The organism is Pontivivens insulae, from assembly GCF_900302495.1.
In the GTDB taxonomy this organism is placed as follows: domain Bacteria; phylum Pseudomonadota; class Alphaproteobacteria; order Rhodobacterales; family Rhodobacteraceae; genus Pontivivens; species Pontivivens insulae.
Map to the genome: position 1 here is coordinate 162,303 of NZ_OMKW01000002.1, position 57,671 is coordinate 219,973.

The window sequence follows — 57,671 nt, forward strand, 5'->3', positions numbered from 1 at the left end:
ATCCAGCGACAGGGTGCGGATCGCATCCTGATCCAGGTGCCCGGCGTCGGATCAGCGCAGGAGGTGCTCGACCTGCTGGGCACGACGGCGAAGCTTTCTTTTCATGAGGTTATCAACGTCACCTCGAATGAGGCAACGCGCCCTGGGTCGGGCAATGTGCTCTATCCGTCGGTGGACGAGCCGGGCACCTTCTATGTGCTTGCCCGTCGGGCCATCGTGACGGGTGAGCAGCTTGTCGATGCACAGGCGGCGTTTGATCAGAACAATCGCCCCGCGGTGAACTTCCGCTTCAATGCGCAGGGTGCACGGGCGTTCGGGGATTTCACGGCCGCCAATATCGGTCAGCCTTTCGCGATTGTCCTGGATGAAGAGGTGTTGAGCGCGCCGGTTATCCAGAGCCATATTCCCGGTGGGTCCGGCATTATCACCGGCCAGTTCACGACAGAGGAAACAACGGCCCTTTCCGTTAATCTGCGCGCAGGTGCGTTGCCTGCGGAACTGGTGGTGCTCGAACAACGCTCGATCGGGCCGGAGCTGGGCGCGGACTCCATTGAAGCAGGCAAGATCGCGACGATGGTGGCCTTTGCCGGGGTCCTCGTATTTATGGCGCTCAGCTACGGCCTGTTCGGCATTTTTGCGAATGTCGCGCTGATCCTGAACATCGCGATGATCTTTGCCATACTTTCGGTCCTGGGCGCCACGTTGACGCTGCCGGGCATTGCCGGGATCGTGTTGACGGTCGGGATGGCGGTCGATGCAAACGTTCTGATCTTTGAGCGGATCAAGGAAGAGCTGAAATCAGCCAAGGGGCCGAGTCGTGCGATCACGCAAGGTTATGACAAAGCGTTCTCGGCCATTCTGGACGCCAACATCACGACGTTCCTCGCTGCTGTAATCCTGTTTGCCATCGGCTCTGGCCCGGTGCGGGGCTTTGCGGTCACGCTGGGGGTCGGGATCATGACGTCGGTCTTTGCCGCGCTTTACATCACCCGGGTTCTGATCGTGCTGTGGTTCGATGCACGTCGCCCGAAGACAATCGAGGTTTGAGGCTGCCATGCGTCTGAGACTTGTCCGCCAGTCGACGTCCTTCGATTTCCTGAAATTGGGAGTGCCTGCGCTTGGGGCCTCGGCCCTGGCCGTCATCGGCTCCATCGTGTTGTTCTTCGTGGTCGGTCTGAACTTCGGTATCGATTTCCGTGGCGGGTCAATGATCATGACCGAGACGCCCGAATATGTCGCCACCTCGGAATATCGGGAGGTGCTGGGCACGCTCGATATCGGCGATGTCACCGTCAGCGAGATTTCCGACCCAGCGGCAGAGCTGACCGGCGCTGCGGTCAACTCCGTCATGATCCGGGTTGAGCAGGTGAGCGATGAGGCCGGGGAGCAGATGGCCGTGTTGCAGGACGTTCAAGGGGCGTTGCAGACAGCATTCCCCGGATTGATCGTGCTCGCGACCGAAAGCGTGGGCGCGAAGGTGTCCGGTGAACTGGTACAGGCCGGTATCCTGGCGGTCGTGCTCGCTGTTGCGGCGGTTCTTTTCTACATCTGGCTGCGGTTCGAATGGCAGTTTTCCGTCGCTGCGGTCGCCGCGCTCGTTCATGATGTGGCGCTGACCATCGGCGTGTTCAGTTTGATCGGGCTGGAGTTCAATCTCGCCATCATCGCAGCCATCCTGACAATCGTGGGCTACTCGCTCAACGATACGGTGGTTGTGTTTGACCGGGTGCGCGAAAACCTGCGACGCTTCAAGAAGAAGCCGCTGAAAGATGTTTTGAACCTGTCGATCAACGAAACGTTGAGCCGGACGGTCATGACCTCTGTCACAACGCTGCTGGCGCTGATTTCGCTCTATGTGCTGGGCGGTGAGGTGATCCGTGGATTTACCTTTGCGATGATCTGGGGCGTGATCGTTGGAACATATTCATCGGTCTTCATCGCGTCTCCGATCCTGCTGATGCTGGATGTAAAGCGCGATTGGTCAAAGACGGGCAGCGATGGCAAGGCGGGCACTCAGTTCGCGAATATCGACGCCTGATCGGCCATCGTTCCGGGTTTGTATGGCGAAAGGTGAAGGGAGAGCGCAATGCGGCTCAACGAGATTCACTATGATGGCTCTAAACCCGTGGATGGTTACGGTCCGGGGTTCTTTCGCGTTGGTGGCAAGGTGATGGACGGCCATGTGGCCCTGTTGCCGAGTGGACCGGTTGTGTGGGACGGCTCCCCGGACGTCTTTGTCGCGGCAGCTTCAGAGATGGACGTGGTCCTTCTGGGGACGGGGGCAGATATCGACAATCCGCCGGAAGCGCTGGTGGAGGCGATGGAAGCTGCCGGTCTGGGGGTTGAGGTCATGTCCTCCCCGTCCGCTTGCAGAACCTATAACGTCTTGCTGGGCGAAGGGCGGCGCATTGGTGCGGCCTTGTTTGCGGTTGTCGAAAAATGATCTGCGCCTACTGCACGTCGCGTATCCCTGACGGCAGCATTCGGTGCGAGGCGTGCGGCGCGGCCCATCCGCAAGACCGGCGTGACGATGTCGTGCCGACAAAGGCCATCGGGTTTTGGCCTTGGGTTCTGGGTGCGTTGGGGCTGAGCGTTGGGTTCGCTCTCGTCGGTGGACTGGTTGAGCCGTCAGGCGACGATCAGCCGATCTGGTATGTCCTGCCACTGGTGTTGTGGGCGTTTTTGCTCGCCCCAGCCGTGCTGATCCGTCAGGCGATCCGAAGTGGGCGCGCGGCGGGGGGGCAGCTGTTGCTGAAACTCGCCCTCGCGGTGCTCTTATCGCCGGTTTGCTTCATTATTTCGTTCCTTGGAACGATCTGAGGGGTTTCCCATCCGTTAATTTGACTTACCTATCGGGGCAGGCGGGCCTTGGCCCGACTCTAGACCTGTCCAAATGAGGAGCAGCCGATATGGCCTTCGAACTTCCCGATCTTCCCTACGCGCATGATGCACTCGCCTCTAAGGGTATGAGCGCCGAGACGCTGGAATACCACCACGACCTGCACCACAACGCCTATGTCACCAACGGCAACAAGGCGATTGAAGGCACCGAGTGGGAGGGCAAGTCCCTCGAAGAGATCATCAAAGGCACCTACAATGCCGGTGCAGTTGCGCAGAAAGGGATCTTCAACAACATCTCCCAGCTGTGGAACCACAACCAGTTCTGGGAAATGATGGGTCCGGGCGACAGCGCGATGCCGTCCGAGCTGGAAGCGGCTCTTGTTGAGAATTTCGGCTCCGTTGACAATTTCAAGGATGAGTTCTCCGCCGCAGGTGCCGGACAGTTCGGCTCCGGCTGGGCGTGGCTTGTGAAGAACGCCGACGGCTCGCTGGCTGTCACGAAGACCGAAAACGGCGTGAACCCGCTCTGCTTCGATCAGACGGCTCTGCTGGGCTGTGATGTGTGGGAGCATTCCTACTACATCGACTTCCGCAACAAGCGTCCGGCCTACCTCACCAACTTCCTCGACAATCTGGTGAACTGGGAAAACGTCGCATCCCGTATGTGATGCCAGTTTGATCTGAAATCGAGAAGGGCGTCCGACCGGGCGCCCTTTTGCGCATCAGGAGGTGAGATGTCCGATTGGGTCGCATTTGAGGGTGAAATTGTGGCGATGGAGTGGGGTAATAGCACCTACACGGTGCTGCCGATCCCAGATGAGGTCATCGAGGATCCGGCCCTTGCCGATGCCCGAAGGGTTGAGGTGGAGTTGAACGATCATCCGTTCAACATGGCGCTGACCAAGGCTCCCCCGATTGAGCAGATCTTCGTCTATACAGGGAAGGATGTGCTTGCGCAGGCTGGCATCGCGCCGGGTGATCAGATTGACGTGCGCATGCGTCTTGCTGATCCCGATCAGGTCGATCTTCCTGATGATGTTGCCCGCGCCCTGATCGCTGCAGGGCTGTTGGAGGATTGGGAGGCCCTGTCCCCCGGCAAACGCCGGGGACTGTTGCATGGCGTGCAGTCGGCCAAACGGGCGGAAACGCGAGCGAAGCGGATCGCAAAATTGATCGAGGCGTTAGCGACCTAAGGCTGCACGTTCCAATGCGGGGTACTTTGCGCCCAAGGTGATGGCCCGGATGATGAAGAACAGCATCAGCGCCGCCCAGAGACCGTGATTGCCATAAGCCGGGATCAGCACGAGAAGGCTCGCTCCGAACAAAAGCGCTGACAGAAGCATCATGTTGCGCATGTCGCGCGTGCGCACCGCACCGATGAAAATTCCGTCCAACATGAAGCAGGGCAAGCCCAGCAAGGGGGCGGCGACCATCCACGGCAGGTAGGTGCGTGCAGCCTCCTGTACGGCGGTTGCCGTCGTCATCTGGCCGATAATCTCCTCTCCGGCGAAGGCGTAGGTCAGGCTCAATACGCCGACCATGACAAGCGCCCACAGGCTGGACAGAAGGGCCGCGCGGCGTAGCCGAGCCACATTGCCAGCACCAAATGCAGAGCCGACCAAAGCCTCTGCCGCAAAGGCAAACCCGTCCAGCGCATTGGCCGTGATGTAAAGGAATTGAAGCAAGATCTGATTGGCCGCGAGCGTGACATCGCTGAGCGCTGCTGCCTGAAAGGTGACGGAGATAAAGCAGATTTGCAAAAGGACCGAGCGGATCATGATGTCTGTGTTTGCCGCCATCATCGGAATGATACGCGCGCGATCCAGAACACGGCTTCGATCCCTCCATGCACCGGATCGAAACGCCTCCCGGCACAGCCAGAGCCCGAGCGCTGCGCCCGCCCATTCTGCGATCAGTGTGGCCAGTGCGGCCCCCCCGACACCCATATCGAGCCCGAGGACGAAAAGCAGGGTGAGTGCGATATTGCCGCCATTCATAGCCAATTGCAGAACGAGAACTGCGCGCGTCCGCTCCAATGCGATCAGCCAGCCGGTGAGCGCATAAATCGCAATGGCCGCAGGTGCGCCCCAGATGCGGATGGCGACATAGGTGCGGGCCAGGCCCTCTACCTCGGCACTCGCCGGTGACAATTTGAAGGCACCGATCATCAGGGGCACCTGCAGCGCGATGAGCGACACTCCCGCCACCCCGGCAATGAGCAAGGCACGAGACAAAAGCGCGTCGCGCTCATCCAGATCGCCGGACCCAGCTGCCTGCGCCACCATTCCGGTGGTTCCCATCCGCAGAAAGCCAAATATCCAGTAGACTGCTGTCAGGATCACCGCACCCACGGCGACAGCCCCGATTGGCGCGGCCGCGCCCAGCTGACCGACCGCAAATGTATCGACGAGGCCCATCAGAGGGACTGTCGCATTCGACAAGACGATCGGAAGCGCAATCCACAGAACGCGCCGGTGCGTGATGGGGCTTTCTTGCGCCATTTCGGGCCCTTTGCGGCTTTCTTGAAGAATGTGGAACGGTTTTGCACTGCCCGCCGTTCTTTCCCTAACGGCGCTACCTTTCGCCGAGACAGCTATTTTGAGCAAGGAGATTGAAAATGAGCGTTCAGGAAAACGTCAAAGACGAGTTGGCAGATAATGCCGAACACGCCAAGGAGACGGTGAAAGATCATGTCGTCTCTGCTGCTGAGACCGTTCAGAGCGATCTGAAAAGCAAGGCGGAAGTCGAAATGCAGCGCAGTGCCGGTGATGTCTCAGCCGTCGCTGATGCTGTACGCGTCGCGGGCGACGATCTGGCCGCCCGGGATCGGCACGCGGCCGCACGTCTTGCCAATGGCGCGGCATCATCGCTTGACGCGGTTGCGCGCGAACTCGATGGCAAATCCGTCGAAGATGTCGCCGATGCGGTTGCCTCTTTCGGGCGTCGCAACCCGCTTGCATTGATTGGCGGTGCAGCAGTCGCAGGCTTTTTCCTGGGGCGCTTCGTGACCGCCACGACACCTGGAGAGGACGACTACGCCGATGAGAGTGACGTCGCGCCCGCTGCTCCGGTCGCGACAGCATCCGGGCCGCGTCCGGTCGCTCCTATGACCGCCGGGGTGTCCAATGGCGTATCGTGAGCCAAAGCCCAGCCTGCCGACCCTCGCACAAGATACGGTCGAAACGGCATTAGCAGTCGTTGAAGCCGAGGTGCGGGTTGTGCGCGCACAGATTTCACAAGCCGTTTCGAAAGTGTCGAGCGGTGGCGGATTGATTGGCGCGGGTGCAGGGTTCGCACTCGTCGCGCTGATCCTGCTGGCACAAGGCATTTTTCACGCGCTGGCCATTGTTGTCGGACAGGCATTGTCCGGCCTGATCCTGGGCGTCGCATTCCTGCTGATCGGCGGCCTGCTGATCTGGGGTGGCCAAAAGCGGATCAAGGATGCGCAATTTGTGCCTGATCGCTATCGCGACGATGCATGAACCGGCTTCATTGAGCACAACTTTTATTTTTTTGGAGATTTGACATGGCATATGCCGAGACAGAACAAGAAAACTTGGAACGTGATGCTGATAGCAAGCGCGCCGCCTTAAAAAGTAAGGTGATGGAGCTGAAATCCTCGGTCCGTCCTTCCTCCTTTCCCGGCGTCCCGGAAGCAGGCGACGTGGCGCGTGCAGCCGGTGATGTGGCCCGCAAAGGCGGTGAGGTTGCCCGTGAAAATGGTCTGGGGCTTGCAGCCTTGGCGGCAGGCGCTGCCTTCTTTGCCGTCAAAGCGACATCGAAGCCTTCACCGCGGCGCCCTGCCAATATTGCGACCGGTGAAACGACCAGCCGTGACCGCGATCACGCGCAAAGCCTGACGAACCGTATCCGCCGTCAGCCGCTGGCGGCCGCCGCTATTGCCGTGGCGGGTGGTGCGCTCTTGGGCGCAATGCTACCGCGCACGCGGGCGGAGGATGAATTGGTTGGACCGTACCGTGATCGGATGCGGGATGATGCAATGGATAAAATGCGTGAGAAGCGTGATCAGGTGGCCTCAGCCGCGCGCGAGGGGCTGGAGACCGCAAAAGCCGATCTGCAAGAGAAATAAGAGTTTGCGGGGCGCTCTACACAGAGCGCCCCCCTTTTTATGGCCGTAGCCTTTGAAGGCGCGAGCGGCTGACAATCAGTCCCAGTGCAATCAGCCCGAGTGCTACGATGAAGCGGCCCGGAAGATCCTCGTTTAGAACTACGACGCCCAGAACGACGGCCCAGACCGGCACCTGATAATTGACTTGGGACAGGAATGACGGCCCCGCACTGCGGGTGACGGAGACGAGCATGACCGTCGCAAGCGCCGTGGGCAGAATCCCTAGATAGAGAACTGCGCCGCCCGAGATCAGACCGGGCAGGGCAGGCACACCTTCAACCATAAGCATGGTGGGCAGCATCACCACGGCCGCCAGAACAAGACCCGCCGCCGAATAGCCCAATAGGTCAACCGGCGGGCACAGGCGCGTGTTGATCGATCCAATTGCATAACAGGCTGATGCCGCCACGCAGGCAAACCGTGCGAGGCCGTCTCCACTGAAATTCAACTCATGCACACCTATCAGGATGACGACCCCGATGAAGCCGATCATGAACCCGGTCGCCTTGATCCCTGTCAGCCGCTCCCCCGGCACCATGAGATGTGCGAGGGGCAGCACAAGCAGCGGGACCGCGGCCATCGTGATCCCAGCAAATCCAGAACTGACGCTTTGCTGGGCCCAGCTGAGCAGGGCGAAGGGGATCGCGTTTGTGAACAGCGCCATGACAAGACAATGTGCCCAAATCCGCGGGCCATGCGGTGCGTTCCATTTTGGCAGACCGCTGCCACGCCCAATTGCAATTGCCGTCAGCAAAACAGCGGCCAGCGTGATCCGCGCAGTGGCAAGTGTAATGGGGTCGAGGTCGCGCAACGCAAGCTCGACCCCCAGAAAGCTGCCGCCCCAGATCAGGCCAAGCAATCCCAGATAGATCCAATCGCGTGGCGTGGGCTGTGGCGCCGTCACGTCAGCATCTCCACCGGAGGCTGCGCCAGAACGCGGTCAATGCGACGCAAGCAGTCCTCATAGACCGCATCGCTCAACCCCATACCCAGTGCGATCCGCACCTTATTCGGAACGTCGTGACCTGGCAGGACATAGGCTCCGGCTGTCGCAATTCGGATATGCTCATCCCGGCAGGCCCTGTCGAATGAGGCGACATGCCAGTCTTCGGGCAGCTCCAACCAACAGAAATTTGCGCCTTTTGCCGTTCGAATGCCCCAGCGCCCCAGCCACTTGCGGGTCATCGCAATGCGGGCGTCCAGATGCTCGCTGGCTTTCTTTCGAATGTCGTCAGCCTCGCCAGAGCGGATGAGCTGCGTCACGCTCTGACCGATCAGGGATGAAACGCGATAGTTCATCGCCTGCACAATCCCTTGGCCCACGGCGCCGCGGCCCGGCGGCGTGACGAGCACTCCGAAGCGAAGGCCTGCGGCCACACATTTTGACAGCGAGGTCGCGTACCATGTCCGCTCCGGGCAGAAGGACGGGAAACTTGGCGGGCGTTCTTCCATCAGCCAGCCATAGACGTCGTCTTCGACGATCTGAAGATCATGGGTGCGGGCAATGTCTGCGATGGCTTGCCGGCGCGCCTCACTCATCGTGATGAGGGTTGGATTGTGCAGGTTGGCAGTGACGAGGATTGCCTGAGGCCGTGCGATGCGGCAGGCCTCCTCAATCGCGACGGGGTTCAATCCATCATTGTCACTCGCAACCGGGTACAATTCCACCCCGGCCAGCTTTGCCGCCTGTTGGAAGCCGGGATAGACCAGTTCTGATACAAGCATCACAGGATGCTGACCTGACAGGCTTGCCATCATTGCAATCAACACAGCCTGTTGCGTGCCGTAGGTCGGAATGACGTCTGCCGCAGCGCCGGGCACGCCCCCGGAATGCAGCCAATCGCTCATCGTTTCGCGAACGCTCAGATCATTGGCGGCGCGGGTGTAGTCGTCGAGCACTGTGGCTCCGCTTTCCATGGCACGGCGGATGGCAGCCTCAATGATGCCTTCCTGTCCGATCATGGGGGAGCGGGAGTTGCGAAGGTCGATCTCGTCCTGCCCGGCCTGAAAAGTAAGTGGATGCAAGGGGATAAGCCGCCCTGTTTCCCGCCGGTCCCGCACGAAAGTGCCCTGACCGACATTTGCGCGCAGGGCACCCGCATCCGTCGCTTCGCGATAGGCTCGCGCGACTGTTCCCGGTGTCACACCGATTTCCCAGGCCATTTCCCGGACGGGCGGAAGTTTCACACCCGGTGCGAGCGCCCCGGTACGGATCGCGTCATCAATCGCTCCGGCGAGGGCGCGATATTTCGGTCCAGGCTGCTCTTCCAGAGGAGGGACCCAGCTTGTGTCAAATCTTGTGCCCATGACAAAACTCCAATGGCAATCCGGATGTCGTGTTTGTATGCCTATCAGGGCGACACAATGGCGCACAAATAGGTTTTTGTAGTGATACAATGCGGAGGACATGATGCAGATCACCCTGACCCTCACCCTTCCCGATCTCCCCAAGCGGGGCGTCGCAGCATTGCTCAAGACATGGACTGTGCGTGCGCGCTCTCGCCGTCATCTGGCGCGATTGGAGCCTCATATTCTGCGCGACATCGGTCTGACCGATTTTGAGGCGCGAACGGAAGCGCAGCGGCCCTTCTGGTTTGAACAGCGATAACCATCCCTCTTCCCGATTGATGGTTAGACTTGCCCCGCCGCCTTTCGTGCTGCGGGGTCTTTTTCGTCTCTAGTCCAAACATTCAAGGTTTCGCGGAGTTTCCGTTTGGAAACGCGCGCGCGACCCTCGGTGGCGCGAAACCGACATTTTCCCGGTTGACCCTTCCCGCATGCGCTCATAGCAAGGCTGCGGGCAGGTCGTCGGGTTAAGGGCGAGCGGCGGCAGGCTCAGCAATTTCGCCCCGACGATGGAGCCGTCCATGAGCCTCCCACAAACGCCGCAGGTGAAGCCTGCGCGTCCCGAATTTTCTTCCGGTCCCTGTCCCAAGCGCCCCGGCTGGTCTGCCGAAGCTGTCGCGAGCCGCTATTTCGCAGGCCGCTCACACCGCGCTGCTGGACCAAAGGCACAGATTGCCGACGTGATCACCAAGATGGCCGATCTGCTGGATGTGCCGGTGGGTTACCGCGTCGGCATCGTTCCCGCGTCCGACACAGGCGCCTATGAGATGGCCATGTGGTCCATGCTGGGTGCGCGCCCGGTCGACATGCTTGTGTGGGAAAGCTTCGGCAAGGGCTGGGCAACAGATGCGACCAAGCAGCTGAAGCTTGATGATTGTCACGTGATCGAAGCCGCTTATGGTGAGCTGCCTGATTTCACCCAAGTCCGCATGGATGCTGACATTTGCTTCACGCAGAATGGCACGACCTCTGGCGCGCGCATTCCGAATTTTGACTGGATCGCCGCGGATCGCGAGGGTCTCACCTTCGTTGATGCGACCTCGGCTGTTTTTGCGCAGCCTGTCGACTGGGCCAAGGTCGATGTGCTCACGTTTTCCTGGCAGAAGGTGCTGGGCGGGGAGGGGGCGCATGGCGTGCTGATCCTGTCTCCGCGTGCAGTGGAGCGGCTTGAGAGCTACACGCCAGATCGCCCGTTGCCCAAGATCTTCCGCATGACCAAAGGCGGCAAGTTGATCGAGGGTATTTTCACCGGTGCGACGATCAACACGCCGTCCATGTGGGCGATTGCGGACGCGGCTGACGCTCTGAACTGGATTGAAGAAATTGGTGGCAGCGCCAAGGCCATGGAGCGTGCAAATGCCAATGCGGCGGCGCTGCAAGGTTGGGTCGACGCAACGGATTGGGTCGAGAACCTGGTGCCGAATGCGGCGGAGCGGTCAAACACCTCTGTCTGCCTCAAGATCGTGGACCCTGCGATTGCTGCGCTCGACGACGATGCACAGAAAGCCTTCGTGAAGAAGATGGTTAAGCTGCTGGACGCTGAAGATGTGGCGTACGACATCAACGGCTACCGCGATGCCCCGGCTGGCTTGCGCATCTGGTGTGGAGCGACCGTGGACACTGCCGATATCGAGGCGCTGACCCCCTGGCTCGACCATGCATTCGCCGTCGCGAAGGCGGACCTCTAAGCGCAACACGCCCCGGACGTGATCCTGGGCTGCGTTGAACAGAGCGCTCCCGGCTCAAGGCCGGAACATCCCAAAACACGCTCCGGACGTCGATCCGGGGCCGCCCCAATCATACCGATCCCGGAAGTAGGCCGGGAAACCGAAGGACAACAACATGCCTAAAGTTCTTATCTCCGACAAGCTCTCGGAAGCCGCCGTTCAGATTTTCAAGGAAAACGGCGTTGAGGTCGATTTCCAGCCCGGTCTTGGAAAGGATCCGGCGAAGCTCGCGGAAATCATCGGTGACTATGATGGCCTTGCCATTCGTTCGGCTACGAAAGCCACGGCGGACCTGATTGCAAAAGCCGACAATCTGAAGGTCATTGGCCGCGCCGGTATCGGTGTGGACAACGTCGATTTGCCAGCGGCGTCCGCTAAGGGCATCGTCGTGATGAACACGCCCTTCGGAAATTCGATCACCACCGCAGAGCACGCCATCGCGATGATGTTCGCGGTTGCCCGTCAGATCCCGGAAGCCGACGCCTCCACCCGTGCGGGCAAGTGGGAGAAGTCGAAGTTCATGGGTGCGGAAATCACCCGTAAGACCCTCGGTCTGATCGGTTGCGGCAATATCGGGTCCATCGTGGCCGATCGCGCGCTTGGCCTGAAGATGAAGGTTGTCGCCTTCGACCCGTTCCTGTCGACGGAACGTGCAGCCAAGCTGGGTGTCACGAAAGTCGAGACGATTGAAGAGCTGCTGCCCGTCGCCGATTTCGTGACGTTGCATCTGCCCAAGACGGAAAAAACCGCCAATCTGCTGAACGCTGAACGTGTGAAGTTGATGAAAAAGGGCGCCCGTCTCGTGAACTGCGCACGCGGTGGTCTGGTCGATGAACAGGCCGTGGCTGACGCCTTGAAGGCCGGCGATCTGGCCGGTGCCGCGTTCGACGTCTTCGCGGTTGAGCCTGCGACGGAAAACCCACTTTTCGACGCGCCCAACGTTGTCTGCACGCCGCATCTTGGTGCGGCCACGACCGAAGCGCAGGAAAATGTTGCGCTGCAAGTGGCTGAGCAGATGAGCGACTATCTGATGAAGGGCGCAATCTCTAACGCGATCAACGCACCGTCCGTCACGGCGGAGGAAGCACCGATCCTGAAGCCGTGGATCGAGCTGTCCGAGATGCTGGGCGGTTTCGCGGGTCAGGTGACAGAGAGTGCGATCACCGAGATTGAGATCGAGTTCGTCGGCAAGGTCGGTAAGCTGAACCTGACCCCGCTCGTCTCGGCCCTCACCGCCAGCCTGATGAAGCCGCTGGTCGGTGAAGGCGGCGTCAACATGGTCTCTGCCCCCATCGTGGCGCGGGAGCGTGGCGTGAAGATCACCGAGACGCGCAAGGATGAGCAGGGGGCCTATGGCTCCTATATCCGCCTGATCGTCACGACGGAGAGCCAGACGCGCTCTGTCGCGGGAACCGTCTTCTCGGACAACAAGCCGCGTTTCATCCAGATCAAGGGGATCGGGCTGGAGGCTGAGCCACAGCGCTTCATGCTCTACACCACCAACACTGATGAGCCGGGATATATTGGTGCGCTGGGCATGAAGCTGGGCGATCTCGATGTGAACATCGCGACCTTTGCGCTCGGCCGTGCGGCCAAGGATGGTGAGGCAATTGCTCTTCTGGGGGTGGATGCTGAGTTGTCTGACGAGACCGTTGCCCAGATCGCGGCCCTGCCACAGGTGACACAGGCCAAGGCGCTGCGCTTCAACTAAGCCATATAAGTCTGAAAATTTTAACGCCCCGGTGGATCACCCGCCGGGGCGTTTTTGCGGCTTTCAGTGTTTTATGTTGGCATTCTGGTCGCATTCACGCCCACACTCCACGCGAAAGAGGTTGAACGGTTCGAGAGAGCGATTGCCACGGTCGACTGATCTCTCAAAGCTATCGCTACGTTTGAAAAGGCGTTGTCTTGCATTTGCAGGATCTGCTGCAAGAAAGACGGATGTTGAATTGCGCAAAAAGAAAGCCACCCCGGCTTGGAGTGGCTTTCAAATGTCAGCGTCGGGAAACCCTTGGCTCACAGGGGTGTGCCATACCAACGGCACGCGCTGGTGAAAGGTTTCACTCCTGCGATTTATTGAGGTCGACGATTTCCCACTCATAGGTCAGGTTCTTCCCGGCCAGCGGGTGATTTCCATCCAGCACGACCTTGCCGTCGGCGTCATTCAGCACCGTGAAAATGACGAACTTGCCGTTCGGCCTGCGCCCCCGAATCTTCTGACCCTGTTCCAGCGGGCCATCGCCCGGCAGTTGGTCACGATCAACGATTGTGATCTTGTTTGAGTCAAACTCCCCGAACCCTTCCTCCGCAGTCAGTGTGACCGTATCGCGGTCCCCGACAGCACGTCCGGCGAGCCGCTTGTCGAGGCCGGGCACGACCTCCCCCTTGCCCAGGGTGAATTTGACAGGGTCCTTACCGACAGAACTGTCGAACTGTTTCCCGTCCTCCAGCTTGCCGGTGTAGTGCAGGGCGATCTTGTCCCCCGGTGCGGCCTTCTCGTCGCTCATCGGCCCGTTCCCCCGAATTGATGTCTCTCTCCAAGGATGGGAGGATAGCTGCCGGAGTCCGTCTTGGAAATGTTGGATGCCTCCGGCGGGGATATTTTTGCCAAGAAGAAGGCGAAATGCACTCAATCCTCGGACCGCAACTCCGGTGCGGTCAGCTGACGGACATCGGCATCCAGCGGGTCGAGCGTGCCGATCTGATCGCCGCTTGGCGCGATGGACAGGCCTTCAAATTTGCGGGCCTGTGGCAGCACACGCGCCTCGGTCGTGGCAACGGTCGCATTATAGTCGCGCACGGTGTTGCTGATCGACTTGCCAAGCTTTTCGAGCTTTTCGCCAAGTCCGCTGAGCCGCTTATAGAGTTCCTGTGCAAGATCGGTTGCGGCCTGTGCGTTCTCACTCATCCGTTCCTGCTGCCAGCCATAGGCAACTGATTTCAGCAGGGCGATCAGGGTGGTTGGCGTCGCGACAATCACCTTGCTGCGGATGGCATCCTCAAACAGTGTCGGATCCTCGCTGAGCGCTGCGGAATAGAAGGCCTCGCCAGGTATGAACATGACCACGAAATCAGGGGAGCCTGCGACCACGTCGAAATAGCTCTTTTGGGCCAAGCCCTTCATTTGAGCACGCAGCTGGCGGGCGTGATGGGCGAGTGAGGCGGCCTTGTCCGGTCCATCTTCCAGTCCAGCCGCGGTCAGGAAGGCGTCAAGCGGGGTCTTTGCATCAATGACGATGCGTTTGCCGCCGGGCAGGTTGACCGTCGCATCCGGGCGCAACCGTCCTTTGTCCGTCGCGACGGATTGTTCCATATGGAAATCGACATGATCGACCATGCCTGCCATTTCAACCACTTGCCGAAGCTGAAATTCCCCCCAGTTGCCCCGCGTCTTGGGCGCCCGCAGCGCGGTGACGAGGCGATTGGTTTCGCTGGTCAGCCTTGCCTGTCCCTCTGCCAATGAGGTCACTTGCTGTCGGATCGTCGCATAGGCGTTTTCGCGTGCTTTCTCCAGTTCGCGGGTTTGTGCCTCGAACTTACCGAGATTTTCCTTGATGGGTTGAAGCAAGGTGGAAATGTCGGCCTGACGCTTCCCAAGATCCGCATCCGCCGCCTGTTTGTGCTTTTCAAAGCGCTCGGTAACAGCATTCAAGAACCGGTCGGCATTCCCATCGAGCGCCTTGCGCGCCAGTGTGTCGAATTGAGTCTCGAGCATTTTTTGTGCGCCGCGCAGCTCCTCTACCCTTGCGGTGTGGTTTTCCCGCTCGGATTTCAAAGAGGCGGAAAGGGCCGCGACGGTTTGCTGTGCGTCGGCCAGTGCTTCTTCCCGCTCGTTGAGCCGGTCACGGTAATCCTCTGCAAGCGCGGCGCGCTCTGTCATTTGGGCCAACTCTATCTGCTGGGTCTGTCTCGCGGCGGCCTCAGTCGCTGCGGCGTCGCGATGCGCGGCGGATTCGGCATGCAGTTGGGTGATCTGGGCGCGCAGGGCCCGCACTGTCGCGATCCCACGCAGCATCCAGCCAAGCGCCAGAGCGAGCAGCGCGATCACCCACCACTCTGTCAGAATCGGATATTGGGCAAGCAGCGCCGCGATCTGGTCCATGGAATACTCCTTTGGTGGGACCATAGCGTGAACGTTGCCCCGCGTCCCGACGATTTTGAGGTTTCGCGCACGAAACCAGACGGCTATACCGCCTGCGGACCAATCGAGGAGAGATCTATGGCCAATGTCGTCGTGATGGGTGCCCAGTGGGGTGATGAGGGCAAGGGCAAGATCGTCGATTGGCTGTCTGAACGGGCAGATGTCATCGCCCGGTTCCAGGGTGGTCACAATGCTGGGCATACCCTTGTGATTGACGGCAACGTTTTCAAGCTGTCGCTTCTGCCATCGGGCATCTTGCGTGAAGGCAAGCTGGGTGTGATTGGCAATGGCGTCGTACTCGACCCTTGGGCGCTGAAGGGCGAGATTGAAAAGATCGAGGGGCAGGGCGTTTCCGTCGGCACGCACAACTTGATGATCGCGGAAAACACGCCGTTGATCCTGCCGGTGCATCAGGACCTCGACAAAATGCGGGAAGAGGCCGCAGGCAAAGCCAAGATCGGGACGACCGGTCGTGGCATCGGCCCGGCCTATGAGGACAAGGTTGGCCGCCGCACGGTCCGTGTTGCGGATCTGGCGGATGAAGAGACGTTGGACGCGCGCCTTGACCGACTGCTCGCCCATCACGATGCGCTGCGGACCGGGCTGGGGGCTGAGGCCATTGATCGCGCGGCCCTCAAAGCCAAGCTGATGGAAATTGCGCCTTTCATTCTGCAATTCGCGGCCCCTGTTTGGAAGGTGTTGGCGGAGAAGCGAAAGGCGGGCAAACGTATTCTCTTTGAGGGGGCGCAAGGTGCGCTGCTCGACATCGACTTTGGGACCTATCCTTACGTGACCTCGTCGAACACGATGGCCGGTATGGCCTCCACCGGGACGGGTATGGGGCCGGGCGGGATCGGGTTTGTTCTGGGGATTGTGAAGGCTTACACCACCCGCGTGGGTGAGGGACCCTTCCCGTGTGAATTGGACGACGAGATCGGGCATCACCTGGCAACGGTCGGACATGAAAAGGGCACCGTCACCGGACGTGACCGCCGCTGCGGCTGGTTTGATGCCGTGCTTGTACGTCAGACCTGCACCGTTGGAGGTGTGACCGGGATCGCGCTGACCAAGCTCGATGTTCTCGACGGCCTCGATGAGCTGAAGATCTGTACTGGTTATATGCTCGACGGGCAGAAGATTGATCATTTGCCGACGGCAGCAGCTCAACAGGCACGGGTTGAACCGATTTACGAGACGATGCCGGGCTGGACGGGGTCGACGGGCGGTGCCCGCTCCTGGGCCGAGCTACCGGCGGAGGCGATCAAATATGTTCGGCGGATTGAAGAGTTGATTGGCTGCCCGGTGGCCCTTTTGTCCACATCGCCAGAGCGGGATGATACGATCCTTGTCACCGACCCCTTCTCGGATTGATTAAAGACGGGTGGCGCCCCGGTGTTCGTCCGGGGCGTCGCCTCAGCTACTATGCGGCGCGCAGCCCATAATGCTTTGCCAGCCGGGCAAGTGCGATCTTCAGGACCACCTTTCCTGAGCGGGCGGACCACCCCATACGCCGCTCGGCCGTTTCCAACCCTTCCAGAAAACAGCAGCACCGCATCGCGATGTCGGCTAGGCCGGGGCCAAGGGCCGAAAAGGCATTGGTAACACGGTCACGCGCATCCTGTGGCCCGGCCATGCGGTCTCCGGCAATGCCTGTCCCATGGTCGGAGGGAACAAGAAACCGTTCCCAGTTTTGGGCCACTTTCGGTCCCATCTGGGCGCGCTCGAACTCCTCCCGCAGCCGCTCGCCAGCTTCCAGTTCTTCTGGTGCGAGGAACGGTCGCCCGGACTTGTCTTTTCTGCGGGCAAGGGCAGCGAGTGGGCTTTCAGCGAGGTTGACGCGGATGGGCAGGGGTCCGTCCTGCCCCATTACGTTCCGCGTGCCTTCAACCTGATGTTGAGCAGCAAAGGGTGTCGAGGCGTGTTCATCACGCTTCGCGGCCTGATCCGCTGCGAGGATACGAGCAAGCGCCGAGGCCCCGGCAGTGGTGAGCGTATACCGCATTACTTTCCCACTTGCTGCGACCGAGATCCAGTCGCGCAGCAAGAACGCTTCAGCCACGATTGTTGGGCATGTCGCAGTTCGGGTCAGCTGACCGGCATTACCCTTGCGAAAGATGACGGCCTTTTCCATTCCGCGCGTGACGGCGAGGAATGCGCCTTTTTCAGAGAGGCGGCGCAGGATGCGGCGGGCCTCACGCTCAACTTGGCTGTCGGTCAACGTATCGCGCGTCAGTGCTGCGGTGGTCATGGCGAGGATATCCTTTCCCCCCGTCTCAGCAGTGAGATCAGCCCGATCGAGTGATCGCGCGGCCCGGTCGAGGGCCGTGTCGAGCAATGGATCGTCTCGCAATCCCTCCACCTGTCGGGCTGCACGCGAGATTGTTGAGGCGTGACAGGCCAGTTTGGCGGCTAGGAACCTTAACGAAAGGCCCAGGCCAACATGGGCAAGGTAGAGCGAGAACCGACGTGACGCACAGAAAGACACGCCAGTGGATTTGGCTGAAAATTGCATAGAAACAGAGGCTTAAAAATGTATGGGGTTTGAAAAGTTGAAAAAGAAACCGCGATAATTGCGGCTTCATTAGGGTTAACGGGCGAATCTTTCACAAAGGTTAACGTGCAGCGCGCGCCGCTCTGCTGAATTGCGCAACACCGGCGCGGAGGCGCGCAATCTGGGCGCAAATCACATCAGAAAGGATTTGCTATGCGCCGCCCGAAACTGCTGATCGCCGCTGCCCGAGAGGCCGCATCCCGCATGCGGAACCGACAGGGTCTATCTCTCGATATGCTGGAAGAGCGGGAAGAGCATCTCAACATCTCACGCCGTGCGCGAGCTGCTGACTATGATGTTGTTCAACATGTGGAGGTCTTGGCCCGGCTTTTGGTCGCGCGCCGGGCCAAAGCCTGAGATCAGCCGAATGCGTCTGGTTCGCTTGCCTTGCGTCGTGCGACGTAGCCTGCAAGCTCTTCGGCAATACCTGGGTCGATCTTGGGGGCGATATATTCGTTCATCATTTTGTTGACGCGCGCGCGCGCCAGCGCCATCGAGTCAGGCGCCCCCTCATCGGCCCAGGTTTCGTAGGGGCGATAGTCGAGCACTTCAGAGCGCCAGAACGCGTCCTTAAAGTTGGCTTGGGTGTGCGCGCAGCCCAGATAATGCCCACCCGGACCAACTTCCCGGATCGCGTCCATTGCCTGCCCGTTTTCGGAGATGTCCACGCCCGCCGCAACGGAATGGAGGATCCCAAGCTGGTCTGCGTCGAGCACGAATTTCTCGAACGAGGCGACGAGACCACCCTCCAGCCAGCCGCACGAATGCAACATGAAATTGACGCCGCCCAACAGGGCCGCATTCAGTGTATTTGCGGTTTCGTAAGCGGCTTGCGCATCCGGCAATTTCGACCCGCACAGGCCGCCACCCGAACGGAAGGGCAGGTTCAGCCTGCGGGCAAGCTGACCCGCGCCATAGAGAATCTTCGACGCTTCCGGCGTTCCGAATGTAGGTGCGCCTGAGTTCATGTCGATTGAGGTCACGAAGGCGCCAAAGATCACCGGCGCGCCGGGGCGGATCAGCTGAGAATAGGCAATCCCTGCTAGCGCTTCGGCGAGGACCTGCGTCAGCGTTCCCGCGACCGAGACCGGGGCCATCGCTCCACCCACGATGAAGGGGGAGACGATGCAGGCTTGCATGTTCGCGGCATAGACTTCGAGCGCACCCATCATCGTCGCATCGAATGTGAGCGGCGAGTTGATGTTGATCAGCGAGGTCATGTGCGGCGCTTCGGTCGCCTTCTCTCCGAACAGGATCTTGCACATTTCGACACTGTCGACGGCCCGTTCGGGTTCCGTCACGGAGCCCATGAACGGTTTGTCGCTGAGCGTCATATGCGCTTCGAGCATATCGAGGTGACGTTTGTTGACGGCAACATCTGTCGGTTCGCACACCGTGCCGCCGGAATGGTGCACCCATTTCGACATGTAGCCCAGTTTCACGAAGGTGCGGAAATCCTCCATCGTGGCATAGCGGCGGTTGCCGTCGAGGTCGCGAACGAAGGGCGGGCCATAGACCGGGGCAAGGACAAGATTGCGGCCGCCAATCTCTACATTCCGCTCGGGGTTGCGTGCATGCTGTGTGAACTGGGAAGGTGCTGTGGCGCAAAGCTTGCGGGCAAGGCCACGGGGGATGCGCACACGCTCTCCCTGTACGTCTGCGCCAGCGTCACGCCAGCGGTCGAGCGCGGCGGGGTTGTCAACGAATGCGACGCCGACTTCCTCAAGAATCGTTTCGGCATTGTACTCGATAATTTCGATCGCCTCGGGCGTAAGAACCTCGAAATCGGGTATGTTACGGGTGATGTAACGCGCTGCTTCGATCTTGGGGGCTGTGCGCTCAGCCCGTCGGGCTGCGCCGCCCCCGCCGCGTCGTCCGCGCGCCGCGCGCGGGGCTGCTTCCTGAACATCCGCCATTGATATCTCCACGCCATGCAGGTTTTCCAATGACAGTAGCGCTCCGTCGGTGGTGCTTCGGCGGCATTCCCGCCCCTCCTTGGCGCGGATGCGACACACCCCTGTCGCGAGCAACTTGTTTTTGACCTCCGAAAATCTCGTGCCATTTTCCAAGCTGACGCATTTAAGCCAGAGGACCATTTGATGAAGATCTCGAACGCTAAGGTTTCCGTCGCCCTTCTTGCCGCAGCCATTGTTCTTGCGGGCTGTTGGGAAGATGAGGATGAGACGGCTGAAAGTGGCAGTGAAACAGAAGTGACCACAACCGCTGAGGCTGAGACGGATGCTGCAGCCGAGGCAGCCGCCGCTGCTGAGGCGGAAGCAGAAGCCGCAGCGGCGGCAGAGGCCGAAGCCATCGCGGCTGCGGAAGCGGAAGCCGCCCGCCTCGCGGAGGAGGCCGCAATCGCCGAAGCCGAAGCGGCCGCCGAACAGCTCGCGATCGAGCAAGCCGCCTTGGAAGCAGAGGCAGCGCGGTTGGCCGAGGAAGCGGAAGCAGCGGCAACAGCTGCTGCGGAGGCCGCCGCAGCGGAGGCCGAGGCCGCAGCAGCAGAGATCGCTGAAGCGGCAGAGGAAGCCGAAGCAGATCTGCAAACCGCGATAGATGATGCCGCTGACGAAGTGGCATCCTTCGCGGATGGGGCGACCGCAGACGCTCGGGCCGACGCGATCGCCCAAGTCGCGGATGACGTGATCGAGGCGACCGAAGAGGATCTCACAGCCCCAGCCGCCGAAAGCGAGGCCGCCGCCGACACTTCTGGCGACGCGTCCAGCGGCGATGCGACACCGGTTTCTGACGACACTGCGGCAGACGCAGCGACAAGCGAAGAGGTTGCGGAAATCGCGGAAGACGTCACAGCCGCGACAGAGGAGGACCTGGCTGAAGTTGAGGTGGCATCAAACGAATCCGACTCCGCTGACGCTTCTTCAACCGCCGCTCCGTCAGCGCAGGATGCCGCGCTGGCGCAATTCGTCGGATCCTGGGCGCCGGAGGGTCAGTGCGATGTTGCGGCAGAAAGGGTCAGCGTATCGGGTATGACAATTTCACGCGGTGAGACGGAGTGCACAGTGGAAAGCATTGAGCCGAGCCTGCGCCTGGATGGGATTTCCCCGGTGGCGGGCGCAGAGCTGAGCCTGCCAGATTGCGGAGCATTGACCGGTGAAGACAGCATCCTGTTGATCGAGATGATCGATGGGGCGGTCACGCTGCAGTTGGAAGATGGGCCTGTCGCCCTGCAGCGCTGCGAATAGACGAAATGAAAAGGGGCGTGTCCGACGACGCGCCCCTGTTGCCTTACATGAAGCCCAATTCGAGTTTGGCTTCATCAGAGAGCATTTCCATGCCCCAGGGCGGCTCCCAAATCAGCTCGACGCTGACCGTTTGGACGCCGGGCAAAGGCTCGATCGCCTCGGCAACCCAACCGGGCATCTCACCGGCGACGGGGCATCCCGGCGCGGTCAGGGTCATCAGCACGGAGACGTTGCCGCCGTCATCAATTTCGATCGTGTAGACAAGGCCCAGATCGTAGATGTTCACTGGAATTTCAGGGTCATGCACCGTCCGGCACGCTTCGACGATACTGTCGTAGAGCGGGTGATCTGTCGTGGACGGCTTGATGAGGGGTGCGCCCTCCATCGGTGCTTCTGCGTTCATCGCGCGGGCTCCGGTTCGATTTCCTGAGTGAAGATATAGGGAATGTGCCGGCGGACGTAAAGGTGAGGGCGGATGCCTCCGCCGGCGGAGTTCGCGCCGACCTGATTTTTTGGCCAATCCTGTCTTCTTCTTGGCTGAAATATCCTCGCGCGGCAGCGCGAAACCGTGCTTGCCCTTTTCCTTTCTGTGCCAACGGCGTATGCGCTGGTCCCATGACCCAGCGATTTTCATTTTCCATTGCCGCCAAAGATGGACGTGCGCGGACCGGAACCGTTCATACGCCCCGTGGCGAAATACGCACTCCAGCTTTCATGCCCGTGGGTACGGCGGCCACGGTTAAGGCGATGCTGCCCGAAAACGTCCGCGCCACCGGCGCCGATATTCTGCTTGGCAACACCTATCATCTGATGCTGCGTCCGACGGCGGAACGGATTGCCAAGCTGGGCGGCTTGCACAAGTTCATGAACTGGGACCGGCCGATCCTGACGGATAGTGGCGGTTTTCAGGTGATGAGCCTCGCGCAGTTGCGCAAACTCACCGAAGAGGGCGTGACCTTCAAATCCCATATTGACGGCTCCCGCCATATGCTGAGCCCGGAACGCAGTATGGAGATCCAGAAACTTCTGGGATCGGACATTGTCATGTGCTTTGACGAGTGCCCGGCGCTTCCGGCAGATCGCAAGCGCATCGAGCAGAGCATGGAACTGTCGATGCGTTGGGCGCAACGCTCGCGCGACGCGTTCGGGGACAGGCCGGGGCATGCTCTGTTTGGCATCCAGCAAGGCGGGCTGGAGGAGGACATGCGGGCCCGGTCGGCGGACGCGTTGCGTGCTATTGAATTTGACGGATATGCCGTTGGCGGCCTTGCCGTGGGCGAGGGCCAGGAGGCGATGTTTGCGTGCCTTGACTACGCGCCTGAACAACTGCCGCAGGATAAACCCCGATATCTGATGGGGGTTGGCAAACCAGATGACATCGTGGGCGCGGTGCAGCGCGGCATAGACATGTTCGACTGTGTTCTTCCATCCAGATCCGGCCGAACGGGCCAGGCGCAAACCCGCATGGGGCAGGTGAACCTGCGCAACGCCAGACATGCGGATGACCCCCGGCCGCTCGATCCCGAATGCACGTGCCCATGCTGCACGCAATATTCACGGGCGTATCTGCATCATGTGCACAAGGCCCAGGAAATGATCGCCGGAATGCTGCTGACCTGGCACAACTTACATTATTATCAGGAGCTTATGCAGGGGTTGCGAGATGCAATTGCCGAACGGGCACTGGATGAATTCGTTGCGGTGTTCCACGCGCGACGCGAGCAGGGCGATTTGGAGAGGCTTTGAGCCTTCTTCCTTGTTAATCGCTTGTCAAATCTCAGTCTGCTTCATTGCATGAAATGATACCGCTGCCCTTGTCCTTCCCCTTTGCGCGGCGCAGCATAAGACAGGCCGAGTCACCGGGTGCCCCTTGAACGCACCGTGAACGGGATACAGATATAGCTTCCAGACGGGGAGGTCTGCGCTGCCGATGATCGGGGCCGGGCGTCCTGCGAGAAAGGACTTTTCGATGACCGAGACAACTCAGATTACATTGCCTGTGCTGCCTTTGCGCGACATTGTCGTGTTCCCGCACATGGTCGTGCCGCTTTTCGTGGGGCGCGACCGCTCGGTGAAAGCGCTTGAGGCGGTGATGTCAGGTGGCAAGCAAATCCTGCTGTCCGCTCAGATGGACCCAGCAGAGGATGAGCCGACAGAAGGCTCCATCTACCCGACAGGCGTTCTGGCTTCCGTTCTCCAACTGCTTAAGCTGCCTGATGGAACCGTGAAGGTGCTTGTCGAAGGCAAGACACGCCAGCGTCTGAGCGCGATCCGTGACACCGGCGCCTATTTTGAGGCTGACGCCACACAGATCGCGGAAACAGCGAATGATCCCAGCGCGGTAGAGGCGTTGAGCCGCTCGATTGCGCAGGATTTTGAGCGTTATGCAAAGCTCAACAAAAATATCACCGATGAAGCCGTCGCCGCCGTTGGTGAGATCGATGAATCTGACCGTCTTGCGGACACCGTTGCGGGCCATCTTGGCGCCAAGATCGAGGTGAAGCAGGATCTGCTCGACACCGCGGATCTGGGCGAACGGATGGAGAAGATTTTCGGCCTGATGCAGGGTGAAATCTCCGTCCTGCGCGTCGAGAAGAAGATCAAGACCCGCGTGAAGTCCCAGATGGAGCGGACCCAGCGCGAGTACTACCTGAACGAACAGATGAAGGCGATCCAGAAGGAATTGGGCGACGGCGATTCTAACGAGGATGCTGTGGCCGAATACGAGGCCAAGATCGCTGACACCAAGCTCTCCGCTGAAGCTAAGGAAAAGTCCGAGGCCGAGCTTAAGAAGCTGCGCAATATGCCCCCGATGAGCGCGGAGGCCACCGTTGTGCGCAATTACCTCGACTGGATGCTGTCGATCCCGTGGGGCAAGCGTTCCCGCGTGAAGAAGGATCTGGTGCGCGCGCAGGACGTCCTCGACGCCGATCACTACGGTCTGGAGAAGGTGAAGGAGCGGATTGTCGAATATCTCGCTGTGCAACAGCGCAGCCAGAAGCTGCGTGGCCCGATCCTGTGTCTTGTCGGCCCTCCGGGTGTCGGCAAGACCTCGCTGGGTAAGTCCGTGGCGAAGGCAACGGGACGCGAGTTTATCCGCATCTCGCTTGGCGGCGTGCGCGATGAGTCTGAGATCCGTGGCCATCGCCGGACTTATATCGGTTCCATGCCGGGCAAGATCATCCAGTCAATGAAGAAGGCCAAGACCACCAACCCGCTGATCCTGCTCGATGAAATCGACAAGATGGGCCAGGACTTCCGCGGTGATCCAGCCTCCGCCATGCTCGAGGTGCTCGATCCCGAACAGAACGCCACGTTCAACGACCACTATCTCGAAGTGGACTATGACCTGTCGAACGTGATGTTCCTGACGACAGCGAACTCCTACAACATGCCGCGCCCGCTTCTGGACCGGATGGAGATTATTAGCCTCGCTGGCTACACCGAAGAGGAGAAGGCCGAGATTGCGCGCCGTCACCTCATCGCCAAGCAGGAGAAGGGCCACGGCCTCAAGAAGGGTGAGTTCGAGATCACGGATGAGGCGCTGCGCGACGTCATCCGCCTCTACACCCGCGAGGCGGGCGTGCGGAACCTCGAGCGGGAGATCGCGAAGCTCTGCCGCAAGGCCATCACCAAACTGGTGAAGAAGGAAACGGAGAAGGTCGTGGTCACGCCCGACAACCTGTCTGACTTCCTTGGCGTCAAGCGCTTCAAGTTCGGTCTGGCCGAGGAAGATGATCAGGTTGGTGTCGTTACCGGTCTTGCCTGGACGGAAGTTGGCGGCGATCTCTTGCAGATCGAGGCGCTGCGCCTTCCGGGTAAGGGCCGGATGAAGACGACCGGTAAGCTGGGCGACGTGATGAAGGAGTCGATCGACGCGGCCTCCTCCTACGTCCGCTCCCGCTCGGTCAGCCTTGGCGTCAAACCGCCAGAGTTCGAGAAGCTCGACATCCACGTTCACGTGCCTGAGGGTGCGACCCCGAAAGATGGGCCGAGCGCGGGCATCGGTATGGTGACCTCCATCGTCTCCGTCCTGACGCAGATCCCGGTGAAACGGGATGTGGCGATGACAGGTGAGGTGACTTTGCGCGGCAACGTGCTGCCCATCGGTGGTCTGAAGGAAAAACTCCTCGCAGCCCTGCGCGGCGGTATCAAAACCGTTCTGATCCCGAAGGACAACGCGAAGGATTTGGTCGACATTCCCGATAGCGTGAAGAACGGGATGGAGATCATACCGGTCTCAAACGTGACCGAGGTGCTGGACGTCGCTTTGGTGTCAAAACCAGTCCCGACGGAATGGGATGAAGCGGCTGAGCTGGTCGCCGGAACGGCGGGTGAAGCAGGCGCGATTGATGAGGCTTCCGCCCGTGCGCATTGAACCTGGGCATCAGCCTAGGTAGAAAACAGGGGCGCGCGATGCATCGCGCGCCTCGATTCTTTTGAGGCAGAAGGTGGAACATGCGACTGGTGGATGAGATGGAAGCACCCGAACAGGATGAAGCGACAGCCCCCGCCGACCTGCCGGAAATGATCCGCAAGAAGCAGATCGTTGAACAGACGGCTGAACTGACCGGAATGAGCAAGGGTGAAGTACGGCGCGTGCTGGATGCCGCACTCGGCTACATCCGCGAGACGCTGAATGACGGAAACGACGTCCATTATCCGACGCTGGGTAAGATCAAGATCAAGGTTCCAGATCGTGAAGGCGCTAAGCCACAAATCCGTGTTGCGCTGGCAAAGAAATCGCCGGCTGACGCGAGCGACGAGGGTGATGGTCAACCTGACGACATGTATACGGACGACGAATAAATTCATGTCTGGTGTGGAAATGTATGGCGTCCCGAGTGGGGGCGCCATTTTGCTTTTCGGGGTAGACGCCACCTTTGCGCTGTCCTAAACCCTCGTATAGGGGCGGTTAGCTCAGTTGGTAGAGCAATTCGTTTACACCGAATGGGTCGGGGGTTCGAACCCCTCACCGCCCACCATTTATCCTCATATTTGCGATCATCTTGGCGAATTCCCGTCTGTCGGCATCGCGTGACAGTAGGGGGCAAAAAAACCGAAAATCGCCCTTGTTTCCCACTCCGTCCCACTGATAGACGGGTCAGCGGAGACGTGGCCGAGTGGTCGAAGGCGCTCCCCTGCTAAGGGAGTATACCGGGAACGGTATCGAGGGTTCGAATCCCTTCGTCTCCGCCACTATGGCGAAGTTACTGATTTCATGTCTGAATTCTTCAGTGAGCACAAAGGCGCGGGGGTAACAGTTACCCACAGCTCCGCTGCTGAGAAGAGGAAGCGAGACATGAAGTACATCATTCAGCCTCGAGGTCCGGGTACCGCCTATCGGTTTAATATGCGCACGCCTTCTGCGCTAAGAGGTTCGGTTGATCCTTCAACCGGTAAAAAGTTTGGTGCCTACATAAAGAGAAGCCTTGGAGGTACACACCATCTCCCTACTGCCAAGAAGCTCAGAGACGTTAGATTGGCGGAAGTTCGGGAAATGGAGGCTGATGCACTGGTCGGCGAGGCAATTAGAGATCGGTTCAGCGTGGAACGTGCTGCCGCCTGGGCGGAGGCTCTTCGCAATCAACGGGCACAAGGCGGCCCGGAACGTTATGAACCAGATGTACAGGACTTGATTGAGGAAGAAGCCAGAAACGCACCTGCAGAACGCAGAGGTACGTTCCAAAGAGTAGCCCTCTCGGGTACGCCATCAATAGCGGATGCAGTAGCCCGTTACCTACATGATCGCCGACCCGGCAACGGGAATGGGTATGCTCCTTTGAAGAAGACTACCGCGAACGACCTCAAGGTTTCCGTTAGGTACCTCTGCGCATTTATGAAGGGCGACCAAGACACTTTGTTTTTGGAAGATGTTACATCAGAGTTGATTGCCGAATTTAGGGGAGACTTTCTCCCGGAGCAGACGTCGCCCCGTGCCCCTAGCGGGCTGTCATTGGCTACGATTGAAAAACTGATTGGGCTGCTTCGTAATCTTTGGAACTGGGCTTTCGAAAGGAAGCTGACCGGGGCGGCAATCGGGAATCCGTTCGATAATCCGAAAGGCGTTCGCCGGGTTTCGAGAAATACGCAGGCAAAACGTGGAATATTTGAAGCGACTGAAGCCACAAAGATGATGACCGCATTCCCTCGCGGTGATCGCCTGGGTGATGTTTTCAGGCTATCTCTTGTAACTGGCGCGCGGTCTGATGAGCTCGCGAAAGTTCTCGTAGACGATGTGGCGGAGGACGGGTCTTGGTTCAAGATCAACGCAGGAAAAACGGAAAATGCCCAGCGCACGGTACCCGTGCCCGCCATTGCTCGGGAGCTACTTTTGACCCGTGTTCGCCGTGCGAACGAGGGTAAAGAAACACGTATCTTCCACGAATTTCCTCTCAGGCCAGCAACGGGCAAAGCCTCATCACTTTCTCAGCTATTTACGCGTGAGCGGAGAAATGTTCTCGGCATTGAAACGGACGGGAGACTAGCGTTTCACTCCCTCAGACATACGTGGCTTACAAAAGCGCGGCAGGCAGGCGTGTCTGCAAGCGATGCCAACGACCTTGGTGGGTGGGCTGGAGAGCGCACAAGTTCGAGCACGTACGATCATGGCCTACTCCTAAAGGACCTAACGGAACGGCAAGAAATTATCTCGAAGAGATTGGGTGAGGACGGATACTTGTCAGCTTTTTGATGCCAAATCTATCATGTTCTCGAGGAATATGGCACCTATCGCCGTATTTTCAAAATTTTTTCCCACAAGCAGCGGATTAGGTGTCATGTGCACAGTGTTAAATTTCAATACCTAAGGAGAGATCGCGTCACTCTGACGTCACTGACTGTTGGTTCCCGAAAAATCGAATAAATTCTGGACCTTGAAAATATACAGCCACCTTTTCACATGTTCCTTTATCAGCTGTACAAGGAACATCAATGCTCGATGCTGCTTATCAATCCAAATTCACCGAAACGACGGTAACGAAGCGGATACCTACCCATAACGTGGCTCTTAAGGAGACCGCGCGGCTTGCCGTGTCGGTCAACAACAAACATCGAGAAGTCCTACGCTTAGGGCGCACCGCTAAGGAAATCGCTGCCGAGATCGGGGAGGAACTGATCAAGGTGAAACAGAAGTTGGCCCATGGGGAGTTCAAGAAGTGGGTCGGAGAGGGGAAGGACTGGGGGCACTGCTCTTTCAGTTACCGGACCGCTGCTAAATACATGCAAATCGCTAATGCAAAAGTGCATGACCGTGTACATTTCGAAACGTGTTTTTCTATGGACGAGGTTATCAGAGCGAAGCCCAATAAAGAAAAGCGAACGGCCACCCTCGACGATCTGCGGAAGGTGGAGAAATTGAGGGCCAAGAGGGACGACCCAGCAACTAACGACGCTGAGAGAGATGCCATCCAGGGGAAGCTCGACGACATCGAAGCTGAGTTGGGACCCGTAGAGCCACAGCCGCGTACGCATGCAATGGGTAATTCAGGTGGTCAAACTGCTCGTCATGCGGTCCGCCTCCGGGCCTGTGCGGTTATGGATAAGGTCGCGCCATCCCTAACGGGCAACCCCCGGTCCATGCTCATAAGCGCCCTTATGGTGGCTTACGGAGATACCCCAGAGAAGATTGAAGAGCTCCTTGAGGCTTTGAAAGGAAAACGATGAAAGATCTAGCAACGATTACCCAAGCAAACACCTGTATTCGGAACGAGGAGATTGTGCCTCAGGACGAACTGAGGTGCTGACTAAAGGACCAAATCAAACACACTTTCAAAAATAACTGGAATGGAGCATCTGGTGGCCCTTGTTAAAGCCCGGACGTTTGGCGTCATCCAAGACACCACCACAAACACATACGTACGCTGGATGCGGGACGGGAGCCGCCAGGTGCCATTCTTGGCAGTACAAGACTGCTTTCGATTTATTGGCATTCAGAGAACTGACGCCCCCAACGGTCCACGGATTAGGGCACGCGTCCGTGGGGCGGAGACGTGCCTGTTCTTGAGGAAGAATTATCGTAAGGGCGGAAAGCAAGTTATCTTGGGCATACCAGCCACTAATGTCCTGCACATTGATGCAGCATTCCCAATTGAACGAAAAAACGAACTTCAACGCGAGCTAATCAGGCTTTGCCTGTTTCTAATAGAACACGGCCCAAACGTACTATTGGAACCCTATTTTATTTCATCAGAAAAATTTGAGAGGCCAAGATAAATATAAGTGTACCGCTAGTCCCCCCGTGGGGGGGGGGGGGGGGGCTACGCCCCAAGAAAATCCACCTTTGGAAAAGCTCCATAAGTGCAATAAAAACAATGTCTTGACTGATAATTTTGGTTGTGGGAACGGTATTGGGACGCAGTCGTTGTGGCTGCGCTTAACCAAAAGGTGGTGACCATGATTATCTTAGACCTTCGCATCGGGCGTTTCTCTTTTTTAGTTACGAAAGAGACTAGCGCCATGCCTTCGCGAGTATTCGCCATTGAACCCGAAGGCTTGATCATCGACGTTCCGCACGCCTGCATCATGCTTACTGTGGAATAATGAGGCCTTCCAAATAGACCAAGGCTGTGTGGGAAGTGAGTTTGGCTACCCAATAACCTCCCAATAGGGTGGTTTTCATATTTTGGTAAGCAATTCCCAAATGTCTATAGATACTAAATGGAGAAAACGACCATGATTATCGGATACGCCCGCACATCTACGCTAGACCAGCTTGCAGGTTTAGAGGGGCAACACCGGGACCTACGTGCCGCCGGGTGTGAAAAGATATTCAGTGAGCAGGTGTCATCCGTGGACGCTAAAGCACGCAAACAACTAGCTGATGCGTTGGACTTCTTGCGAGAGGGTGACACCCTCGTCGTGACGAAGCTTGACCGATTGGCGCGCTCGGTGTCGCATCTGCTGGCGGTTTTGGAGACTGTTGTGGCAAAGGGTGCAGCGCTGCGCATTCTATCGACTGGCATCGACACAGGCACCGCGACGGGGAAGTTGATGTTGACTGTTCTGGGTAGCGTCGCGGAGTTCGAGCGGTCAATCATGCTTGAGAGGCAGCGCGAGGGCATTGCCAAAGCGAAGGCGGAGGGACGGTATGTTGGTCGCAAGCCCACCGCCCGAGCAAAGACGAAAGACATCTTAAGACTAGCCCACGGCGGAATGAAGCCGTTGGATATCGCGGATGCTTTGGGGGTCGGGAAGTCAAGTGTCTACCGCATCCTAAGCGAGCAGAGGCACAACGCTCAATTGCGCCAATGACCGAACACCCAGTTGCCAGGCAGCCTTACGGAGTTATCAGAGCCAAAACACAAACAACTTCTACTTCTGTGAAGTAGGACTGCCTACCTTGTGCTCCAAGCGAGCAAGCACAGAGATTTATGATTAACCCCCATACTTGAAATAAGTAAGCCAAACGTGAGTGGCCCACCGTACCGGCACTGAAGGATTGCCCGTACAGTGCAGCCAAGCGGCGACAGGACGGTCGCACCGGAGCAGGTGTGATGTTTACTCCGTCTATCCTTTCTTCATTATGACCCATAGAGGACGCTTCGGGTATTGAATTGGCCACCATTTCGGACGAGAAATTTGGCCAGACTAGGGAGGATTGAGGCTATCCTTAAGCACAATCTTAAGTCTGAGATGAAAATCATTGCCTACAGCGGTCAGTGGTGAATTCCGACGTCAGTGTCCTGATGGGTGAGGCAGTGCTTTTTGCCATACTGTGACAATCTGACAAATGAGAGTAACTCTAACAGACCATGCACCACCATCAGACTAAGATGGCGCTTTAATTCCGCTCGGTGAGATCGAATTTGCTTCGGTAGGCAGCACAACAACAAAAAAAGACGTTGGGCTACACGTAGAGGTAACTTCATCTCCTTGGGTCTTCCCAAGGGCAAAGCCCAGCGTGATCGCTGCATGTGAAGCTGACCTGCTGGTGGCTCCATAACGTGCTCCCAGATACTCTGCGTGCATTCAGCAAAAACAACTTCACAGTTCATCGCTATTGCCTGTCTGCTGAGTCAGCCAAGGCGAAGTTCTTCACTTTCAGCCTAACCCTTCATGCTCCCTTACGGTCTCCCTTTTGGGTGACCCCCTAAAGGTGTCCCTTTCACAGACTACAGGTTTACGGCGGCGACCTCTTAGGAGCTAATTAGTTACTTATTTTCAATAACTTGCGAGCCAGCCACTTTTGGGTTGGGGCAAATGGTTCGCACTTCCCTTGGCCCTCATGGCCCAATTAACACAGCAAGCACAAGGAATTGCTATGCTTTACCCAGATCGAACCAAGCACACTGTCATCATCGACAGACCTTGCGGCACCGGGAAGACCACGGAAATGTTGGCTTCCCTCACACCCACCAAAAAATATCTCTTAGTCACGCCCCTTCTCACTGAGATCGAGCGGTTCCAGAACGATGCCCCTAATGGTGTCGAGATCACTGCCCCAACGGACGGAAAAGGACCAAAGCTCATCCAGTTGGAGAAGATGCTCGAAGAAGGCCAGTCCGTGGCGATCACCCACAAGCTCTTTTTCATGACGCTCCGCTTGGCCCACCTCATGGCCGACTACCACATCATCATAGATGAGGCCCCTAACCCGGTCACTTGTATCAACACCATCGACGCCGAAGCATTCGAGGAAGCAATCGTGGGAGGTGGATATGCGACCATCTGTCCAGAGACCAAGCAGGTCATGCCCACAGACAGGTGGCGTAAGTGGCAGCGCGAGACCACAGACAGCGACGGTGAGCCGACATACTCAAGCAGGCTGCATCCAGACATCTACAAGCCAGCCGTTCAGGGCCAGCTTCATGTGGACGACAAGGGTGTATTCGCTGTGGCGACCCCGAACCAAGTCCTATTGGCAGGGAAGTCCCTGACTGTGATGACCTTCCTCAGCGAGGGCACATACATTCACGCCTATCTCCGCATGATCTCCAAGGGTAACCCCAAAGCTGATTTCGAGTTGCAGCGTGAAGGCACGGTTGAGTGGCTCAAGCAGGCACACTCTCTGGTCTCTATCCAAAACCTGTCCCTCCCAACTAGCGTGAGCCTGTCGTTCTCCAAACAGACGCGGCGCTCGGGTGAGAAGAACTGCAAGGCCATCGGCAACTCCCTTAAGAAACTGATGGAGCGGCGATGGAGGGGTGTGAACAGGCAAGACATCATACTCACCTGTGCCCGCGACAAGTGGTTCGAAGATCGCAAGGGGCGCTATGCGGGCCAGTGGGCGAAACACTCCCGGTTATTTGGCAGAGATTATGGCAAGGGCGGTGTGCATTGGCTCCCGAACAAGACCCGAGGGACAAACGACTACAGACACGCGAGCCACGTCATCTACCTTTATGCGATGTCCCCGAACCCAATGGTCCAGAACTTCCTCGGGGTCTCAGGGCAGGCCTTTTCTGACGCATATGCGCTGAGCGAGATGGTCCAGTTCATCTGGCGAACCCGTGTCCGTGACGGAAAGTCCATCACTGTGGCCATCCCTGACAAGCGCATGAAGGCTATCCTTTCGGATTGGCTAAATAGCGCAATTGAGGGCACCGACGACTTCCCTGTGATCGACGCCGCAGCCTAACACAACCTCAAGTCCCCCTAGCGACCACCGTTAGATGCGCTCTATGCGCACCTACAAGAGGTATCTCAAACAGAAGCCTATGAACCCCCAAAAACCAACGCACCCCGTTCGATCCGCCCGTTGTGTTGTCTACGTCGACGGCAACCACCGCAATCACTGCCCCAACAGTCTTGCAAACGAGCGAGGAGGCACCCACCGAAAGGAAACATCATGGTCGACCAAAGGAAGTGGCTGACAGCACAAGAGTTCTATGGAACGCAGACCGACCCAATGAGAGGCAAGCGGCGCGAGCGTAGGGCCAGACCCGCCAATGAGGTCCGTGATCTAATTCTCTCCCTCATTTCGCTTGATGAGATGACGGAGGCGGTGGAGCGTGATGGAAAGCTCTCCGAGGAAGTAACTCGAGAAAATGGGGCTTTTCGAACTGTCCGAATTCGCACCGATTTAATTGCCTTCATTTCGGTCCTTCGCAGACGCCACCACCATCACGAGGGGTATGATCTCTCTCTCGCAACCGTGCTCTCGCTGATGGCTCTTTACGGCATCAGGGGGCTGCTTGTGATGGACAAGTTCAAGCCCATCAAACCAACGACATAACCCCGCTTCAAGGCAAAGCTAATCTGGCGAGCCGTCTATCGATTGGTAGGCGGCTTTGCTGTTTCTGCCGCCCTACTCCCCTGAATTTTAGGAACACTCCATGGAAATCCCAACATCCCCTAACCCCATCCTGGGGCTAATTCGTGCTGCCGAAACATCACGCGGCTACGATGACTATTATCTAGGCTCCTTGATTGAGCCACCAATCCCGCCCACTCAAATGACCATCAGACAAGTTCAGGAGTGGCAGGAGCGTTCCATCGGGGCGGGGTCTCCGTCTTCGGCCATCGGTGGCTACCAGCAAATCAGCGGAACACTTGATGAAGTTGTCCAACAACTAAACCTAACCGGTGATGAACTCTTCGATGAAGAACTACAGGACCGCATGGCGATGCACCTTTTGGCACGCCGTGGGTACAACGACTGGGTCTCCGGTAACATCACCGATCAACAGTTCCATCAGAACCTTTCGATGGAGTGGGCTGCGTTACCTGCCGCTACGTTTGACCGCAATGGGCGACCCGCAGAGGGACAGAGCTTCTATGCCGATGACGGCTTGAATGCCTCCACGATCACCTCAGGGGACGTTCTACAGGCACTTGAGGCTGCCCGCACAGGCGGAACATTCGAGCTTGGAGATGCATCCCCATCGGGGGAGCCTGAGCCGTCTCAGTACGAGGCGGCACTCTCGGACATCACACCCATGTCGAACCTTGAGGAGCGCGCTATCGACGCCGTTGAGCGCACCCCTGTGGCCTCCTTTGTCACAATCGCCCAAGAGAGGGACTTCACAGCTCAACAGGAGGCCGAGACGCCTTCTTGGTGGGACGCTTCGCGTATGGCGGTGAATGAGGAGTGGATTGGTACGAACGTGGCGCGGCAGATGGGTCGCCCTGAGTTCACCCCAGACCGCAACTTCAGGCTCACTGAAGAACTCTGGACGGAGGTTACCGACGGCCTCGGTGAGGTGTACCATGAGGGTCTTCACTCAGCGACTTCTGAGGCGCACCTCCGGGCGCTCTCTGACCAGCTCCGCCGGGAGCAACAGATTGACGAAGACCTCGCGGGCCTCGGTTGGGGTGGTACGGGTCTGCGCCTAGGTGCAGCAATCCTAGACCCGGTCGCAATCGGCGTATCCGTGGCAACCGAGGGCATCGCCGCTCCTGTGATCTACGGGGCTAAGGTGAGCCGCATCGGGCGCATGCTCCGGGCTGGTATAGTCTCAGGCACGGTCAGCGGCGGTATTGATGGATACCTCGCGACACAGGACCAGACGATGGATTGGGATGATGTTGCCGTTTCTGCGGCTGCAGGTTTCGTCATCGGGGGTGCCATTGGTGGCCTCCGGGGTCGCACTCCTGAGGATCGCGAGATGGCCGCAGCTCTCCAGAGGGCCGAGGGTGACAACATCAACCGGGCCTTCAACGGAGGAACTGTAGATGGCTCCTTAGGCGCAGCTCGGGTCCCCCAAGAGGCATCCCTGACGCCCGCCCAAACGGTGGCCGCTGAGAGTGCGGGCGCTCCGACAGCTGCGATGGCCAGTGCTCGTATCGACCGCTCGGCTGTCCTAAAGAGCTCTGAGAGTGACGTCATGCGTCGTCTTGGGGCAGGGCTCGTCGAAGACGGTGTAGGCAATTCAGATCGCTCCACCAACCGGTTCTCCGTTTCGGAACTCGTGGCGCGGGAAGAGCGTGTTCGACTGGGCCGCTTCTATCGCACCTACAACTCCGCCTACCGGGATTGGCTGAAAGATCAAGGACGGCGTCTGTTCTGGCAGCATGGCGTTAACGAGCGCGCTGAGTTCAATCGTCAGGTGTCCCTAGCGGTGCGGCGGGAGATTGACGCCCCCACCAATAAGCACATCGCCCGTGTTGCCGGACAGATGAAGCAGGAGTTCGCTGACCTACTCGAGTTCGGGAAGCAGATGGGCATCCGAGGCTTCGACGACATCAAGGCCAACCACAACTACATGGTTCGTCGCCACCGTATCGACCGCCTCGACGATCTCGTTGGTGAGTTCGGAGGAGGTGCTGTCACCAAGATGGTGGCTGAGAGCATCCGTAAGGCGAACCGAAAGTGGCGAAATGCCAACCCCGGAAGGGCCATGGCGGTAGACGAGATCGACTATGAGGACGCCCTCAAGGTCGCTGATAGCTACATCAAGAGTATCCGTTCTCGGCGCTACGGGGAGTTCAACCTGAACCGAGCCCTCGCGGGCCAGGATATGGAGACCCTGAAGATGATGTTGGACGATGCCGGTTTGTCCTCCGCTGAGGTTACCCGCATCACCGACAGCGTTCGCATGACGAGAGACACCGCTGAGCAGGGCCGCATTGGCAACGCGAAGTGGCGGCTGGACCTCGACGAGACACATCGGGAGAAGATGTATCCGCTGAATGGCGGGAACGCCCGAGAGGTCGGGATTGAGGACTTCCTTGAGAACGACGCCGAACAGCTGTTCTCTCAATATGTCCGTTCGGTGACCGCTGCGGGGCACATGGAGGATTTCCTGAAAGAGTTCCGTGTAAGGGACGCTGAGGGGAACTTACCGCTGCACGCTCCGTCCTTCGAGACTGTGAAGGGGTACATTGCGGCTGAGGCTGGGGAGAAGGGTATAAGCCCCCGAAAGCTGAACTCAGAACTCCGCGTTCTCGATCACACCTACAAGCTCATCAACGGCATCGCTATCGAAGGTGCTTCGAGCATCCGAACTGCCGCGCGTATGCTGCGGGATTACAACTTTTCGCGGATTGGTGGACAGTTGGGTGTCGCTCAGTTGGCTGAGGTGGGTAACATCTTGGGTAACGGTGGCCTTCGGGTTCTCATGCAGAACTTACCAGCTCTTCGCAAGATATTCGCGAACGCCAAGACGGGCACCTTCAAGGATGACTTCCTTAATGAGATAGAGGCGATCTGGGGCTTCGGCACCGACCTCGAGCGGATGAACATGTCCGCGATCTACGATGAGGGAGGGGCTGTCGAGGAGGCTACGCGCTTCCAGAGATTGGACCATGGTCTGCAGCGAGCCAAACGGTTCACTGTGGTCGGCTCCGGCATGGGCCATGTCAATATGGTGCTTCAACGTCTCAACGCTCGAGTTCTCGTTCAGCGGTTCATGGATGACGCAACGGGTCGTCGTGGGATCAACCCTAACCGGCTCCGTGTCATGGGGGTCTCTGAAGAGATGCACCCGCGTATTCAGGCGCAGCTGGCAAAGCATGTTGACCAAAGCTCCGGCCTTCTCGGTAAGAAGGTTCAGCGTATCAACATTGAGAAGTGGGACGACCTCGACGCTAAGAACGCGTTCATCAACGGTGTTGATCGGTGGGCTAAACGCTCCATCCAAGAGAACGACATCGGGAACATGCCGGACTTCATGAGCTATGAACTCGGTAAGACCATTGGGCAGTTCCGATCCTTCATGATGGCGGCATACGTCAAACAGACCCTCGCTGGACTTCACAACCGCGACTGGGAGACCTTCTCGGCCTTCGCCACGTCGATGTTCTTCGGCGGGCTCTTCTACGCCGCTCAGCAGTCCATCAACTCGTATGGAAGGGACGACCGTGAGGAGTTCCTCGAACAGCGCTTGAACCCTCAGGCACTCGCTGAGGCTGCGTTTCAGCGTGCAGCGTTCTCGTCTGTCCTGCCGCTTGGGTTTGACACCCTGCGTGAAGGTGCTGGTCTCGATCCGATCTTCGATTTCCGCTCGTCAGGTTTGCTCGGTGGCGGCGGTCCTGTCGGCGCAGCGCTCGGGAACCCCACGGGAGACCTGATCGACGGCGTGTTCCGCGCAACTGGGGGTGCCGCTCAAGGTGCCTTCAACAGTAACTACGACTTCTCTGAAAGGGACGCTCAGGCAATCGCTAAGGTGGCCCTCTTCCAGAATATGTTCGGTGTTCGAAACATCATCTCGGTGATCACTGGTACGTTCCCACAGCATTCAAGATGATGCCTCTCAGATATGAGTGGCTCGAAATTTCCCAAAAATAAAGGTCAAGCAGAAAGGTAGAAGACTATCATGACCACAGAAATAACGATCCACACGGATGGATGCTGCAAGGGCAACCCAGGAAGAGGCGGCTATGCTGCAGTAGTGCGCCGCCGCGAAGGTGGTGTGGAAGTCAAGAAGCGAGTTGTCAAAGGTTCTTCTGGCCTCACGACGAACAACCAAATGGAACTGATGGCAGCGATATCTGGCCTAAGTCAAATCAGGAGAGACGAACAATCAAAGGTTATTGTATTCTCTGATAGCCAGTATCTCGTGCTTGGCATGAATGAGCGCCTTATGAAATGGCAAAAAAATAATTGGCGCACTGCCTCAGGAAAGCCTGTAAAAAATCAGGCGCATTGGGAGAGGCTTTTGACCGTCGCTTCTGGGCTTTCTGTAGAGTGGCGATGGGTGCAGGGCCATAGTGGCGACCCTCTCAACGAAGAGGCAGATTTGCTCGCAAACGCGGCAGCTAGCTGTGTAAAAAGTTGAATAGCAAACTCATTCGACCCCGCTTGTGAATGCGAGCGGGGTCGCAGTGTTTTGCAAAGACGTAATACTATTCATGGATGAGGGGACTTTGGGTTATATTTTTTGAAAAATCATAAATATTTGAATATATGAGTAAATCGAATAAATTTGAATTAATTTTAACTTTGATCATTTCTAAATATGTATTTGAGTGATTTGAGGCTACAGGCGCATTCATGCTGCTAGTATTTTCCACGGGGAGTTCGATCACTCCTAGTAAAACCAAATTTATGGAGGTTCCAGAGTGGGTGAGAATATGCGTGATATCAGCTTCGCAACGTTCAATTTGTATAATCTCCAAGTGCCGGGGGGTATTACCTATGACAGCAATAAGCCTACTATCCCAGACACGGAAGCGGGGCTTGCTGAATATCGACGAAAGATCGAATGGACTGCTGCACAACTTGTTCGGCTTGATGCAGAGGTTATCGGATTTCAGGAGCTTTGGTCGAGACAAGCGCTAATCGATGCATTTGAGGCGGCAGGGCTTATTGACCAGTACGATCTTGTTGCTCGGGATGCTCCGGGCCGAGGCCGACCGCAAGTAGCCTTGGCCGTGCGGAAGGACCGTAAGGGCGACAGCCAACTATTGCCTGGAGCTTCGTGGCAGTCGAAGTTTCCCGAGAACTATAAGTTTGAGAAAGTTCGTGAAACTGAAGGCGCGCAGGAGGAGGTTACAATCACATTGAGTGAGTTTTCTCGTCCAGTATTGCAGGCGCAGATACAGGCCGAGGGTCGAAGCCCAAAGCCCCCGGTCGTCACGGTTTATGTTGCACATCTGAAATCAAAGGGGCCAGCGCGCGTAAGTTTTGCACAACCTAGGCCTGAAATTCTGAATGACTATCCGAACATTGCTAAGGGCACTTTGTCTCACGTTCGGCGTGTAATAGAGGCGGGCGCACTGCGAGCAATATTGGACGAAGTAATGGTATCAGAAGATAAGGATGCCTTGTCACCCGTCGTGGTGTTGGGTGATCTAAATGACGGAACTTTGTCGATTACAAATGAGTTAATATCTGACCAGCCCAGCTACCGGGTTATTGAGAAGAGTACGGCTGGGCTATCTTCAAATAAGGGCCTGTATTCCGCTGAACGACTACAGCAGCTCAGATCGATGCGTCACGTGTACTACACGTATATATTTAAAAATAAGCTTGAGAGCCTAGACCACATCCTGGTATCTGAGGAGTTCTACGATCACTCGAGGAAGCGGCATTGGAGCTTCCGTGAAATGGAGGTCTTCAACGATCATGTCGGTCGATCAGAGGACAAGGCGGAAGGTGCCGGTGATCACGGTGTCGTACGGGCATGCTTTGACTGGAATCCTATGCCGAAGGAAATCAAGACCGTTTAGGCGTGCAAAGTGTCAAGAGCGCCCGGCCAATAGCGACTTTCTTGCTGATTTGGCACATCTCAACTCTAATCTGGTTTTTCAATAGTGTCCTTTCCTGAAGTCGATTTTTAGCAGTGTTACCGTTTCCGCTGTCAGCCGAGATAGAAACAATCGAAGGCCCGACTAGTGAAAAGCACAGCCTATTCAACGTTGTTTCGAAATAAGTCGCGCATTTTGTATGCTAGGTCTCAAGCAGGGCTGTCACCGCTGCTAAAGCGCGCTGATCGGCAAAGCCCGGCGGCTCGTTTTGCGACTTGCGTTTGGCTGAGCCGAGGTGCTGCTCTGGTCGCTGGTTCTGAGCGAAGCCCCTGACGGCGCTCGTCTCTAGGGCCTGCTCCCGGCTGGCTCAGTTGGTTTGCTGTTCAGGAGCAAAGCAGATGGTCATTCACAAATTGGACAAGCAGACCTTCGCTGCAAATGGGAAGGTTTTAGCATTTCCTGGGCGGAGAGCGGACCTTCGCTACATCCTGCGCTAAGGGCTGAGGTGCGCCGGTTCCGGACGTTGAAGCTTGATCGGGCGCTTCAAAGTAGATGTTTGTCCGGCATTGGGATGCTGAGGCGCAGCCCGAAATCGGAGAGATTTGGTTCAATCATATGAAAACGTTGGTCGGCGCGGTACTAGTAAGCTGTTGGTACTTGGGGTTAGTAAGAGCTAGTACCGCTTAAAAGTGGGCTAGTTCGCATCCAGCAATCAGAGCTTTTTTTGAGAAAGCGAGACTAGAAACAAATGCCGCTAGAATTTATCCCAGTCCGTTCAGACTATGAGGCACACCCCCACATTGATCACGTCATCCGGCTCCTCCGAGATAGTGCTGATGAACTCGGGGCTGATGGTGGTGTCCTTTATTATGGCTGGCCCCAAATCTCAGACTATGATGCGACCGTGCATCAAGTGGACTTGGCTCTAGTCAGCTCCACGTGTGGTTTGGTTCTTATACGGTGCCTTGCCAATCCAGATCTCGAAAATCTCGCTAGAGCCGACGCCAGCATTTCTCAAGCAGCCGCTAGTTCTGAATCGCAGTTGTTGAAAAGTGGGCTTCTGCGAAAACGTCGCAAACTAGTTTTCGACGTCATCCCAATTTTGTACTCTCCGGGCTGTGATCCAAACGGTGATATGGAGGCCGAAGTAGCGTCCACTGAAGAAGCGCTCTTAGATGGGATAGAGGCTGTATCTGTCCACCAGCTTTCGGTTGATGAAGTGGCTGAAGTTCGTTCAATATTGGAGGGAGCAAAGGCTCTCGGACGCCCGAACCGACGGAAGATAGAAGACCCCGAACAGCAAGCTTTAGGTGTCGCGCTGAGCAAACTTGAAGAAGAGATAGCCAGTTTTGACTCTTCGCAACGGAACGTTGCGCTTACAAACCTGAATTGCCCTCAGAGAATCAGAGGGCTAGCAGGCTCAGGGAAAACGGTCATTTTGGCTATGAAGGCTGCGATGGCACATATTGAAAATCCTGACGCGCAAATCTTGTTTACTTACTTCACTAGAAGCCTAAGAGATACGGTTATCCGAATGATAACAAGGTTTTATCGGCACTTCGCTGAAGGTGAGCCAAATTGGGACAGAATAGACGTCCGGCACGGTTGGGGTAGGCGAGACACACCTGGTGTATACCGAGATCTGTCTATGAGGCTCGGCAGAACCCCTCTTTCATTTATGGACGCAAAGGGGCGGGCCGACCCGTTTGATTATGTCTGCAAAGAGCTAATGGGTTCTGCGTCGATACAAGAGTACTATGATCTGATTTTGATAGATGAAGGACAGGATTTTCCAGATGGCTTCTATCAAATGTGTTTTCACTTGGCGAAGGGTCCACGTGATAACAAGCAGATCGTCTGGGCTTATGATGAGTTGCAAAATATCTTTAACGTAGAAGTTCGCTCTCCAGAGACGCTTTTCGGGTCCGACACCGACGGAGAACCAAATATTTCACTCGCCAGGTCACTACCAGAGTATGCAGAAACAAACGATTTTGTTTTGCAAAAATGCTATCGAAATCAGAAGAACGTTCTGGTTCTCGCTCATGCAATCGGCTTTGGGTTATATGGGCAACCGGTCCAGATGCTTCAAAACAAAGAGCATTGGGAAGACGTGGGATACGATGTAATTTCTGGAGGTTTCGCCACTGACGACGAGATTATTGTTGAGCGACCCGGTCGAAACAGCCCAACAAGCCTGGAACACGTCAACGGCTTCGATCTCATCAAGTACGACGCCTACGCGAACCTTTCGGAAGAAGTTGCGGCCTGTGCTCAAAAAGTAGATGCGTTTGTCAAAGCGGGGTTGGAACCGCACGACATTATGGTCATCGCCATCGACGATAGATCAGCACGCCAGTATCTGAACGAGCTTTCAGCGACGTTGGCCACGCTTGGCTATCAAAGCAACAATATCATTGCTGATAAGTACAACGAACCGCCCTTCCTGATAGAAGGAAAAGTCACCATGAGCACAGTGCACCGAGCGAAAGGAAACGAGGCGGCGGTTGTGATTGTATTGGGGTGCGACGCTGTAAACCTAATATCCCGAACTGGCCGCAATCGCCTATTCACTGCCTTTACACGTTCCAAAGCTTGGCTATGCATTTCGGGCTACGAAAGCTCTTCCAGTTATCAAAGGCTTATGGGAGAAGTCGGCACAGCCTTGGCGAACTGCCCTCGCATGGTTTTTACGATGCCTGATGTTGATCAGATCGAGTTGATCCAAAGGGACTTGAGAGACAAAGACAGTAAGCTCCTTGAGGCAAAAATTCAAATTGATAAGGTGAAAGACGAACTCGGCCTCACTGATGATGATCTTTTCTCTGTGATTGACCGGGACTAGAGGCCGTGAACAAGCAGGATTTCCAAAAGAGCATTCGCGCCTCTTGGGCACTTCTATACGACCGTTTGGGAATTGGGGAGGCGTGCATATCAAACCACTCACTAGATCCCAATCGTGACTTTAACGAAGTTGCTCTTGAGCCTGAATCGACGTACGTTTCGATCTACCAGACTGCAGTTTCTCTCTCCTACTACAATTCCATGATGTTCGACGATGCGATGTTTCAGTTCAGCTGGACCTCATCGGAAAAATGGCGTCTAGCATACTTTCCAAATCCTTGGATCACTGGGGTTGAATCCGCAATCCGCCAACAATCAAAGGCCAAAAAAATGGTGGAGACAGGAGATATAAGCTACGAGGACTTTGCAGACATTGTTGGCTCGTTTGAGTTGGTAAACGCTGTACCATGTATCAGATATGAATATGATCTCGAAGCACGCAGACCTGTATTACACCCTGCTGCACACCTTCACATCGGTCGCCACACTGAGAACCGGTGGTCTGTCGAAAGAAGATTAACTCCACTTGCCTTTACAATGATGATCGCCAAGCAGTATTACCCCTCAGCTTGGGAAGCACATAGCACGTTTGCAGGTTTCGAGAGTGAGCAATGTGTGGATCTTTCATTCGTCGATGAATTAGCTCGGTGCCACCAAGTACCAGACATCCCACATCCTGAACCGAGACAGCTGTGCTTTACGACCAGGTAGTTGGTGCAAATGCGAGCGATCATTGGCGAGTTTGATCCTTTTCAATGAAGGTGGGAAGGACGCTAAGCTCCATTCCACCTTGGAAACCACTACCATCACTAGACGAAGTTAGTACTAGGCGTGCGGTAAAAAATCTGTTTTTGGTAAGTGGCCGAACTCATTATGTATTTTCGAATATATCGTTGATTTTGCGGGAACTTTCGAACTCTTTCCTGCAACGAACTTCTTTTTTCGCCCAGGGTGATGACCGGCCATGTCCGATTTGGTGCTGGGTTCTGACGTTCGGTCGGTTGGTTGGTTGCAAATGTTCGGTATGGGCCGTCACCATCGTGGACTTGGCGCTGTGTCATTTCAGCATGGCGCTCTGCGGCCAATATCTCCTGTGGGCACAAACCCACCAAATGCTGCAAGCCGCACGGAAGTCAGCATTGCGAGTGATACAGCCTTTGCGTTCAAATGGCAGACCTCCAATCAATTCAGTCAAAACCGTTATTTGGGCAGTGGGTTGGTCCTTAGAGAAGTGAGAGGTGTAGGCCAAATACACCTCTCATAAATCAGCTCTTATTGACCACCTTTTCCACTATCTCTGTCACGCCATCCGACACTTTTTCCACGATTGTCTTCATGGAACCTTCGTCTAGTTTCACCTGCTTGTTTCGCCCGGTGGCGTTCTGTTGTCCAAACATGCGCCGAACCAACTCAGCTTTGATCGCCTGTTGTTCGTCTTTTTCCAGGCTGGCGATAAATGGGTCCAACGCCTTCGTTTCGAGCGCGTATGACCGCAACAGCTTTTCGTTGTCGCGGTGCAGCTTTGATTGTCTTGAGGTGTAACCCGCTGCCACAAGGAACACCGCTGTAAGTGATGAAGCTGTGATGATTTCGGGCCAATTCAAACCACCTGCCGTTGTCGTGCTGAAACCGGACCAATACTTAACGCCTAGCCAAATGATAGCGGCAGCAAGGCAGGCCAGAGAAATCCACCGCCAACGGTTAGCCTCAGCTTTTTCTTCACCTGCGCTCGTTTGATACCCCCCCGCCACGCTATCGCGACCTACCAACTTATGAATCTCGCGTATAGACGCATGTTTTTCCTTCACGTCCGCCAACGTTTCTTCGCCAATCACCTTGAATGCATCCAGAGTGTCTTGCAGTTTGTCCGCCTGCGTCGTGGCAATCTCGTTCTGTTGAGACTCAACAGTGGTCTTCCATTCGGTCAAAAATTCGTCAAACTTCGTATCCCGCTCTATTTGTGCGTCTGAATGCTGTTGCGCTTGTGCGGTCTGCATTTCGGTAAAGTCGTACTGCCATTCTGCCAGCTTATCATTCGCTGTAGTATCTAGGCCGTCGAGAGTTTGCTCCAATGACGCCGCCTTTTCTCTGACTGCGGAAAGTTCTGCTTCGTGTTTCGTGAAGCGCTGATTAGTCTCGTTTGCAGTTGATTCCATCGAAGCCGCAAATGATGCGAACGCCTTCTGAGCGTTTGAGACAGACTCTTGTGCTTCTTGGGGGCGTGACATGCCCGCAAGGCTGAAAATTTGGGGTGCGTACTGTGTTGCGTGGTCGTTCGCCGTCCGAAGCTGATTCACAGCCTTTTGGGTTGAGTATGCCCTTAGCTGGTTCAGCACTTGCCCGTTAAAATGCTGATGAATCTGGTCGAGCAATTGCTTGGGATAAAAGTCTGGGTCTAGTCCCGCGACCACTGCCCGCAGAGTCCCTAGAACATTCCTAAGCCGCCGCCGTTCATCCCCAAATTCAGCGTCGGTGTTGTCGACCTCACTAGCCAAGTATTCGTCAGCTTGATTTAGTAGCTGGTGGATCGGGTGTTCATCAAATTCGTCAGACCAGCGGGACACTATAAAGTCCTTCAATTCGCGCAGTTGATACAAGATATAGGCGAATTTGTGCTCAACTCCAAGGTACGGTGTGGGGCTAGGGCGGTAGGAGTAGTGCTTTCAGGCAGCGCTAACATACGGAGTGCTCATTTGGCGGCGTTGCAGCTGACCGCTGCGACTTTGAATCTTCACTTCAGGTCTACCAATTTAGCGATGGGTCGAAACCAGCAATTCAATCAGAACTTTTCAAAGTCCGCTTCGTCCCGCATAGCTTCACTCTGATCGATCAAATGCACAGCACCGAAGCGAATGTCGGGCATGGGAAACCGCCGCGCACTATAGACCCTCTGCCCGAATTTCGGCTTAGGATCGCATCGCGATTTCTAAAATTGGCGTCAAAGCGGGCGGGGTGAACTGTAATTTTCCTAGTGACACGACGTCCAGTTGAGCACGTCCATTGGTCGTTGAATTTGTGTATTTTATCGAGGGTAACAGTTGTTGAGTGCGGTGATACCCACTCTCAAATATATATTATTATGTATTTACAGCGGCTTGAATTGATCTTAAATCATCCGATAAAGTTTCCCTTCGTCTCCGCCACTTTTATTTTGATCTCTGGCCTATTTGACCGCTTCGAACGAAGTTGGCGGCCAGATCTGGCGCCTCTTCATGAAGCAAGTGCCCGACGTCTTGAGCGTACTCGCATGCTGCGTTCGCTAATCGGTGCGCGAGTTGCTCTGACGTTCTGGGCGGTACCGCTTTATCCAGATTACCTACCAAGAACCGGCATTGCGTTTCGATCTGCTGGACGATCGCGCGCAGTTCGGCGAGGTTCCATTGCGCCATCATCGCAAGTGTTGCCTCCACATGTGCGGGTTGGGACACGAGATGTTGGTAGCAGGACAAGCCCTCTGCGCTGATCGTACTGCCTGTGCCCTCGATCAAACGTTGCACGTTGCGTTTGGAGCCAGCGAGCCGTGAAAAAGTACCGGCGACGAATGGATTGAGGGTCAGTGCCTTGGCCATCATCGGAAAAAAGAGGCCTGCCAGACCTTCGAACTCTGCAAAGGCACCGTTGATTCCGACGATCTCGCGCGGCTGCTGCGGCAGGCAGGTCGACAGCCGCAGCGCGATTGCAGCCCCCGCAGAGTGTCCGACAATCAATTGCGGGGTGAGGTCAAGCGAGGCGCAAAGCGCGGCAATGTCCTCTGCCATGGCGCTCAGACCACAGCGCCCGCGCGTGCCCAGTTGTGTGAAGCCCTGACCGGGAAGATCCACGGCGACAAGATCGAAATGATCCGCAAGACGGCTCATCAACGGGGCAAAGCTGTGGGTTGAGGCGCCGGCCCCGTGCAACAACAGCGCTGTCGGGCCTTGGCCCATGCGCTGAATGTGCCAGCGGTGTGGCGCGCTTTCAATGAACAGGCTGTGCGCGCGATGCGGCCAATCTGCCGGGGTCATGTCGGTCTCAGTGCAGCTGTGACCGCCTCCGTCAAGCGGGCCGCGTCAGCGCGCGGCATGGGCAGGTAGGTTGCGCGAAGCGCGATGCTTAAGTCGCGCGCCGAGGCTTGCGGGCGGTGCGCTGTGTCGATGACAAGTGCGGGCCAGCCAGCCCGGGCTATTTCCTTTGCTGCGTTCTCGCTGTCTTCACGGGCTGTGGCGCGTCCCGGTTCTCCGCTCAATGAGATGTTGCCCTTGCCGTCGGTTAACAGAATGAGGGTTGGACTCATTCCCCGGCTTGCACTTTGCCCAGCGAGGGTCGCGCTGAGCATCAGACCCGAGGCAAGCGGTGTTCCGCCCCCGCCTGCAAGGCCCTGCAAGCTACGTTTTGCCGCGACCAGCGCGCGTGTGGGGGAAAGCACCAATTCTGCATTTTCTCCGCGGAAGGCAATGAGAGCGACGTGATCACGTCTGGCGTAGGCCTCGGCCAACAATTGCTCGACAGCACCTTTCGCCTCTGCCAGGCGTGCCATAGCTGTGGAGGCGGAGGCATCGACGCCGAAGATCAACAGGCGGTCGGAACGCTCCTCGAACCGGCGCAATCGCAAATCTGTCGGCCGGATCAGCACCTTTGGTCCGTGCGGTTGGGCTTCCCGTCGGATCGTTTGCCATGGCGCTGCCATCCTTAGCGTGGCCACAAGATCCAGCCTGTCCCCTTGACCGGGCCTGCCCGGTCTTGCCGGCAGGGGCCGTCCACGCCGGTTGCCTTTCTTGCGCGCGCCTGCGCCTGCTCCTTTGGCACCGCGATGGGCGCGGGCCGTCAGCCGTGTGAGGAGTTCTGGCGGGAGTTGCGCCTTGATCGCGTCGAGCAGGATATCGTCCGGGATGGCGTCAGCCGTCCGGGGGCGCTCTACTTCGGCATCGGAGTCTGGATCCGGCGGCGGCGGTGCCTGTTCCTGCTCCTCCTCCATCGCCGGGATTTGCCGGGCGCGCGGCAGGAGGACCAGCTCGGCTGCGCGGATGATTTCAGCCTCTGTGGTCTCTGACTGACCTACGAGGCGGGCAAGGCCACGCGCGGCATTCACCGCTTGGAGAGGTGCGCGCAAGCCTGCGATGCCAAGACGTGCGGCGAGTAGCGTCAAATCGCCAAGCTGCTCTGCCGAGATACTGGCCGTTGGCACCGTGCTGTTGCGCAGCTTAATCGTGTCTGCGCGTGAACCATCCAGATCGATATGGAAGGCCAGCCTGTCAGAAAGGGCAGGGTGCAGGGTTTCGTCATCTTCCCCCTCATCCAAGGCGATGATCGCCCCCAACTCGCCTTTGTCGAGCGCTGTGGCGAGTCGCGCGCTGAGGGCCGAATCGACGCGTTCGGCCATCGAGAGAATGAGGATTGCCGAAGGTGAGACCAGGCCGGGTTGGCGCACCTCGCGCCCCTCGGCGAGGGTCGCAACAACATCAAGGGCCCCAAACAGCGCAGCGTCGTCGGTTGCTGGCGTGATCTTGCGCGCGTGGGGGAATATCTGCCGGATCGTTTGAAGCACTCTATCGCGCGCGGGCCCCACCCTTGCGCGCAGGACGAGCCCACCAAAGGTCTGGGGCGATTGCGCAAACAGGCTGAGCGCGTCGGCGATCATCGCTCTAGCCGAACAGTTCGGCGACGGCGCGTTCAACACGCAGGGCTGACCCCGCATCATCCAGCGGATCGCGGCGCAGGCGGTGGCTGAGTGCGGCTGGAGCAATCCGTGCGATATGGGTGCGGTTCAGCGCGGTATCACCCTGGAAAGCGGCCAGCGCACGCGCGGTGCGCAACAGGGTCAACTCTCCGCGCAGTCCATCAGAGCCAAGAGCCACGCAAAGGCGGGCACAATCCTCAAGCACGTCATCTGGTGTCTTAATATCGGCAAGTGTGGCGCGCGCGGCCAGGATTGCCTTGCGCAGCTTGGTATCCTGAGCGCGCCACCGTTTCATAAAGGCAGCTTTGTCCGTCTCGTACGCATCACGGCGCTTGATGACTTCCACACGTTGTCCAATGTCACTCGGTGATCCGACATCGACGGAGAGGCCGAACCGGTCGAGAAGCTGTGGGCGCAGTTCACCCTCTTCCGGGTTGCCCGAGCCGACGAGCACGAACCGGGCGTCATGGCGGATAGATAGCCCCTCACGCTCCACAACATTTACGCCGGATTGCGCTACGTCCAGCAGCAAGTCGACAATGTGATCTTCCAGCAAGTTTGCTTCGTCGATGTAGAGATATCCGCGATTGGCACGGGCCAGCAGGCCCGGTTCAAATGCCTTCTCCCCCTGCGTCAGCGCACGTTCGATATCGAGCGCACCTGTCACCCGGTCCTCAGTCGCACCCAATGGCAGATCGATCACGGGCGCGGGGCGGGACTTCAGGGACTTTCCGGGATGTTGTGCGCAATGAGGGCAGGTGCCCGGCAGGGTCGCGCAGTTGTATGGACAGCCGTCAACAGCCTCTATGGAGGGCAGGAGCGCGGCCAATGCACGGACGGCTGTTGATTTCCCTGTTCCGCGATCACCAAAAATCAGCACACCGCCGATGCCGGGATCAATCGCCGTCAGGACCAAGGCCTGTTTCATCTCGTCCTGACCGACAATGGCGGTAAAGGGAAACGGTTGTGTCATCGTGTCTGGTCTTTCGGCAGGTCGAGATGGGTCAGCGGCGTCGGTCCGGGCCAGGGGCCTGACCATTGGCCGATCTCCCCGCTGATGCGAAAGCGGGCGTAGAGCTCTTCGGCAAACCAATTGCCAGCGCGCACTGCGCGGATTGCTTCGGCATGGGGGCCATCGACGCGCGCAAATGCCGCCATGGATTGGGTGTCTGGCCAGATGGAGAAGGTGATCTGGTGCAGCCATGGCACCTCTCCGATGCCGATTTTGAACAGGCGGTTCTGATCGGCGCCGATCACGGCACTGATCGCAGGCACTTTTTGCCAGAACTTGAGCAGGACAGACGGTTTTATCGTGGCACGGGTCAAGGCCACGACCGGTCCTGCCGGATTGGCTGCAACTCGAAAGGGCTGCTGCGCATCCCATTCCCCGCGCACCGACGTCGGGTCGAGGAATACTGTCCACTGCTCATTCGCGCGCGTGCGAAACCTGCGGAAAACTGGCGCCGTTTCGATGGCGCGCCGGGCGGTTTGCCGATCAGGCCAAACAGCCAAAATGCCGTACACCGCCGTATTTGGCACAGGTGTGAAGCCCTCACCGCTACCGGAGCCGAGCAATTTATGAAAACCGATCCCCTCGACGCGCCGTAACGCACGGCGTGCCAGCCCCATCTGCGCAAAGGCCCAGAGCCGCGCGCCGAGGCTATCAAAGCGGTGCAAGGTGAGGGTTACGGTGTCGATGGAACGGCTCCTACGGCGCAGTCTGTCTTCATATCCTGACAATATAGCCGCCAATGGCAATGTTTTTGAAGGCAGTGAAAGGTTTACCTGTCAATTTTCTGCTTTAGGTGTAAATTTAGAGTGACACCTAGGGGAGACCTCATGCTAACGCGCGTTGATCCACATACTGATCTTGAGACCGGGTCTGACACCCGCCCTCCGGCGATCGTGATTGGCGCAGGGTTCGGTGGGCTCGCCGCCGCGATGCGGCTTGGTGCCAAAGGCTATCGCGTCACGGTCATTGATCGCCTCGATATGGTTGGTGGTCGGGCAAGTTCGATTACCAAGGCGGGTCATCGGTTCGATCTGGGGCCAACCATTGTAACAGTCCCGCAGGTCTTTCGGGAACTTTGGCAGGCGACGGGCCGCCGCTTTGACGACTATGTCGATCTGACCGCACTCGACCCGTTCTATGAGATCCGCTGGCCTGATGGCTCCCATTTCACGGCGTCCGGTTCGACGGAGGCCATGCGTGCCGAGGTTGAACGGCTCTCCCCTGGTGATCTGAAGGGCTATGACAGGTTTCTCAAGGACAGTGAGCGGCGCTATGCGTTCGGGTTTGAGGATCTGGGCCGCCGGTCGATGCACAAGCTTTGGGATTTGATCAAAGTCTTGCCGACATTTGGAATGTTGCGCGCGGATCGCTCGGTTCTGAGCCATGCGAAACGCCGTGTTCGCGACAAACGATTGCAGATGGCGCTGAGCTTTCATCCACTCTTCATCGGTGGCGATCCGATGCATGTCACCTCAATGTATATTCTGGTGAGTTATCTCGAGAAACAGTTCGGCGTTCATTATGCGCAAGGTGGGGCAGGGGCCATCGCCCTGGCCATGGCGCGCGTCATCCAAGAGCAGGGCGGACGGCTGATGCTGGACACTGAGGTGAGTGAAATCACCACCGACGGAGACCGTGTGAGCGGTGTGCGACTGGCCGATGGCGACACGTTGCGTGCCGGTTTGGTCGTCTCGAATGCGGATGCCGGTCACACCTATCTCAAAACACTGAAATGCAAGAAAAAACGCTGGACGGATCGACGGCTCAAATCGCGGACACGCTGGTCCATGGGCCTTTTCGTATGGTATTTCGGCACGAAGGGTACATCCGATATGTGGCCGGGTGCGGGCCATCATACAATCCTGAACGGTCCGCGTTACGAAGGGCTGCTCAATGACATTTTCATCAAGGGCAAGCTTGCTGATGATATGAGCCTCTATGTCCATCGGCCCTCGGTGACTGATCCGAGCGTTGCGCCTGATGGCGACGATACCTTCTACGCTTTGTCGCCTGTGCCGCATCTTGGTCATAAGGACCCGGTCAATTGGGCGCAGGAGGCGGAAAGCTACAGGCAGAAGGTGCAGGCCGTATTGGAAGAGCAGCTTTTGCCGGGTCTTGGCGATCATCTGACAGCGCAGCACATTCTGACCCCCGCGGATTTTGAGACGCGCTACCTGTCTCCATTTGGCAGCGCGTTCTCAATTGAGCCGCGCATTTTGCAGAGCGCCTGGTTCCGCCCGCACAATATCTCCGAAGAAATCGAAGGTCTCTATCTCGTGGGTGCCGGCACCCATCCCGGTGCGGGCCTGCCAGGCGTTATCGCTTCGGCCGAGGTGTTGGGCAGTTTGGTGCCGGAGGCCGTCGCACGATGATCAACACAGCCGACCTCGACCATTGTCGGGAGGCGATCCGTCATGGGTCGCGCTCCTTTTACACGGCCTCGCTTCTTCTGCCGCGAGAAGTGAGGGACCCTGCGTTGGCGCTTTACGCCTTTTGCAGGCTGGCTGATGATGCGGTGGATTTGACGGATGAGAAGGCGGCCTCGGTCCTTGCGCTGCGGGATCGGTTGGATCTTGCCTATGCCGGAACGCCACGGGACACGCCGGCCGACCGCGCCTTTGCCGCAATGGTGGCCGAGCATGATCTTCCGCGCGCGTTGCCCGACGCGCTGCTGGAAGGCTTTGCCTGGGATGCGGAAGAGCGGCGCTATGCGACGATTGCCGATGTCCATGCCTATTCCGCGCGTGTCGCCTCGGCTGTTGGGGCGATGATGTGTGTCTTGATGGGCGTGCGTGAGGCCGATGCATTGGCCCGAGCCTGTGATCTCGGCGTCGCGATGCAGCTGACCAACATTGCCCGTGACGTGGGCGAGGATGCGCGGGCCGGGCGGCTCTATCTGCCGACCGATTGGATGACCGAGGCCGGGATCGACCCCGATGCATTCCTGGCAAATCCAGTTCCCGGAACGGAGATCGCAAGCGTCACCCGGCGCATGTTGGTCGAGGCGGATCGGCTCTATCGCAGAGCGACGTCGGGAATTCAGGTGTTGCCGGCTCGGTGTCGCCCCGGGATATTCGCCGCGCGCCACATCTATGCGGGGATCGGTACCAATCTGCGGCGCGCGGGATATGACAATATCACCTATCGGGCGCGGACGAGCACTGCTACGAAGCTGGGCTTGCTGGTCATTGCGCTGGGACGTTCAGGGGCAAGTGTCATTATGCCCCGGCGGTCGGTCTTGCATGCCCGACCTTTGGCTGAGACCGCATTTCTGGTCGAGGCTGCTGCCAGTCGGACCCAAGACATTGATCGCTCCGCCAGCCTGATGGATATTTTCGCGACCTTGGAAAATCAGAAGAATGCCACAGGTTCTCTATCCTGACGTGACAAGGAACGCGGCAAGATGGACATTCTGACCTTCGCAATCTTCTTTGCTGCATGCTGTGCGGCGGCCAGCACTGGAATGCTGTTCGAGCCGGGGGATTGGTATGATCGCCTCGACAAACCTGCGTGGAACCCGCCGAAATGGGCTTTTCCTGTCGCGTGGACCATCCTCTACATCGTGATCGCGATTGCCGCGGCGCGGGTGGCCTATCAGGGCGCAACACAAGCCCTTGCGTTCTGGGCATTGCAGATTGCGCTGAATACCCTCTGGACTCCAATTTTCTTCGGGCTCAAACGACTGAAGGCGGGCTTGATCGCTATCATTTGCCTTTGGCTCGCTGTGCTTGCCACGACATTGGCCTTTTTCAGTGTCGATGAGCTGGCCGGTTGGCTTTTCGTGCCATACCTACTTTGGGTGAGCTATGCCGCTGCGCTGAACGCGTCGCTGTTGCAGCGCAATGGGGACCAGCCCGCCTGAAGTCTCTGCTCGCGGTCCGGCAGCGCTTAGCTGTTGTGAGACCATCTACGCCGTCGCGGCACTCGCACCGCCAGCATTGGTTTCAACAGGGGCGACGCAAAGCGGCGCAGGTCGAGCGCCTCGTGAACTCCGACGCATCGCGTGCCGCCGATATGCGTCTCGATCGCCGAGCGGGTATAGAATGGGGCGTCCAGCATGGGCCTGACCTGGTGCGGGCAATGTCCGTCATCGCAGCGTGTCTCGCGACGCATCGCCCATAGCGATCTTGGCAGCTGCGTCTTAGCGGGTGCCTCAATTTGGTTGACCGATCCGTCCGGGCCAAACTGCAAGGCGACTGCCAGTTCAGAGCCATCCCTGCGCGTCGCGTCATAGAACGCGGTTGTTCCGTTCTGGCAAGGCAGTCGCGCCCAGGTCCAATAATCGAAATCATCCTCAAGTGCCCGCACGCCGAAATTGGCGTCAAAATAGCCATGGCCTGTCCAGTTCCAGCCGGGCCTGTTCAGGGCAACGTCGATCCGCGCGGTGGGTGCGAATGGTCGCCAAATATGCGTGCCATCCTCAGCAAGCGGAACTTCGACAGACGTGACAGCGCTTGGCGTCACGGTGACCGTGCCACGTACGCGCTGGGCGTGCGGTGTCGATATCTCGTCAATCTCAATGACGAGGCGGTCACCGTCCCAATTGAAGCTCGACGGGCCGACCTGCAATCGGTCCGGCGACAGACGCAATGCCTCCGATCCCCGGTCCGTCATGGTCCAGCGTCCGCCCTTGCCATAGGTTGCGACATTGATACAGCAATTGTTTTCTGGGTCGCGTCTGCCGCTCCAGCGGTACCAAGGCGAAAAGACCGATCCGATGAATCCGATGATCGAAATGCCCTTGGTGCCGTCCTCTGTCAGGCCGTCGACATACCACCATGCATAGCCGTCTGGCGGAACGTCGATGTCGAAGCAAGGTCGCTCAAGATCGCCTCTGCCGCGTGCTGGCCGGAACGGGTTGCCATCGGAATCCCCGGTCCCGGATGCACGCCGCCCCCAGCCAGATAAAGCCCCTTGATCCGGCTGCGTGCGGTCGCTCGGGCGAAGCTGGCCATCGTCCCATGTGGGCTGCGCCCGTAAAGGGAACCGTCGGTCGCGGGAAAGGCCTTCGCGAAGTCCGCCGGGGTCGAGACTGCGTTCAGATCGGGTTGCGGATCGAAACTCAGGCCGAAACGCGCCAGAGTTGGGAAGATCGCTGTCGGACATGGCGGGGACTCCTGTCTGGTCTGGCTGAGCGGGGGCGCATTCGCGATGATCTCGAACCGTTCGAGGTCGCCGGGTGGGCTGTCGGCCAGCCTGTCTTGCGCACAGATGTAGAGGGTTGGGTCGCTTGGTATCTTCCCAGCGGCAAGATCCCGAAACTCTGATAGCGGGTCGCGCCCGAATAGGACGTTGTGATGGGCGAGCTCCAGGCCGTTGGCACGGGCCGCAAAGCTCCACACTCGGGCCGAAAGAGCCCGCGGTGAAGCTGCGTTACGTCGGACAGCCCCGCGCGCCCTTTGCCCCAACGCGCCCTGATGCAGCGCGGCAGGATCACCATTGAAGACCACAATATCTGCGTGTTGCGTGCTGCCATCACGTGTTTTGAGCCCGACGCAGCGGTCGCCCTCAAACAACAACTCGTCGATATGCGACCCGAAGGTGAACCGCGCGCCGCGTGCCTCGGCAAGTTGGGTGAGCGTCACTGCCAATTTGTGCATACCGCCGCGAATAGCCCAAACCCCTGCTGCCTCTGCCTGCCAGATCAGGGCGAGCAAGGCGGGCGAGGCCAGAGGAGAGCCTCCGACGTACGTCGCATATCGTCCGAACAGTTGGCGCAGCCTTGGATCGTCAAAGCGTGCCGCGAGTGCACTGGCGAGGGTGGCGCCGGGTCGTAAGGCGCGCGCCATAACGCTGGGCGCGCTCAGGACTGGAGAGATGAGAGAGGAGAGACGAATACGGGGCGCGTCCATGACGGGTGCGCGAAACCGGTCAAACAGGATGGAAGTTTCCGCGCTGAACCGCTCAAACTGTTGCGCAGCGCGTGACCCAGCAAAAGCGTCTATGGCGCGGGCATTCGTCGCGAGGTCATTGGTCAGATCCAGTGTTGACCCGTCCGGCCACCAGTGCCGCGCCACAACGCGATCCGCAACAAGATCAAGATGGGTGTCGAGACGCTCTCCGACGGATGCGAACAGTTCCTCAAAAACAGTGCGAAGCGTAAACACGGTGGGTCCCGCATCCACTGGCCCGGCCGCGCTGGGAAGCGTGCGCATCTTTCCGCCGGGTCCCGGATGCCGATCGTGAACCGTCACATCGCATCCTGCGTGCGCCAATCGCAACGCCGCCGCCAATCCGCCCAAGCCTGCCCCAATGATCAGGACGCGCGGCCGCGTCATTGCGGAGCCTTTGCGAGCAGGGCGTTTGACATGTGCATGCAATCTGTCCACTGTAGTTTACAGTATTTTGTCTGATATATTGGACAATAGCAATTGGGGAGTGATTGTATGCCGACCCACGCCAGAATCGAGACAGCCATAGCTGCAGCGCTTGCGCGTCACCGTCGGGGTCGGCATCCCGGGCGCCTTGCGGATGCGCTGGAGCATGCCGTGCTGCCCGGTGGTGCGCGGATCCGGCCGACGATCTGTCTGTCAGTCGCGCGGGCCTGTGGCGACGATGCGCCAGAGCTTTCGACCGCGGCGGCCGCAGCAATCGAGCTGATGCATTGTGCCAGCCTCGTCCACGATGATCTGCCAGTTTTTGATGACGCGGACATTCGGCGCGGCAAACCTTCGGTTCACAAGGCTTACGGGCAGGCGCTTGCCATTCTGACCGGCGATACCCTGATCATTCAGGCCTATGACGCGTTGGCCGAAGCATCGCTCTCCGATCCGTATCGCGGCATCCAGCTCTCACGCACACTGACCCGTTATAGCGGCATGCCCTACGGGATATGTGCGGGGCAGGCTTGGGAAAGTGAGGCTCAAGTCGATCTGCACGCTTATCACATGGCCAAGACCGGCGCACTGTTCATGGCGGCAACGACCATGGGCGCGATTGCAGCTGGCGAGGATCCGGAGCCGTGGATCGAACTGGGCGCGCGGATTGGCGAGGCATTTCAGGTCGCGGACGATTTGCGCGACGCGATTATGACGCAGGACGAGCTCGGCAAACCGGTTGGCCAGGACGAGGCGCATGACCGCCCCAGTGCCGTCGCGCAATACGGTATCGAGGGTGCCACCCGGCGTCTTGATGATATCTTGGGCGGCGCGATTGCTTCGATCCCGTCCTGCCCGGGGGAAGCGCAGCTTTGCGAAATGGTGCGCGCTCAAGCCCAAATGATCATGCCGGTGTCCCTTGACCAACGCGCTGGCTGATCCCGCACCTGCCAAGCGAACGAGCTTGCGGGAGCGGTTCTTGCGATGGCGGAACCGGACCATTGCGTCGGCTGATTTTCAAAGCTGGGCGATCTCTAACCCGCTGACGCGCCGGATTGCCAGGCGCGACGCGGCGCGGGTTTATGATCTCGTCTCCGGCTTTGTCTATTCCCAGACCTTGCTCGCCTGTGTGCAGCTGGATCTATTCTCGCGCATAGGGGAGGGAACGGCTGAGATCGGCCAACTGGCCCGCAGCACCGATATTCCACCCGAACGAATGGAGCGGCTCTGCCAGGCTGCTGCTGCACTAGATTTGTTGGAGCGGGCAGGCACTCGCCGTTATCGGTTGGGGCGGCTTGGGGCGGCGATATGTGGCGTTCCTGGCCTTGATGACATGATACGGCATCACGCGATGTTCTATCGGGATATCGCTGATCCGGTCGCGCTGATGCGCGGTGAGACGGCACCGGAGCTGGCGCAATTTTGGCCCTACGTCTTCGGGCAATCCGGGGTGACGGATCAGAGCGTGGCTCAGACGTATTCCGGCCTGATGACCTCATCCCAGACGCTGGTGTCAGAGGAAACATTGCGCGCGATAGACTTGTCCGGTGTACAACGTCTGCTGGATGTCGGCGGAGGGACTGGCGCTTTCCTGAAAGCTGTCGGTCAGAGTTGGCCCGGGGTTGAGCGGCACCTATTTGATCTGCCGCACGTTGTGGCAACTGTCGGTGATCCTGATCTAACCGTTCATTCGGGGAGCTTTCGGGATGATCCTCTTCCGCGCGGCCACGACGCGTGCAGCCTGATCCGTGTTCTATACGACCACGATGATGACACGGTGCGCGCACTGCTTGCGCAATGCCATGACGCGTTGCCGCCGGGTGGCCGCATCTTGGTCAGTGAGCCGATGGCGGGCGGTGAACATCCCAACAAAGCTGGTGACGCCTACTTCGGCTTTTACACGCTCGCCATGACGACGGGTCGTCCGCGCAGCGCAGCGCGACATTCAGAGCTGTTGGCCGAGGCGGGTTTCGCATCCATCGAAATACTGCGCACCGCGCGTCCGTTCATCACAGGCGTGATCACGGCGCGTCGCCCCAAGGCGTCAATCTAAGTTGACATATATCAATGTAACTCTAAGCTGACATACAAGTGATTGATGTCTGAAATTTCTGACACCTAATCTGAGGGAAGTATCAATATGACACTGCATACCAATGCTATCGTACTGGAAGGGCCGAGAAATCTCAGCCTTCAGTCGATTGCAATGGATGCGCCGGATGTAGGTGACGCTGTCGTTGCGATTCGGCACTCAGGTGTTTCAACCGGAACCGAAAAGTTGTTCTGGAGCGGGGACATGCCGCCATTTCCGGGCATGGGATATCCGCTCGTTCCCGGCTACGAGGCTGTCGGAGAGGTTGTCGAGCTACGCGGTACGAATTCGCTGCGCGTTGGCGACACCGTCTTTGTGCCAGGGGCCAGTTGCTACGGTCCCGTTAAGGGGCTATTTGGCGCTGCGGCCTCGACACTGACAACGAAGGCCGAGCGCCTTATTCCCGTTGATCCAGGGATGGGCGCCGAGGGTGCTTTGCTCGCACTGGCCGCCACGGCCCGGCATGCGATGGCCGGATTGCGCTGCGAATTGCCCGAACTGATTGTGGGCCATGGTGTCGTCGGACGTTTGCTCGCACGTCTTGCGATCGCTGCGGGGGCAAAGCCCGTGGTTTGGGAGATTGAGCCGAGCCGCATGCACGGCCAAGAGGGTTATGAGGTTCTGCGCCCGGAAGATGATCCGCGTCGCGACTACACCTGCATCTACGACGCAACCGGCGACGCCAAATTGATCGAAAGCCTGATCGGACGGTTGGCCAAAGGCGGCGAGCTTGTGCTGTGTGG

49 protein-coding genes and 2 tRNA genes (2 of these 51 cut by a window edge) are annotated in these 57,671 nt (G+C 57.9%); 36 read left to right on the top strand and 15 right to left on the bottom strand.

The features are described from left to right. The 6 genes from secD to POI8812_RS06190 all read left to right on the top strand — a co-directional run. Positions 1-1,047: the 3' portion of a protein translocase subunit SecD gene (secD, locus tag POI8812_RS06165; RefSeq protein ID WP_108781692.1), read on the top strand. Its footprint begins 588 nt before the window's first position; only the last 1,047 of its 1,635 coding nucleotides appear in the window; its start codon lies beyond the left edge, outside the window; it ends in the stop codon at positions 1,045-1,047. Positions 1,048-1,054: 7 nt separating this feature from the next. After that, positions 1,055-2,038 (top strand): protein translocase subunit SecF, encoded by a 984-nt coding sequence (gene secF, locus POI8812_RS06170; RefSeq protein ID WP_108781693.1) that lies wholly within the window; start codon positions 1,055-1,057, stop codon positions 2,036-2,038. A gap of 48 nt (positions 2,039-2,086) precedes the next feature. Further along, positions 2,087-2,443, top strand: coding sequence for an Mth938-like domain-containing protein (locus tag POI8812_RS06175; RefSeq protein WP_108781694.1), 357 nt, complete (start codon positions 2,087-2,089; stop codon positions 2,441-2,443). Then, positions 2,440-2,820 (top strand): hypothetical protein, encoded by a 381-nt coding sequence (locus tag POI8812_RS06180; protein ID WP_108781695.1) that lies wholly within the window; start codon positions 2,440-2,442, stop codon positions 2,818-2,820. Before POI8812_RS06175 ends, POI8812_RS06180 begins: the two co-directional genes overlap by 4 nt. Before the next feature lie 89 nt (positions 2,821-2,909). Continuing rightward, positions 2,910-3,509: a superoxide dismutase gene (locus tag POI8812_RS06185; protein WP_108781696.1), complete on the top strand. Its 600-nt coding sequence runs from the start codon at positions 2,910-2,912 to the stop codon at positions 3,507-3,509. 66 nt (positions 3,510-3,575) lie between these two features. Continuing rightward, complete coding sequence (locus tag POI8812_RS06190) at positions 3,576-4,034, top strand: YdeI/OmpD-associated family protein (protein ID WP_108781697.1); 459 nt, start codon at positions 3,576-3,578, stop codon at positions 4,032-4,034. Here the strand turns inward: POI8812_RS06190 and POI8812_RS06195 are convergent. After that, a complete protein-coding gene (locus POI8812_RS06195) occupies positions 4,023-5,342 on the bottom strand; it encodes an MATE family efflux transporter (RefSeq protein WP_108781698.1) in 1,320 nt (439 codons plus the stop codon). The genes POI8812_RS06190 and POI8812_RS06195 overlap by 12 nt on opposite strands. Positions 5,343-5,458: 116 nt before the next feature. Between POI8812_RS06195 and POI8812_RS06200 the strand changes: the two genes are divergently transcribed. From POI8812_RS06200 to POI8812_RS06210, 3 genes are read left to right on the top strand one after another with little or no spacing between them, the layout of a single operon-like run. Then, positions 5,459-5,980, top strand: coding sequence for a hypothetical protein (locus POI8812_RS06200; protein WP_108781699.1), 522 nt, complete (start codon positions 5,459-5,461; stop codon positions 5,978-5,980). Further along, positions 5,967-6,323 carry a phage holin family protein gene (locus POI8812_RS06205; protein WP_108781700.1) on the top strand — a complete coding sequence of 119 codons (357 nt, stop codon included), beginning with the start codon at positions 5,967-5,969 and terminating at the stop codon, positions 6,321-6,323. Before POI8812_RS06200 ends, POI8812_RS06205 begins: the two co-directional genes overlap by 14 nt. A gap of 44 nt (positions 6,324-6,367) precedes the next feature. Further along, a complete protein-coding gene (locus POI8812_RS06210) occupies positions 6,368-6,931 on the top strand; it encodes a hypothetical protein (protein WP_108781701.1) in 564 nt (187 codons plus the stop codon). Positions 6,932-6,968: 37 nt separating this feature from the next. Here POI8812_RS06210 and POI8812_RS06215 read toward each other — a convergent pair whose 3' ends face one another. Continuing rightward, a complete protein-coding gene (locus POI8812_RS06215) occupies positions 6,969-7,874 on the bottom strand; it encodes a DMT family transporter (protein ID WP_211310399.1) in 906 nt (301 codons plus the stop codon). Continuing rightward, positions 7,871-9,277 (bottom strand): aminotransferase-like domain-containing protein, encoded by a 1,407-nt coding sequence (locus tag POI8812_RS06220; protein WP_162844929.1) that lies wholly within the window; start codon positions 9,275-9,277, stop codon positions 7,871-7,873. The genes POI8812_RS06215 and POI8812_RS06220 overlap by 4 nt, the downstream gene beginning before the upstream one ends. Positions 9,278-9,380: 103 nt before the next feature. Here POI8812_RS06220 and POI8812_RS06225 point away from each other — a divergent pair, with 103 nt between their 5' ends. From POI8812_RS06225 to serA, 3 genes are all read left to right on the top strand, one after another. Next, positions 9,381-9,578 carry a DUF1127 domain-containing protein gene (locus POI8812_RS06225; RefSeq protein ID WP_162844930.1) on the top strand — a complete coding sequence of 66 codons (198 nt, stop codon included), beginning with the start codon at positions 9,381-9,383 and terminating at the stop codon, positions 9,576-9,578. Positions 9,579-9,837: 259 nt separating this feature from the next. Next, positions 9,838-11,004 carry a phosphoserine transaminase gene (locus POI8812_RS06230; protein WP_108781704.1) on the top strand — a complete coding sequence of 389 codons (1,167 nt, stop codon included), beginning with the start codon at positions 9,838-9,840 and terminating at the stop codon, positions 11,002-11,004. A 154-nt stretch (positions 11,005-11,158) separates the two neighbouring features. Then, positions 11,159-12,754, top strand: coding sequence for a phosphoglycerate dehydrogenase (gene serA / locus POI8812_RS06235; protein ID WP_108781705.1), 1,596 nt, complete (start codon positions 11,159-11,161; stop codon positions 12,752-12,754). Between the two features lie 349 nt (positions 12,755-13,103). Here the strand turns inward: serA and POI8812_RS06240 are convergent, their stop codons facing one another. Together POI8812_RS06240 and POI8812_RS06245 are read right to left on the bottom strand one after the other, a co-directional pair. Next, positions 13,104-13,550 carry an FKBP-type peptidyl-prolyl cis-trans isomerase gene (locus tag POI8812_RS06240; protein WP_108781706.1) on the bottom strand — a complete coding sequence of 149 codons (447 nt, stop codon included), beginning with the start codon at positions 13,548-13,550 and terminating at the stop codon, positions 13,104-13,106. Positions 13,551-13,672: 122 nt separating this feature from the next. Then, on the bottom strand, positions 13,673-15,145 hold the full coding sequence (locus tag POI8812_RS06245; protein ID WP_162844931.1) for a DNA recombination protein RmuC: 1,473 nt from the start codon (positions 15,143-15,145) through the stop codon (positions 13,673-13,675). A 117-nt stretch (positions 15,146-15,262) separates the two neighbouring features. Between POI8812_RS06245 and POI8812_RS06250 the strand changes: the two genes are divergently transcribed. Beyond that, a complete protein-coding gene (locus POI8812_RS06250) occupies positions 15,263-16,555 on the top strand; it encodes an adenylosuccinate synthase (protein WP_108781708.1) in 1,293 nt (430 codons plus the stop codon). Between the two features lie 49 nt (positions 16,556-16,604). Here POI8812_RS06250 and POI8812_RS06255 read toward each other — a convergent pair whose 3' ends face one another. Continuing rightward, positions 16,605-17,696 (bottom strand): DUF6456 domain-containing protein, encoded by a 1,092-nt coding sequence (locus POI8812_RS06255; protein ID WP_108781709.1) that lies wholly within the window; start codon positions 17,694-17,696, stop codon positions 16,605-16,607. Positions 17,697-17,888: 192 nt separating this feature from the next. Here POI8812_RS06255 and POI8812_RS06260 point away from each other — a divergent pair, with 192 nt between their 5' ends. Beyond that, on the top strand, positions 17,889-18,092 hold the full coding sequence (locus POI8812_RS06260; RefSeq protein WP_108781710.1) for a DUF6477 family protein: 204 nt from the start codon (positions 17,889-17,891) through the stop codon (positions 18,090-18,092). A gap of 2 nt (positions 18,093-18,094) precedes the next feature. On the opposite strand, the gene POI8812_RS06265 is transcribed toward POI8812_RS06260, so the two are convergent. After that, positions 18,095-19,651, bottom strand: coding sequence for a trimethylamine methyltransferase family protein (locus POI8812_RS06265; protein WP_108782491.1), 1,557 nt, complete (start codon positions 19,649-19,651; stop codon positions 18,095-18,097). A gap of 183 nt (positions 19,652-19,834) precedes the next feature. On the opposite strand from POI8812_RS06265, the gene POI8812_RS06270 reads away from it, so the two are divergent. Continuing rightward, a complete protein-coding gene (locus POI8812_RS06270) occupies positions 19,835-20,938 on the top strand; it encodes a prolipoprotein diacylglyceryl transferase (protein WP_108781711.1) in 1,104 nt (367 codons plus the stop codon). Between the two features lie 43 nt (positions 20,939-20,981). Here the strand turns inward: POI8812_RS06270 and POI8812_RS06275 are convergent, their stop codons facing one another. After that, complete coding sequence (locus POI8812_RS06275) at positions 20,982-21,341, bottom strand: SUF system Fe-S cluster assembly protein (RefSeq protein WP_108781712.1); 360 nt, start codon at positions 21,339-21,341, stop codon at positions 20,982-20,984. A gap of 212 nt (positions 21,342-21,553) precedes the next feature. On the opposite strand from POI8812_RS06275, the gene tgt reads away from it, so the two are divergent. From tgt to POI8812_RS06360, 15 genes are all read left to right on the top strand, one after another. Then, the gene (gene tgt / locus POI8812_RS06280; protein ID WP_108781713.1) at positions 21,554-22,684 is read left to right on the top strand and encodes a tRNA guanosine(34) transglycosylase Tgt; all 1,131 of its coding nucleotides are present in this window, start codon (positions 21,554-21,556) and stop codon (positions 22,682-22,684) included. Between the two features lie 223 nt (positions 22,685-22,907). After that, positions 22,908-25,316: an endopeptidase La gene (gene lon, locus POI8812_RS06285; RefSeq protein ID WP_108782492.1), complete on the top strand. Its 2,409-nt coding sequence runs from the start codon at positions 22,908-22,910 to the stop codon at positions 25,314-25,316. An 80-nt stretch (positions 25,317-25,396) separates the two neighbouring features. Then, the gene (locus POI8812_RS06290) at positions 25,397-25,747 is read left to right on the top strand and encodes an HU family DNA-binding protein (protein ID WP_108781714.1); all 351 of its coding nucleotides are present in this window, start codon (positions 25,397-25,399) and stop codon (positions 25,745-25,747) included. A 100-nt stretch (positions 25,748-25,847) separates the two neighbouring features. Continuing rightward, a tRNA-Val gene (locus POI8812_RS06295) sits at positions 25,848-25,923 on the top strand. 124 nt (positions 25,924-26,047) lie between these two features. Further along, positions 26,048-26,137 (top strand) — tRNA-Ser (locus tag POI8812_RS06300). A gap of 103 nt (positions 26,138-26,240) precedes the next feature. Further along, positions 26,241-27,632 carry a tyrosine-type recombinase/integrase gene (locus POI8812_RS06305; protein ID WP_162844932.1) on the top strand — a complete coding sequence of 464 codons (1,392 nt, stop codon included), beginning with the start codon at positions 26,241-26,243 and terminating at the stop codon, positions 27,630-27,632. A gap of 239 nt (positions 27,633-27,871) precedes the next feature. Next, positions 27,872-28,603, top strand: coding sequence for a DUF3102 domain-containing protein (locus POI8812_RS06310; RefSeq protein WP_108781716.1), 732 nt, complete (start codon positions 27,872-27,874; stop codon positions 28,601-28,603). A 1,008-nt stretch (positions 28,604-29,611) separates the two neighbouring features. Continuing rightward, positions 29,612-30,190, top strand: a complete 579-nt coding sequence (locus POI8812_RS06325) for a recombinase family protein (protein WP_108781719.1) — start codon at positions 29,612-29,614, stop codon at positions 30,188-30,190. Positions 30,191-31,271: 1,081 nt separating this feature from the next. Beyond that, positions 31,272-32,516 (top strand): YonV C-terminus-related protein, encoded by a 1,245-nt coding sequence (locus POI8812_RS06330; RefSeq protein WP_146186128.1) that lies wholly within the window; start codon positions 31,272-31,274, stop codon positions 32,514-32,516. 210 nt (positions 32,517-32,726) lie between these two features. Beyond that, positions 32,727-33,113, top strand: a complete 387-nt coding sequence (locus POI8812_RS06335; protein ID WP_108781721.1) for a hypothetical protein — start codon at positions 32,727-32,729, stop codon at positions 33,111-33,113. Positions 33,114-33,333: 220 nt separating this feature from the next. After that, a complete protein-coding gene (locus tag POI8812_RS06340) occupies positions 33,334-37,065 on the top strand; it encodes a hypothetical protein (protein WP_146186129.1) in 3,732 nt (1,243 codons plus the stop codon). Positions 37,066-37,134: 69 nt separating this feature from the next. Beyond that, the gene (rnhA, locus tag POI8812_RS06345; protein WP_108781723.1) at positions 37,135-37,596 is read left to right on the top strand and encodes a ribonuclease HI; all 462 of its coding nucleotides are present in this window, start codon (positions 37,135-37,137) and stop codon (positions 37,594-37,596) included. A 283-nt stretch (positions 37,597-37,879) separates the two neighbouring features. Beyond that, a complete protein-coding gene (locus POI8812_RS06350) occupies positions 37,880-38,989 on the top strand; it encodes an endonuclease/exonuclease/phosphatase family protein (RefSeq protein WP_146186130.1) in 1,110 nt (369 codons plus the stop codon). 766 nt (positions 38,990-39,755) lie between these two features. Beyond that, positions 39,756-41,852 (top strand): DEAD/DEAH box helicase, encoded by a 2,097-nt coding sequence (locus tag POI8812_RS06355; RefSeq protein ID WP_108781725.1) that lies wholly within the window; start codon positions 39,756-39,758, stop codon positions 41,850-41,852. Positions 41,853-41,857: 5 nt separating this feature from the next. Continuing rightward, positions 41,858-42,562, top strand: a complete 705-nt coding sequence (locus POI8812_RS06360) for a DUF2290 domain-containing protein (protein WP_108781726.1) — start codon at positions 41,858-41,860, stop codon at positions 42,560-42,562. Positions 42,563-43,116: 554 nt separating this feature from the next. On the opposite strand, the gene POI8812_RS06365 is transcribed toward POI8812_RS06360, so the two are convergent. The 5 genes from POI8812_RS06365 to crtA form a co-directional block, all read right to left on the bottom strand. Then, on the bottom strand, positions 43,117-44,415 hold the full coding sequence (locus tag POI8812_RS06365) for a hypothetical protein (RefSeq protein ID WP_146186131.1): 1,299 nt from the start codon (positions 44,413-44,415) through the stop codon (positions 43,117-43,119). Between the two features lie 582 nt (positions 44,416-44,997). Next, positions 44,998-45,855 carry an alpha/beta fold hydrolase BchO gene (gene bchO, locus POI8812_RS06370; RefSeq protein WP_108781728.1) on the bottom strand — a complete coding sequence of 286 codons (858 nt, stop codon included), beginning with the start codon at positions 45,853-45,855 and terminating at the stop codon, positions 44,998-45,000. Beyond that, positions 45,852-47,468 carry a magnesium chelatase subunit D gene (locus tag POI8812_RS06375; protein ID WP_108781729.1) on the bottom strand — a complete coding sequence of 539 codons (1,617 nt, stop codon included), beginning with the start codon at positions 47,466-47,468 and terminating at the stop codon, positions 45,852-45,854. Before POI8812_RS06375 ends, bchO begins: the two co-directional genes overlap by 4 nt. Positions 47,469-47,472: 4 nt before the next feature. Beyond that, entirely contained in the window at positions 47,473-48,480 is a 1,008-nt protein-coding gene (gene bchI / locus POI8812_RS06380; RefSeq protein ID WP_108781730.1) for a magnesium chelatase ATPase subunit I, read from the bottom strand. Next, positions 48,477-49,247, bottom strand: coding sequence for a spheroidene monooxygenase (gene crtA, locus POI8812_RS06385; RefSeq protein WP_245895297.1), 771 nt, complete (start codon positions 49,245-49,247; stop codon positions 48,477-48,479). Before crtA ends, bchI begins: the two co-directional genes overlap by 4 nt. A 99-nt stretch (positions 49,248-49,346) precedes the next feature. Here crtA and POI8812_RS06390 point away from each other — a divergent pair, with 99 nt between their 5' ends. From POI8812_RS06390 to tspO, 3 genes are read left to right on the top strand one after another with little or no spacing between them, the layout of a single operon-like run. Beyond that, positions 49,347-50,891: a phytoene desaturase gene (locus POI8812_RS06390; RefSeq protein WP_108781731.1), complete on the top strand. Its 1,545-nt coding sequence runs from the start codon at positions 49,347-49,349 to the stop codon at positions 50,889-50,891. Beyond that, a complete protein-coding gene (gene crtB / locus POI8812_RS06395; RefSeq protein ID WP_108781732.1) occupies positions 50,888-51,901 on the top strand; it encodes a 15-cis-phytoene synthase in 1,014 nt (337 codons plus the stop codon). The genes POI8812_RS06390 and crtB overlap by 4 nt, the downstream gene beginning before the upstream one ends. 21 nt (positions 51,902-51,922) lie before the next feature. Beyond that, a complete protein-coding gene (gene tspO, locus POI8812_RS06400; RefSeq protein WP_108781733.1) occupies positions 51,923-52,381 on the top strand; it encodes a tryptophan-rich sensory protein TspO in 459 nt (152 codons plus the stop codon). Positions 52,382-52,407: 26 nt separating this feature from the next. Here tspO and crtC read toward each other — a convergent pair whose 3' ends face one another. Together crtC and crtD are read right to left on the bottom strand one after the other, a co-directional pair. Continuing rightward, complete coding sequence (gene crtC / locus POI8812_RS06405) at positions 52,408-53,325, bottom strand: carotenoid 1,2-hydratase (RefSeq protein ID WP_503127981.1); 918 nt, start codon at positions 53,323-53,325, stop codon at positions 52,408-52,410. Next, the gene (gene crtD / locus POI8812_RS06410; protein WP_108781734.1) at positions 53,277-54,797 is read right to left on the bottom strand and encodes a 1-hydroxycarotenoid 3,4-desaturase CrtD; all 1,521 of its coding nucleotides are present in this window, start codon (positions 54,795-54,797) and stop codon (positions 53,277-53,279) included. Before crtD ends, crtC begins: the two co-directional genes overlap by 49 nt. A gap of 108 nt (positions 54,798-54,905) precedes the next feature. On the opposite strand from crtD, the gene POI8812_RS06415 reads away from it, so the two are divergent. The 3 genes from POI8812_RS06415 to bchC all read left to right on the top strand — a co-directional run. Further along, positions 54,906-55,775, top strand: a complete 870-nt coding sequence (locus POI8812_RS06415; protein WP_108781735.1) for a polyprenyl synthetase family protein — start codon at positions 54,906-54,908, stop codon at positions 55,773-55,775. 40 nt (positions 55,776-55,815) lie between these two features. Then, on the top strand, positions 55,816-56,889 hold the full coding sequence (locus tag POI8812_RS06420) for a methyltransferase (RefSeq protein ID WP_245895299.1): 1,074 nt from the start codon (positions 55,816-55,818) through the stop codon (positions 56,887-56,889). Positions 56,890-56,982: 93 nt separating this feature from the next. Next, a protein-coding gene (gene bchC / locus POI8812_RS06425; RefSeq protein ID WP_108782496.1) for a chlorophyll synthesis pathway protein BchC crosses the window boundary here: on the top strand, positions 56,983-57,671 show its 5' portion. The gene runs 250 nt beyond the window's last position; 689 of the gene's 939 nt are visible here — the first part of the coding sequence; its start codon is at positions 56,983-56,985; its stop codon lies beyond the right edge, outside the window.

What these genes read in the sequence shown, in the direction of transcription:
- secF (WP_108781693.1), top strand. Translation starts at nt 1,055, where the DNA reads ATGCGTCTGAGACTTGTCCGCCAGTCGACGTCCTTCGATTTCCTGAAA.
- POI8812_RS06175 (WP_108781694.1), top strand. Translation starts at nt 2,087, where the DNA reads ATGCGGCTCAACGAGATTCACTATGATGGCTCTAAACCCGTGGATGGT.
- POI8812_RS06180 (WP_108781695.1), top strand. Translation starts at nt 2,440, where the DNA reads ATGATCTGCGCCTACTGCACGTCGCGTATCCCTGACGGCAGCATTCGG.
- POI8812_RS06185 (WP_108781696.1), top strand. Translation starts at nt 2,910, where the DNA reads ATGGCCTTCGAACTTCCCGATCTTCCCTACGCGCATGATGCACTCGCC.
- POI8812_RS06190 (WP_108781697.1), top strand. Translation starts at nt 3,576, where the DNA reads ATGTCCGATTGGGTCGCATTTGAGGGTGAAATTGTGGCGATGGAGTGG.
- POI8812_RS06195 (WP_108781698.1), bottom strand. Translation starts at nt 5,342, where the DNA reads ATGGCGCAAGAAAGCCCCATCACGCACCGGCGCGTTCTGTGGATTGCG.
- POI8812_RS06200 (WP_108781699.1), top strand. Translation starts at nt 5,459, where the DNA reads ATGAGCGTTCAGGAAAACGTCAAAGACGAGTTGGCAGATAATGCCGAA.
- POI8812_RS06205 (WP_108781700.1), top strand. Translation starts at nt 5,967, where the DNA reads ATGGCGTATCGTGAGCCAAAGCCCAGCCTGCCGACCCTCGCACAAGAT.
- POI8812_RS06210 (WP_108781701.1), top strand. Translation starts at nt 6,368, where the DNA reads ATGGCATATGCCGAGACAGAACAAGAAAACTTGGAACGTGATGCTGAT.
- POI8812_RS06220 (WP_162844929.1), bottom strand. Translation starts at nt 9,277, where the DNA reads ATGGGCACAAGATTTGACACAAGCTGGGTCCCTCCTCTGGAAGAGCAG.
- POI8812_RS06225 (WP_162844930.1), top strand. Translation starts at nt 9,381, where the DNA reads ATGCAGATCACCCTGACCCTCACCCTTCCCGATCTCCCCAAGCGGGGC.
- POI8812_RS06230 (WP_108781704.1), top strand. Translation starts at nt 9,838, where the DNA reads ATGAGCCTCCCACAAACGCCGCAGGTGAAGCCTGCGCGTCCCGAATTT.
- serA (WP_108781705.1), top strand. Translation starts at nt 11,159, where the DNA reads ATGCCTAAAGTTCTTATCTCCGACAAGCTCTCGGAAGCCGCCGTTCAG.
- POI8812_RS06240 (WP_108781706.1), bottom strand. Translation starts at nt 13,550, where the DNA reads ATGAGCGACGAGAAGGCCGCACCGGGGGACAAGATCGCCCTGCACTAC.
- POI8812_RS06245 (WP_162844931.1), bottom strand. Translation starts at nt 15,145, where the DNA reads ATGGACCAGATCGCGGCGCTGCTTGCCCAATATCCGATTCTGACAGAG.
- POI8812_RS06250 (WP_108781708.1), top strand. Translation starts at nt 15,263, where the DNA reads ATGGCCAATGTCGTCGTGATGGGTGCCCAGTGGGGTGATGAGGGCAAG.
- POI8812_RS06255 (WP_108781709.1), bottom strand. Translation starts at nt 17,696, where the DNA reads ATGCAATTTTCAGCCAAATCCACTGGCGTGTCTTTCTGTGCGTCACGT.
- POI8812_RS06260 (WP_108781710.1), top strand. Translation starts at nt 17,889, where the DNA reads ATGCGCCGCCCGAAACTGCTGATCGCCGCTGCCCGAGAGGCCGCATCC.
- POI8812_RS06265 (WP_108782491.1), bottom strand. Translation starts at nt 19,651, where the DNA reads ATGGCGGATGTTCAGGAAGCAGCCCCGCGCGCGGCGCGCGGACGACGC.
- POI8812_RS06270 (WP_108781711.1), top strand. Translation starts at nt 19,835, where the DNA reads ATGAAGATCTCGAACGCTAAGGTTTCCGTCGCCCTTCTTGCCGCAGCC.
- POI8812_RS06275 (WP_108781712.1), bottom strand. Translation starts at nt 21,341, where the DNA reads ATGAACGCAGAAGCACCGATGGAGGGCGCACCCCTCATCAAGCCGTCC.
- tgt (WP_108781713.1), top strand. Translation starts at nt 21,554, where the DNA reads ATGACCCAGCGATTTTCATTTTCCATTGCCGCCAAAGATGGACGTGCG.
- lon (WP_108782492.1), top strand. Translation starts at nt 22,908, where the DNA reads ATGACCGAGACAACTCAGATTACATTGCCTGTGCTGCCTTTGCGCGAC.
- POI8812_RS06290 (WP_108781714.1), top strand. Translation starts at nt 25,397, where the DNA reads ATGCGACTGGTGGATGAGATGGAAGCACCCGAACAGGATGAAGCGACA.
- POI8812_RS06305 (WP_162844932.1), top strand. Translation starts at nt 26,241, where the DNA reads ATGAAGTACATCATTCAGCCTCGAGGTCCGGGTACCGCCTATCGGTTT.
- POI8812_RS06310 (WP_108781716.1), top strand. Translation starts at nt 27,872, where the DNA reads ATGCTCGATGCTGCTTATCAATCCAAATTCACCGAAACGACGGTAACG.
- POI8812_RS06325 (WP_108781719.1), top strand. Translation starts at nt 29,612, where the DNA reads ATGATTATCGGATACGCCCGCACATCTACGCTAGACCAGCTTGCAGGT.
- POI8812_RS06330 (WP_146186128.1), top strand. Translation starts at nt 31,272, where the DNA reads ATGTTGGCTTCCCTCACACCCACCAAAAAATATCTCTTAGTCACGCCC.
- POI8812_RS06335 (WP_108781721.1), top strand. Translation starts at nt 32,727, where the DNA reads ATGGTCGACCAAAGGAAGTGGCTGACAGCACAAGAGTTCTATGGAACG.
- POI8812_RS06340 (WP_146186129.1), top strand. Translation starts at nt 33,334, where the DNA reads ATGACCATCAGACAAGTTCAGGAGTGGCAGGAGCGTTCCATCGGGGCG.
- rnhA (WP_108781723.1), top strand. Translation starts at nt 37,135, where the DNA reads ATGACCACAGAAATAACGATCCACACGGATGGATGCTGCAAGGGCAAC.
- POI8812_RS06355 (WP_108781725.1), top strand. Translation starts at nt 39,756, where the DNA reads ATGCCGCTAGAATTTATCCCAGTCCGTTCAGACTATGAGGCACACCCC.
- bchO (WP_108781728.1), bottom strand. Translation starts at nt 45,855, where the DNA reads ATGACCCCGGCAGATTGGCCGCATCGCGCGCACAGCCTGTTCATTGAA.
- POI8812_RS06375 (WP_108781729.1), bottom strand. Translation starts at nt 47,468, where the DNA reads ATGATCGCCGACGCGCTCAGCCTGTTTGCGCAATCGCCCCAGACCTTT.
- bchI (WP_108781730.1), bottom strand. Translation starts at nt 48,480, where the DNA reads ATGACACAACCGTTTCCCTTTACCGCCATTGTCGGTCAGGACGAGATG.
- POI8812_RS06390 (WP_108781731.1), top strand. Translation starts at nt 49,347, where the DNA reads ATGCTAACGCGCGTTGATCCACATACTGATCTTGAGACCGGGTCTGAC.
- crtB (WP_108781732.1), top strand. Translation starts at nt 50,888, where the DNA reads ATGATCAACACAGCCGACCTCGACCATTGTCGGGAGGCGATCCGTCAT.
- tspO (WP_108781733.1), top strand. Translation starts at nt 51,923, where the DNA reads ATGGACATTCTGACCTTCGCAATCTTCTTTGCTGCATGCTGTGCGGCG.
- crtD (WP_108781734.1), bottom strand. Translation starts at nt 54,797, where the DNA reads ATGACGCGGCCGCGCGTCCTGATCATTGGGGCAGGCTTGGGCGGATTG.
- POI8812_RS06415 (WP_108781735.1), top strand. Translation starts at nt 54,906, where the DNA reads ATGCCGACCCACGCCAGAATCGAGACAGCCATAGCTGCAGCGCTTGCG.